The following is a 57,671-nucleotide window of genomic DNA, read 5'->3' on the forward strand; positions in this document are numbered from 1 at the left end:
CCGTTCGTTTACCTATCCGAACCGGTCGTTGCCCCTGCCTGCCGCAAGCAGGTCTGGAGGGGTGCCCCCAGAAATCCCAATTCCCGAAATCTGCTGAAGTTGAACATTACATCTTGTGCGTATCTTATCCAATCCTGCCAATTCTATCACATATACGATCATATTGATTCTTAGTAATCTTAAGTTTTCCACCTTGTTGCATCACTTTTCCCACATTAGGTTTAATACGCGTGCTTGACACAAAAAAATCCTTATAGAATATGTGCCCTTCTCTAAGATCTCTTAAATCATCCTTTTCTAAGGTAAATAAACTGCAAGGGTCATTAGTAAGTTTTATATAGAGTTCTTTTTCCCTGTTACCTCGTGGATGCAGAATTTCATATCTGACTACAGTAAAACCACCTATTATACGCCCTTTCTCCATAAATAACACTTTCGAATCCTCTGGTATTTTAGGGAAAAGGCGTTTCTTAACCCTAAAACAATGCGATAACTCCCACGCGCTAAAATCCCTTTCCCCGGATTCTTTCTTATTATAGGCTAAAATTAAATGCTCAGGATCATCTTTCTTATCGCTTGTCACCGGCTCCTTTATTTCAATATATTTTTTTAATGGTATCACATCATATAACGTTTTGTTATATTTTTTTTGAAGTTCGTTCGCAAGTCCACAAGTATCTTCCCAGCACACAACCACATATTTTCCACCCTTTTTCATATTCTTAGGATGACCATGTATTAAAAAATTACCAGATTCATATTCGAATTCAACCGTTACTTTATGGCCGTTATATTCTATTGAATCTATATCAAATCCATGAGAAGCGGACGGAATTAACTGGGGAAATCCTAACTTGCTATGTATTTTACAAAATACCATTATTACACCTATTTCATTTTTAATTATCCCGTAGAATGGTATCTTTGCCATAATTACTCCTTCTCATTTTATCGTATTAAAAAACACTTCTGCCGGAACTCGGGTAACGCCACACTCAATTCATCCCCACACCCAGCGCACCATCTATATTTAATTATTCGGTTATCAGCTCGTGCTTGATGCGGTTCTTGCCGTTGTTCTTGACGTCATACATCAGATTATCGGCCAGACGGAGCATCACATCCACGGAGCAGGGCGGGTTCAGGCAGGTGGCCACGCCAATGCTGAAGCCGACCGGCCATTTGTTAGACCGGGCGGTATCGGTCAGGTTTTCATAGACCCGGTTCATTACAACCTGGGCCTGGTCGTAATCGGTCGCCGGCATAAGTATCACGAATTCGTCCCCGCCCATCCGGGCCACGGTATCAACCTTGCGGATGGCGCTGGCGGTGGACTGGGCGACTGTGCGCAAAAGATTATCGCCGGCACTGTGGCCTAAACGGTCGTTGACATTCTTAAAGTTGTCAATGTCGAAATATGCCACGGTCAAAGGATAGCGCGACCGGTTGGCGCGCTCTATTTCATCCAGCGCCACTTCCTGGAAGTAACGGTGGTTGGCCACGCCGGTCAAAGAATCGGTCCGGGATTGCTGTCTTTCACGGTTGAACGCGGTCCGGAGCATCGACAGGAAAAGAACGGCCATAATGAAAAATCCGAATTCAACCATCAGGTCCACAGTCGGCGCGACAAAGCGGGAATGGGCCGGCATAGACATCGTATCAGCCGTCAGCCAGGCAATAATGCTGATGCCGGATATGATGATTCCCTGCGCCCGGTTGACAAACCAGGTAACCACAAAAATGGGCACCATATAGAATATTAGGAATGAGATATCCGCCGTTGTCCAGTAATCCAGGGCCCATAACACGACCACCAGGGAGTATCCAACCAGGATTCTGAATAACCGCGATTGCTTGCGCAGATGTTCGATAATAGGTTTCATAGTTATAGTAAGCTGATTCAGCCGATATAGCGGATATTATCCAGATAAATCAAGCCCCTATGTATAACCCCCGCCTGACCAGTCGGGCAAGTGTGGCCTATTTCCGCTTACCCAGGACAAACGACGAGATAATCATCTTCTGGATGTTGGACGTCCCTTCGACTATCTGGAACGACTTGGCGTCGCGGAACATCCGCTCGACCGGATACTCTGACGAGAACCCGTATGAGCCGAATATCTTGACGGCCAACCCGGTGGCCTTGACGGCCGTTTCGGCGGCGAAATACTTGCCGGTGGAGACCTCCAGTGTATTCTTCTGCCCTTTGTCCTTGAGCCAGGCAGCTCGGTAAACCAGTAATCGGGCGGCCTGGATTTCCACGAACATCTCGGCCAGCTGGTCCTGTATCATCTCGAACTCGGAAATCTTTTGGCCGAACTGTTCTCGTTCGTTGGCGTATTTGACCGCGGCATCCAAAGCGCCTTGGGCCACTCCAACGGCCCTAACAGAACAACTCAAGCGGGTGTTATCCAACATAGACATGCATATCTTGAAACCATCGCCGGGCTTGCCCAGCAGAGCCGATTTGGGTATCTTGGCGTCTTCGAATATTATTTCGCCGGTCGGCGCTGAATGCAGGCCTAACTTGGTCTCTATCGGCTTGGTGGTAATACCCTTGATGTTCTTCAGCTCCACTACGAATGCGGACATACCCTTATGCTTGGCGACCGGGTCGGTGTAGGCGTAAACGATGCCGACATCAGCCACCTGGGCGTTTGATATCCAGGTCTTGGCGCCGTTGAGCAGATAATGGTCGCCCTTGTCCACGGCCAGGGATTTCATAGAGGCCACGTCCGAACCGGAGTTGGGTTCGGTGATGGCGAAACAGCCCATATACTCGCCGGAGACGAGTTTGGGCAGATATTTTTTCTTGTGTTCCTCGGTGCCCCAGGTAAGAATGACCTGTCCCGGCCCGATGGTCTGCATATTAAACGGCAGTCCGTAGGAGGCGCTGACCCGGGCGACTTCTTCGTTCATTATCAGAGTGGACAGAAAGCCCAATCCAGTGCCGCCGTATTGTTCGGGGATGACGCCGCCGAAAAAGCCCAGCTCCCCCATCTTGCGGACCAGTTCAGGGCGGAACTTGTGCTCTTTTTCGTCCTTTTCCATTATCGGGGCTATTTCCTTCTCGGCAAAGTCGCGGGCCATCTTCTGCATAGCCAATTGTTCTTCAGTCAGTTCAAAGTCCATACAAAACTCCTCTCCATAGCCACAGATTACACAGATTAATTAAATATATACTATTGATAACCCGGATTATTACCGCTTGTCAAGTTATTTGACAGGTGCAAAAAAGATATTGATGCCGGTCTGAAGTGTTTGCCGGGTATACCAGCGGAGTAAGGGATAATTCCTGATGACATCAGCGGCCGGGGGACTGTATTTGTAGTAGAGCCTGACCCAGTTAATGGTCTTGGGGTTGGTTAAGAGTTTAATATCCCGGAAATTCCTGAGGATATTGATATCCTTGGCCAGGGGCGAACCGTAGGCGGCCGTGGCCACGGCGCAGAACGCCCAGTCGCGGTTCATCTTAGGCCCGCTGGAGCCGGTGATTATCTGGATATCTGTCCTTTGGCCGGCAATGCCGATTACAACCGGCTGGTAGACATTACCGATAACCATATTATTGTACCGGTCTATCATCTGGTCCGCAAGCGGATACCATCTGGCTTCGGACTCGGAATAATAATACAAACGAAGCGTAAACTCAGAAACATTATCGGTGCCGTCCACGACGCCATTGCTGTCCGCATCCAGATAAGACAGTTTGACTTTTATGGGCTTGGTGAAAGCGCTCACCGAATCAATGCTCAAGCTCTTGTAAACACCGAGGAATTGCATGGCGCCATCAGGCAGAGCCACAGCCGGAGCGGCGGCCGGCGCCACCGTGGTAATAGTTATGGCCGTGTTGGCGCTAACGCCGTCGTTAGGCACAATCAGCCGCGCCTCATTCCTATAACAGATATCGGTCTTGCAGTCCTTGCTGAGGGTGACATACATCTTGGTCGAGTCTTCCTTGATTTCCGGGATGGACGGCTCGTTATAAAGAAACAGGCGCTTGTTCAGCTGGAGCGTGTTGTAATCGTCATAACCAAGCGTCGCCTGGTTAAAGTTAGCCAGCGCTATTGTTTCATAATACATACCCGACTGAAGCCGCCTGAGCCAGAGGGTGGTCATGAACTCTTCCTGGGTTATGTTTTCCTTGATAATCGAATAACTGCTGAACATATCATTCCACCATTTATCCGAGGATAGCGGTTCCGGGTCAAAATCAGGTGAAATAAGGGTCGCCGGAATATCGGTTATCTGGCGGTACCAAAGGTCTATTTTGTTGGAATTCTGGATAGGCAGTGAAATCACCCTGATGGTCACCTCGCCATAGGCATCGGACCGAAGGGCATCCTTATTAAGGCGTTTCAATCCCGGCTGAACAAAAGCCAGGCGCGGGGTGCCGGCCACGGCCGGACGGCTGACATTTACAGTCATAGTGGCATCGCCGGTAAGACCGCTGGGCGTTTCGGTGACCCGGAGGCGGACCGTAAAGCTACCGTTATGAACATAAGTAAAAGCCGTGTTGTTCATCGTGGTGCCGGCGTATTCAAACATTCCGTCACCATCCAGGTCCCATTCGTATTTGGCGATGCTCCCGCCCGCACCGGGCGTGCCCGCTCCGATAAAGGTCAGGCTGTCGCAAATAATGATACCGGCCGGGCTGGTCGGCGAGACTATCTGGGCGGTGGGCGGCGTCTGGGCCGGAGTATTGACAATGACCACCCGCTGTGATGAGGACATCAGGCCGGCCGCATCTTCAACCTTGACATTCATCAAATAGTTACCGGGACGGACGTATCGATAAACTACGGTGCTGTTGGTCAGCGAGGTGGGTGAAACCAGATCTATGATATTATCACCGTCAAAATCCCAAAGGAACGCCTGGACGCCATTATACGCCGCGGCATTAGCCGTAAAAGTAATGCTGGCCGGCGCCGTAATGACCGGCGGTGACGGCGATGTTACTACTGATGTAATAGAAGGCTGGCCGGACGGCGACAAGACAGTCAAGCTAATCATCCGGTTAATGACGAAGCCGTCGAAATAGGAAACCCTGAGCATCGGCGCATAACTGCCCGGCATATTATACGTATAGGTGACGTCACCGGCCATATAGCTTTTATAAGCCGGCCGGAAGTTGACGCCATCGTAGTTAAAATCCCATTCATACTGGAGCGCCGAGCCGACCGTGCCGAATTGGGCGTAGTATGATATGGCCAACGGCGCGGTGCCGGTAGTAGTGCTGGCCGTAACATCAGCGATGGTTTTAATGTTGCTGTCCAGAGGCAGGCCGAGCGGCGGAACGCTTACCAGCGAGTAGGTGCCGATGGCCCGCAAGGAGGTCAACTCCACCTGTAACGTCCTGCCGGGCTGGCCGTTGCTGCTTAACTGGTAAACCACCAAACAGGTTTTGGTCTGGCTGATGCTGATAACCAGCGGCACCGACAGGTTTAAGGTAATTGTCCCGTCATCAACCGTTAAAGCAACCGGCCCGGCCAGAACGGTATCGCCGCTGTCGTAGAAACCGTTGCTGTTGGCGTCGTTTATGAGCCGGATACCGGTAATGTCGTCATCATCAAGAGCCGTCCCGTTGGTGGTCAACAAGAACTGATCTATGGATACGGTTTCATTCCCGGTAGGAACGGACACATCAAACTGGAGCATTGATAACCGGTCAGTGGTAACCAGTTCGGAAGAATTACCGTGGTTACGCGCCCCGATACCCAGGTTAAGCACGGCTCCCTGAACACAGGTACTGGAAATGATCAAAGTGTCGCCGATGGAAATATCGTCCGTGGAACGAACAACCACGCTGATATTTTTAACAGCGCCGGCCACGACAGACAAGGCCGGCGTAACTTCCACAAGGATTTCGGTGACGGCCGTGGGCGACAGGCTGAGATTCCAACCGCCGGATATGACATTGGCGGTAATGTCGTTTCCGCCGTCAAGCGCGTCGTAATATGCAATATTCCAACCGCCGGATGAACTTACGCCAAGCACGTTAAAGGCGGTAGTGTTACCGTCGTTTTGTATCTTAATATGGTAAGAAAGGGTTACGGTATTATTAACATTCTGAGTCAGAGTCTGGCCCAGACCGCTCAGGTCGTAAGTATTATCTCCGATGTAATCTGTTTCATAACTACGCCGGGCATACAAGTCGGGCTTGGGATTTATGGTGCAAACAGTTATGGCCTTAACCATATCTTTACTGAAATCGGACGTAGCCGTAACAGTCATATATACTTCCTTGGTGATGCCGCCGAGGATGGCTGCATCAGGCGTGACTTCGACCCTTATTTCCCTGCTAAATCCGTTAGGCGCAAGCGAACCGGTGGTCCAGGTGCCGTCGACTATTTCCGCGGTAATATCCGAAGCACTGGAACTGGTCGCGGCGTTAAAGTATTTTATATCCCAGCCATCGCCGCTACCGCCCGTGCCGCTGACATTAAATCCGGAAGTAATATTACCATCGTTCTGAATACTTAGTATATAGATAATTTTTTGATTATTGAGGGTACCTTCGTTCATGGTCTGGCCAATAGTCGTGGTGTTATACACGTCATCGCCGGTATAAGTAGCATCCGTAGTTTTCTTAAGACGCAGGTCTGCACTCTGAGCCGCCGATGCGAAGATGACGGGAATGACGGTAAACAACGCAATTGTAACCGCTAATAAAATAGTTTTCTTCATTTATATAATGGCATAAAAAAGGGGGCATCTTACCATCAGGATAAGAACATCCCCCTCTTTTATAAATCTGTACATTACACTGACTTCTTTAAGTCCTTGCTGCACTTAAAACCTACTGTTCTGGAGGCCTTAATCTGGATTTTAGCGCCTGTCTGGGGATTCCGTCCGATACGGCCGGCCCTGGTTTTCACCTTGAATGAACCGAAGCCAACTAACTGCACCTGCTTGCTCTTTTTGAGACCGCTGGCGATACAATCGAGAGCGCAATTAAGCCATCTCTCTGACGAAGCCTTTGAATCCTTCTGGCATTTAGCCATTGATTCGATAAGTTCTTGTTTGTTCACTGTTATCACCTCCTCTCATGTGATTTAAGAGTTAATAAAACCAGTTACTTTACACAGCAGTAATATAGCGGATTTCAGGGCAGTTGTCAAGTAAAAATCCTATTTTTATGCGAATATTTTTTCATACCTTCCCGGTAATCATTTCCCTGATTGCGTTTGCCGCCCTGATTGAGGCGCCGGGCAAACCGAGCTTTCGTTTAACCTCAGCCAAACCTTGACTGATTTCCACCAGCCGGCCCGGCTTGATAAGTTCCGTCACGGTATCGAAGATGCGCCGGGGCGAAGCTTGACGCTGAATAAGCTCAGGCACAACCTCCTTGCCGGCGACAATATTAACAATGGAGTATTTTTTAATCTTAACCAATGGGGCCAGCACCAACTCGGTTATAAGAGAAACTTTATATATCACTAACATCGGCGCACCCATAATGGCCGCTTCCAGCGTTACCGTACCGGAAACAGCGATAAGCAAGTCTGCGGCGCGGATAACATCATAAGTCCTGCCGTAATATACTGAAATATCCGTTTTGTGGCCAGCCGGCATATATTCATTTATCATTTTTTGCGTAATATTTGGAGCCGCCCCCATAATGTATCTGACCGGCGAAGAACTCTTGATAAGCGGCAGCGCTTTGGCTATCACCGGGAAATGGCGGCGAAACTCGCTCAGGCGGCTGCCCGGCAGGATACCAATAACCAAGCCGTTTGGAGGAAGGCCAAGACTACGCCTTATTTCCTGTTTTGTAACTGGCGACGGTTTGATGGCATCAAGAAGCGGATGCCCGACCCACTCAACATCAATATCATAGCGTTTATAGAACTCCTTCTCAAATTCGAAAAGCACCAGCATTTTATCCACGTACTTACGGATAATGTTTATCCGGCCGGCCCGCCAGGCCCAAACTTGCGGACTGATGTAATAAGCGATTTTTATGCCGTAGGCCTTGAGTTTTTTAGCCAGACGGAGGTTAAAATCAGGAAAGTCAATGAGTATCGCCAGATCAGGCCGGTTGCTCCTTGCGGCGTGAACAAGCTGGCGGAATATATCGCTGAACCGAGCCAGGTTACGAAGCGGGTCAAGACCGGTTCCGGCATAGGCGGTTATATCGTCCAAGAGTTCTACACCGGCGGCTCGCATTTTCGGACCGCCTAACCCGAACACCTTGATATCTTCCTTGCAAACAGATTTCAGAGCAGTTATCAGGTTTGATCCGTGCAAGTCAGCCGAGGTCTCGCCCGCGACAATCATTATTTTCTTCATCCAATCAACCACCTATCATCAGGGCTTGCCTTATTTTCTCCGTAAAATCTACGCGCTCTTCTTTAGTGATATCTCCCGGAATAAATATCGGATCTCCGTAAATAACCCGAACATTGCTCAATGGCGCAGGAATTATGAAATTATCCCAAGAATTAAGCACCAGCGCCCTATCCACTTTATATGTTATAGGTATTATCGGAAATCCGGTCTTCTGAGCCAGAAAAACCAGGCCGGCTTTGACCTGGTATTTAGGCCCGCGCGGCCCGTCCGGGGTAATGACAGGCGATGACCCACCCAGTGCGGTTCGGTAAAGGGAGAGCAATCCCTGCCGGCTTTTCCTAGATGATGAGCCCCGGACGACAGTGGCCCCGAGCTTGGTTTCCATCTGAGTCATTATTTCACCGTCTTTACTATAACTGGACAATACGGCTACGTTATGACCGCGCCGGATATAGCGCGTGGTCAGATAATAAGTCATAAAAAGCAGGCGGTTGTGCCAGAAAGCAAAAATAACATTTTTATTCTGCCCGAAGATATAATCACGGGCCGGCTGGCTATGCTCTTCTTTAATGCTGATGGTGCGGCCTAAGGCAAGAACGAAAATGCGGGCGAATGAAGAACTAAGCCAGATGCTATCGGACAACCATGATAACATAATTTTTATTACCTTTATTGATTATAGAAATTTTAAGCTAATTATTATTGATGTCAAGAATAATAGATGGTAAGATATCCTGCATGAAAGCCCTCGGAATTGAAACCTCAGGCAACCGCGGCGGTATCGCCTTATTGGACGGCGGTAAAGTTCTCAAAGAAATATTATTAAAAAAAGGGATGGTCCACGGGAAACTCCTGATTGCGGCAATTGATAAAGCTTTAAAAACCTGCCGTTGGAAAAAGACGGATATTGATTTAATTGCGGTCGATATCGGACCCGGCTCCTATACCGGATTACGCGTCGGCTTAGCGGCAGCTAAGATGATGTCTTATCTGCTGAATATACCAATGGTCGGCGTATCATCCCTGGATGCCTTGATGCAAGAGATTAATACAAAACACCTTATAGCCTGCCCGGTAATTGACGCCAGATGGAATCAAGTCTATACCGCAATATATAGAAAAAACGCGGCCGGATGGAAGAAAGTTACTGATTTCATGGCAATCACACCAAGTGAATTAGCTAAACTGCTAAAAGAGTATAGCCTGAAGTATGGAAAAACTGATAAATCGCCGAATATAATATTATTCGGTGATGGCTTGCTGTCTTATAATAATATTCTCAATGGTCTGCCCGGCATAGAATCCGGCAGTGAAAAATATTGGTATCCAAAACCGGCTAATATTGTAAGGTTAGGTTATAAACGCTGGCATAACAAACAAAAAGATACTTACTGGGAAATTAATCCTTTATATCTGAGAAAAACAGAAGCGGAAATAACTTTAAAAAAGGTCAAGAAATAACAGGAAGGTGACTGATGAAAAAATACCGGGTATGGGCCGAGATTAATCTAAAAAGACTGGCCGGTAATGTTAAGGAATTACGCTCAAAGCTGGGAAACGGCAGCAGCAAAAAAGGCCCTCAAATACTGGTGGTCGTGAAAGCCGATGCCTACGGTCATGGAGCGGTCCCGATAGGTAAAACAGTCCTGGAAAACGGGGCATTAATGCTGGGGGTCGGCGATTCAACTGAAGCAATTGAGCTCAGACAGGCCGGAATACTTGAGCCAATACTTGTTTTGGGTGCTATTATAGAAGAAGAAATCGGATGGCTTATCAGCTATGATATCACCCCAACAATTCACTCAATGGATTTAGTGTCTTTATTAAACGAAGAAGGCAAGCGACAGAATAAAAAAGTTAAGGTCCATCTAAAAATAGATACAGGCATGAGCCGGCTGGGTGCTACACCAAAACACGCGCTAGAAATAAGTAAACGCATTATCAGCCTGCCTTACGTAGAACTCGAAGGTATTTCTTCACATTTTTCTTCAACCGCGCATTCTGATAATAAGGAGTTCAGCATCCAGCAAATAAAGCTCTTTAACCAAACAGTTCAGGAGTTGGAGAAAATCATCAATAAAACAGTCCCATTTAAGCATATGGCTAATACCGGCGCAATATTTAGCCATCCGGATTCATATAATAACCTGGTTAGGATAGGCGGAATGATTTATGGAGTCGACCCGGGAACCGTCGCCAAAGCGGGCGGCGTGTTCCATCCTATTATGTCATTAAAATCACAGATTACTTTCATTAAAATAGTACCCCCAGGAACGCCGGTTGGTTACAACAGAACTTACGTAACCAACAAGCGCACGAAAATAGCAACGATACCGGTCGGTTATAACGACGGTTATCCCTACCAACTTTCAAATAAAGGATACGTGCTGGTAAAAGGCCAGAAAGCCAATATTATCGGGACAGTAACAATGGACTATATCATGATTGATGTTACCAATATCGCCGATGTCAAAGCCGGCGATGAGGTCGTATTAATCGGTAAACAAGGCGACGGACAAATATCTACCGAAGAATTAGCCCGCCTGGTAAGCATATCCCCTTACGTAATAACCTGCGGCCTGGGAAAAAGGGTCAGAAGAGTTTACCTCACACAATGAAAAAGCTGCCATATAAAAAACTAGGGTTCGCTACAATTGATACCGAGCGAGAGCACCGCTGCGGTTTTCCTGAGGTAATATTTTGCGCCAGTAAAACCCCGCAGGAAACTGCACAAATAGCCCGTGAGATTTTACGACACAGCAAATGTTTGCTGGCCACCAGAGCCGATGCCAAAACATTCAAAACGGTTAAAATAGCCTGCAAGGATGCTGTTTACTATGCTAAAGCAAAGATAATAACTGTCGATCGGCGGCATAATAAACCTTCCCTCAAGCCGGGCATTCTTATAATAACCGCCGGCACATCGGATATACCCGTAGCCGAGGAAGCCAGAATTACAGCTGAGATGTTGGGACATAAAGCAGAAGTACTTTACGACGTCGGAGTCGCCGGAATACACCGGGTATTAGCACATAATAATCTACTGAAACAAGCTCGAGTTCTTATAGTCGTGGCCGGAATGGAAGGAGCTTTGGCCAGCGTAGTAGGCGGATTGGTTAAAAGACCGGTTATAGCCGTACCGACAAGCATAGGCTATGGCGCTCATTTCGGAGGAATAACCCCCTTGCTAGGCATGCTTAACTCATGTGCGGCCGGGGTTTCAGTCGTTAATATAGATAATGGCTTCGGCGCAGGTTATATTGCATCTCTGATAAATTCTTTATCCTAATAGAATTCAAGCCAATAAAAAAGGGGGATATAATATCCCCCCTTAACATTACTCTGGCAGTTGTGCGTTGTGTTCGCGGAGCGGCATCCCGCCGCAGCGGGAGAGCAAAGCGGCTTATCTGCCAAGTATAGTCGGTTGCAACTTCACAGGCAACCGAACTTATTAATACCTGTTTACCAGCCTAAATCGTCTTCTTCCTCCTCGCCCGTCATGATTTTTATTCTTCTATCAATTATTTTATCCTTGTTAGCCTTTCGTTTCTTCATCTTTTCTTTAAGTTTATTAACCTCTTCTTCAAGCTTCTTAATCTCCGTTTCTCTCTGTGATTCTTTCAGCTCGAATATCTTATCAAGCGCCTGCTTCATTTCGCTTTTTATCGTTTCCTTCTCCTGTGGAGTCTGGCTTTCCCGGTATTTTTTGGACAGCTCACGGACAGACCGCTCCATGGTCTGTTCATTTATTACCTGCTGATAACGAGCCGGGTCACGTTCTTTTAGTTCTTTCAGCTTAATAAGCCTCTGGCTCGCCTCGTGAAGAACACGCATGAACAATTCAGGATTTTCCCGTTCCAAACGCTGGAGTTTCTCTAATCTCTCAGGGTCAAATTCCCTCAAGAATGCATATATTTCTTCCCTATTAATCTCAGGTTCCTCAACAGGTTTCCGTTCACGCTGCATTGGACGCTGTCTCATACCACCCTCCGGGTTACCCGGACCCATTTTATTACCGGCATTATTCATCGGTCTAGGCGGCTTGTCCTCTGCCATACTGCTAATAACAGTAGAAACTGCCAAGGTTATTAAAGCCGCAACAGATATAATTCCTATAAACCACCTTTTGTTCATCTTAACCTCCCTGCATAATAACATGGCAAGCAGCGAGAGATAAAACCCCTCGCTGCTCACCGATTTATATATTATTTATTCTTTTCCTTATCTTTGTTTTCTTCACCCTGGCCTTTACCCTGTCCGGCATCGTCACGGCCTTCACCCTGACCATAATCACGAACGCCTTCATTAGAACGGTCTTTTTCTACATTCTCTTTGCTAGGCTTTTCGATGACGGGTTTATCGGTCTTGTTACCCTCAGAACCTTTACCCTGACCCACGCCATCACGCCCTTCGCCTTTTCCTTGATCACGAACACCCTGATTACCCTTTTCACCCTTCTTAACCGGTGTTACAGTCTGACGTTTGTCACCACCTCTAGGCCTTCTGATGGCACCACACCGGCATGTCGGACAATGCTTCACAAAAGAACCATCTGTCTTATTTGTAGAACTAATGGGTGAAACATCTGTTCCATCGCCAGATCCAGTATCATTCCTTCTATCACGAATGTCTTCACGCCTATCTTTTCTATCTTCGCGCCTATCGCGAATATTCTCACGGCGGTCTTTCTTCTCTTCACGTTTGTCGCGAATATCTTCTCTGCTATCTTTCCGATCTTCTTTCCTATCACGAATATCCTCTTTTTTATCTTTTCTATCCTGTATTTTATCCGTGGTTTTCTTGTCATTCCCCTGACCGGAATTACCATCACCAATCTGGTCTACTTTACCGCTGTTGCTATCATCTTTGTTATCGCCTTTCCCTGAGCCCCACCACTGGGTATCGTTCTGCTGTTTCTTTTCCCCGCTGGACGGCCTTTCTGTCTTAGCCTTCATCTTCTCCTGAACTTTATTGCCCTCGGCATATGACTTATCAACCCCCATCATTACCAGTAACCCTATCATAACTAAAACCACTATCCATCTTGTCCTCATACCTTTTTCCTCCTTTACCAGATTCAGCATTCTGTAATCAGATTCCTGACCATCGGCTTCATACTGGCTTTATAATAACTGTTATTTGTTGTATTTAATATTATATCACTCTTGGAAATAATTAGCGGCCCCTCCCTTCCTTATGTTAAAAACCAACCAAGTCTGCTTCTATTTCTTTATCTAATTCTTTAATCTTATTATTTATCTCATCAACGGAATTATCCATACTCTGAGCCGGCGAAGACGATAGATTCCATAAAAAAACCTCGGTCCTATCGTTGATTTCGGCTATTTCCGCCTCAATATTATTCAATTCCTCCAACTTAACAGAATCCATCACTGTTAACTTAGGATTGGATATGTATAAATGCATAATTAGCGCCAAGCATACAAAACCGGCAGCCACGGCGCCCCACCGGAATATTATCTGGCCATAACTACGACGTGTAATTATTAGCTTAGGCGGTTCATATGAAGGTAAATTGTTCAGTCTGCCTACTACTTTCTTACAATCGGCTAATTCGGACCGGCATTCACCGCATATTTCCAGATGAGATTCAAATGCGGCTTTCTCGCCCATTGAAAGCTCATTATACAGATACTGAACTATTTTCTCACATCCACTCATTAGCGCCTCCATTCATTATCCGATATATATAACGTATTACTCTTTATAATTATTGTATGGATTAAATATTTTTAAGATTCTTTCTTAAAGTCTTTAAGGCGTAGTGCATCCTGCTTATAACAGTATTAAGAGGGCATTTTACGATTTCGGATATCTCTTGAAATGTCAGCCCGGAATATATCTTAAGCAACACCACCTCTTTTTGCTCTTCAGGCAGTCGCGCCAGTAACTCTTCCGTTTCCAGGTTAACTTCAAAGTTAACTTCTTTATCATAACCTGTTAACCGTGTTTTTATTTCAGCCTCAAAAGATCGGGCTCTTTGCCTATGCCTAAAATAGTCATTGCAAAGGTTTGTGGCTATCTGATATAGCCACTGCCTAAAACTACCGGCTCGTTCCGGCTTAAATTTATCAATATTCTCTACGACCTTAAGAGACAACTCCTGAATTAATTCATTAGCAATACTGAAGTCATTAGTCCGGCGACAAATGAAATTATAGATGCTTTTCTTATGTCTAACCAATAACTCCTCAAGCGCGCTACCGCGTCCTTTGCGGTACTTGAGCAGTAATTCTATATCGTCATCTTGTCTGGCTAAAAATGCATTATGGTTTTCCGGATCAGGCATAAATTATAGAGATTGTTTCAAGGAAATTGTTATATGCCTTTTAAACACCTGTTTTGTAGAAGGAAAATCACTGCGGTAATGAGCTCCACGTGATTCGGTGCGTTTCAAAGCCGATAAGACAATAAGCCGCGCCAAGGTAAGCATATTCTGCAACTCCCACCCATCCATCGCTATAAATTCGTTCTCCATAACATAACCAGCCCAATATTCTATTCTTTTGAGGGACTGTTCCAAATCCTGAGCATTACGTTCAAGACCAACATTATGCCACATCAAGCTCTTGAGAGCATTGCGCACATCCGCCAAGTTGATGCGATTCCGCTTAAAGCGGTGTTCCACTAACGCTTCGTTAAACACTTGATTACTATGCTGTTGATATTTTATTGAGGATAAATTAAGTTTCTGATGAACAGATTCCATACCCGCGTTTCTACCTACCGTATAGCCCATCACTAACCCTTCCAGAAGTGAATTACTGCCCAAACGATTTGCACCGTGAAATCCGCAACAAGCACACTCTCCAGCTGCAAACAAATTTTTTACATTAGTCTTTCCGTTGATATCGGTTACAATGCCCCCTATCATATAATGAGCACTGGGCCTAACCGGTATCATATCTTTGCTTATATCTATATCAAACCTGCGGCAAAGCTCAGTTAAGCCAGGGAAACGGGCCTTGATTTTCTTATTCGGAGAATGCGTTAAATCTAAGTATATATTAGTGTCCTTAGTTAATTTCATCTGGTTAATTATGCTTCTGGCCACCACATCACGCGGAGCCAGTTCGGCTTTAGGGTGATAGTCAGGCATAAATCGATACCCGTATTTATCCCGTAACAAAGCCCCTTCTCCCCGAACAGCCTCAGATATAAGCACACGCGATGCGCCGGCCACGTAAAACGCGGTCGGATGGAACTGGACAAACTCCATATCCTGTAAAATACACCCGGCCCGGTATGCCATAGCCATCCCATCACCGGTAGCAATATCAGGGTTGGTAGTCTCTCGGTAGAGCTGGCCTGCTCCGCCCGTTGCCAGAATTACTTGTTTGGCTCGTATGGTCAGAAGCTCGCAAGACTTGGCAAGTACTACAGCCCCGAAGCAAATATCTCGATTATTTTCCGTTAACAGATCTATAGAAAAGCAATGTTCCATTATTTTGATACGCTTATTATTTATAGATTTATTAATAAGTGCCTGAAGTAAATTTTTACCAGTCGCGTCACCACCGGAATGAATGATTCGAGGATAAGAATGTCCACCTTCCTGAGCCCAATCCAGCTTATCGCCCTTTTTATCAAAATGCATACCCCAATCTGACAGTTCTCTTACTAGGTTGACGCCCTTATTGATTATGTATTTAACTATACGAGCATCGGACAAATTATGTCCTGAAACTAATGTATCATTTATGTGCGACTTGATTAAATCCGGCCTGTCAATATGCGAAGCAACCCCACCCTGGGCATAGTACGTATTGGTTTCCTGTAACTTATCCTTAGTTAATACTGTCACACTTCCGTAATGAGAAGCTTCAATAGCCGCCCGTAAACCGGCCACACCGCTTCCGATAACCAGAACATCAGTTGTTATGGAAGGCTCTTTAGCCGTGTCAAAGGTAATAAGATAGTTTCTTTTAAATACCATACTCATAAGTCAATTTGTATTGAGAATAAGTCATTAATACTGTAAACTGTTATTGTCAATAAAAAGGAATACAACTGAGTGCAGTATTATTTGGATTGTTTGAATTTTATATCGTTTCGCTGATAGCTTCCTCAACCGAAACAATTCCTTGAGCAACCTTTTCAAAAGCGTTTTCCCGAAGTGTCTTAACACCTGAATCCCTAACATTCTGTTTTATTTCATTAAAAGGAGCCGCCGTAGATATGAGCGTCCTGATTGTATCGGTTATGGGCATAAGCTGAACCGCCCCGATACGACCTTTCATCCCGGTATTATGGCATTTATTACAACCGACCGCCTTAAAAAGCTGAGTAGGTTTTGTTTCCAGTCCGCGGAAATAAGGCATTATTTCATCGGGTACCGGCGTCGGCTCTTTGCAAGATTCGCACAGCTTTCTCATCAGCCGTTGAGCCAGAATCATCTGCAATGCCGATGCGACCATGTAAGGCTCTCCACCCATATCCGAAAGTCTGACCAGTGTGCTCGGTGCGTCGTTAGTATGTAAAGTGCTCAAAACCAAATGTCCCGTTAAAGCTGATTTGATAGCAATATCCAGCGTTTCCTTATCCCTTATTTCGCCGACCATAATTATATCCGGATCCTGACGCAGTATTGACCTTAACGCATTGGCAAATGTAAGACCAATATCTGAATTAACCGGCACCTGATTTATCCGGTTCAACTCATATTCAACCGGCTCTTCAACAGTGACAATGTTCATAGTCGGATCGTTAAGGAAGTTTAATGCCGCGTAAAGAGTGCTGGTCTTGCCGCTGCCCGTAGGACCGGTAACCAAGTTCAATCCATAAGGCAATTTAATGCACTCCGCGAATTTATTGAGAGTAAACTCATCAAATCCTAAACTCTCCAGCTTCATCTTAAGCATACCTCGATCAAGTATCCTCATAACTATTTTTTCCCCGTGACTTAACGGCAGAGTAGAAACCCTGAGATCAATAGCCCTGTTCTCAAATACTATTTTAATACGACCGTCCTGTGGTAGCCGGTGCTCGGAGATATCCATTTTAGACATTATCTTAATCCTTGAGATTAACGATGCCTGAATAGATTTAGGTAAACTCTCTTCCTCAATCAACGAGCCGTCTATTCGGTATCTCACACCGATAAGTTTCTCGCGCGGTTCGATATGAATATCGCTCGCTCCCTGCCGAACAGCCGTAGCAATGATGTGGTTAGCCAGTCTGATAATCGGTGTTTCATCAATGGTTACTTTTCCACTCCCCTTGCTTACATCTATTTGATCCTCGTGTTTTTTAATATCGACTTCTTTATTCCCGTCTTTAACAATCGTTTCCAATGATATCTGCTTGCCGTAATACTGGTTAATGGCATCATCTATTTCCTTTTCCTTGGCCATCACCGGCAGAACTTCAGTATTAGTTCTCAGGGCAATATCATCTATGGCTACAATATTCAACGGGTCAGCCATAGCCACCGTCAGTAATTTCCCGACCAACGATATTGGTATCAGCTTGTACTGGCGGCATTTTTCCTCCGGAATAACATCAACAATCTCCTTATCAATATTGTAATCCTGAAGTAAAAGATATGTAAATCCGTAGTGTTTGACAATAGCGTCGACAATCTGGTTTTCGGTCAGGTACCCTAAATCAATAATGGCTTCCTGTAAAGATGACTTTTTAACTATCTGCCGGTCATTAGCCGCAACCAACTGCTCCTTTATCAGCAATCCTTCTTCAATCAATGCCTGTCCTAGCTTTTTATCTGAAAATGCCATATTCTCTGATTCTTCTATAAAAGCCGGTAGAAATTAAACTCTTCCTCAGGCATAACCTCCGCTTTGACAATCTTATCGCGTTGGAACTGCTGCTCCAAATCACCCGAATCATCGCCTAACATCAACCTAACCGCTTCGGCAAATTGCTCATCACTCATGACAATTAATTCCGATCCTGGAAATATTTCACCCATGGCAGTTACCGGTTCTTCTTCTAAAACTTCGGTAATCCCTGATTCCCCGTTAGCGTTAACGGGGCTTTCAACTACCTGTAACTGTTCTTCTTCCTGAGGAATATCCGGTAATCCCGGCTCAACTGCGTTGGGCGGCTCTGATGCTTCAACGGATTCAACAACAACCTCCTCTGATTCCGGCTCAGTAACATGCTCAGGAGCTGCCTCTGCAACAACCTCTTCCACTGAAGTAGAGACTTCAGATTCTATTACCGAGACTTCTTCCTGAATTACCTGAGCTTCCGCACTCGACTCGGGAACAATTTCCTGTTCAGGATTAACCGTTTCCGGCGCTGCTTCAGATACAGCTTCAACATTATCCGGAACAACATCCTCAATTATCTGCTCCGATTCAACTATTGCCGGTGCGTCTTCGCTTATCAATTCTGGTTCCAGTTGCTGAACTACTTCCGACACCACTTCTGTTTCCTCAGGTACAACTTCCGGCTCAACTGCGGCGACCTCAGGTATTAATTCAGCAGTAGGCTCTTCAACCGGTGTGGATACTTCTGCTACCGCCGGCTCTTCGGGTTTAGGTAACTGAACCTCTTTAATAGGAGCATCAACTTTAACCGGCTGTTTTGATAATTTTGGAGATTTCTGCCCCTTTATCTCAGGCGGCTTCGGAAACGCTAATTCCTCAATCGTTATGCCTGCGACCTTAACTTGTTCAGTAATCTTTTTATCAGCTTCATTAGGCTTATTAACCGGAGGCTTAGGAAATGACAATTCAGATACAGATATCCCCGTGCTGCCCGGCTGAGACAGGGACTCAGCTTTCACTGGAGCCGGTTTCGATTCTGGAGCTTCAGTCAACTCCAAAACATTTATTTCCTTGGCGACTACCGGAATCGGCGTCTCTATTTTTTCACCAGGGTCAAGCACAATCTTGGTAGTAATAGCCACTTCACCATAAAGCGTTTTTATCGCATCCTTGATTTCAGTCAGCTTACAAATAATCGCCTTTATCTCGCACCCGGTCAATAGTTTAAGTTCATCTATAGCTTTAGTATTCTGAGGATTAACCATTCCAACTGTCAATACCTTACCCATTTTATTGATAGGCAATAACAGGTTACGCCTAACCATATCCTCGGGCACTAGCCTTAACACTTCTCTGGGAATACTGTATTTGCTAATCTTTATGTAAGGTATACGGAACTGGCGTGAAAGCACGGACACCAGGTCATCCTCGGTTATCATTTTCTCGTCAATCATTATCTCGCCGAGAAACTTGCCTGTTTTAGAATTAGCCTGTATTTCCAGCGCCTTCTGAAGATTTTCCTGTGTTGTTATATTATATCTAAGAAGTAACGAGCCTAACTTATCCTGTTTCCTATCCGAAGCAATGGAATAGGACGTTGGCTTGGATTTGGTATCAGGCGTCTTGTCTGGGGTAGGTGATAAATTAGCCGTCTTATCCGGCGCTTTCTGCTCAGAGCCATTCTTGTCTTTCTTACCCGATATCCAATCGAATAGCGCAAATATCATAGTTTATTAATTGTAACTATGACCTTAATTAAAGCAAGAAATATTATTATTCTAATGCGGCAATCAAGCAGTAAAATCGAACTATTCCTGGACTTTTAATAACTTGACTATATACCCGTTCGGGGTTAAAGGTATGAATTCAAGGGTATCGACCAGCTTTTGTATGTCTTTCCATTCCTTACTGTCTTCCAGTCCGTTCTTCTCAAAAGGCGAACGCTTTAAATCTACCAGCGCTACTGACAAATCATCCTTACCAGGCACCACCACCACGCGGTAATTCCGCTCCTTGGAGGTGTTCAGCTTGCTGGTAACCAATTTATAGGTTTTATCAATAGCCATTTCCATTCGGTCCCGCCCCTCTTTAGTAAAGTTCAACCACTGGGTCTGAGACCGGACCAGGCCTTTTATCCACTCCAGGCCATCCTCATCGCCCATAATCTTGGCTTCAATCATCTTCGGCCGGCGCGGGATGAAAGACTTAATCGCGCCGGTATCCTCGGCCGCGAAATAAGTGTGGCAATGCGGGCACCCGTACTTGCCCGGCTTGGCTATTTCAATCTGAGCCTGACATCCCGGGCACTTAAATTTAGCCGGAAAATTCCGCTGGTCCACCGGCCGGTAGCTGGCCTGCTGCTGGAAACGGTTGATGGCCTGCTGGTCCGAATTTATCACCTCAAAGATAGCATTGAGCCCAACCGTCCTAAAAATCGCCCAGATGTTGGGCGGTATATGGGTAATCTTGATGTCACCGCCCTTTTCCCGGCATTTCTGGACATAACGCATCAACGACCCCAGTCCGGAAGAACTTATATATGAAAGACCCGAAAGGTTAAACACCATCTGGTAGTAATTATTCTGAATGAATTTTCCCAGAGCCCCGTCAAATTCCGACATCGAGGAAGAATCAATCGAGCCGGAAATCTTGACCACCAGGCACTCGGAACCGTCGCCCAACTTAACGACTTGCTTACTAAATATTAATTGCGGCATAAAACTAGATTATATTATTATATCAGAGTGGTAAATTTGTCAAGTTAATTTTCTAAAATATAGTTAATTATTTCACTTGACTGATAACATAGTTTATCCTATGATACACTTATGAAAATCAGGGCTTTTGGTATTCTAATATTCTATTTCGTCATTACCATATCGTCCTCGTTTCATTATTGGGAAGTTACCAATCAAACGGATGGTTGCCCGGTCTGTAGAGACCAAACAACCAGCCCGGTACTTATTCAGACATGTTCACCTGATGCCCCTTGCAATAGTCAATCACACCACCATCATAATCACCCGGTTCATCAACATAATTGTTCATTGTGCAACCATATCGGTAAAATTACCGTCTTTGCGCCGGCGCAATACTGCTTGTACACGGCAGATCTGGCGTTAAGTGTAAACCTGCCTTCAACTGTTGCAATCACCTCTCCAATCTTCCAGGACTCCACCACACGCGCACCTCCGATATCCATTGCCTGATTCGAATTAGCCGCATTAACTATTAAAATCGGAGGTTTCATGAAGTACGTATTTATAAATGTTATTTATTTAATACTATTATCCAGACTGGCGTATGGGCAGGAAAATACATCGCAGTTTCTGCCGCGCCAGAGTATTAACCCGGATATTTCGGTGATAATGGACGGAGTTTATCAGTCATCCAATCCGAGGCATAACATTGGCAGTATCTTGCAGGACATACAAGGATTTCCAGTCCCGGTTGATTCTGAGGCAAAACCAATAGAGGGTTTTAACCCGCGGGAATCGGAATTGGTGTTTTCATCCAACATCGACCCCTACTTTTCAGGCTACCTGATTGCGTCTATGCAGAATGAAGGCGCCGGCATTGAGGAAGCGGTTATCCAGACCACCGCCTTGCCTTACGGACTAGAGGTCAAAGCCGGCAAACTCTTGAGTAATTTCGGGCGAATAAATTCCCAGCATGGCCATGCGTGGGATTTCATAGACCGGCCGCTTATTTATCAACTGGCGCTGGGCGAAGAAGGCCTTAATGACACCGGCATTCAGATATCGTATCTGGCGCCGACCTCGTTTTATCTGCTGGGCGGCATAGAGGCCTTCCAGGGAAATAACCCGCAGATGTTCGGTTATTACGGCGAAGCGCCCTTGCCGGACCGAACCGGGCCGCGGGTGCTGGTCGGCTGGCTGAAAACCGCGCCGGAATTGTCGCCCCAAAGCGCTATGCAACTCGGCGCATCTTTCGGACAAGGCGCCCATCAGGGAATACTGGATACCAATAACGACGGCACAACAGACAACTGGCTCAGCGGGAACAGCCGGTTCTGGGGTATGGACTGCGTCTATAAATACGACGCCCTCAAAGCATACGGCGAAGGCAAGTGGACAATCCAGGCAGAGTATTTCAGCCGTAAGCAAGATTTGGTCGTCAAAGAAGACGATATCACCAGTCTAACCAGCCAGCATAAGGTGAATTATCAGGACGGTTATTACCTGCAGGCAACCTATGGGTTTTTGCCCAGATGGCAGGCCGGATTAAGATGGGAACAAGCCGGCCTGATAAACAAGGTCAAAGAACCTGACGGCAGCGCGCTCTCGTTCGACCCGTCCCAGCGCACGGCTCTGGCAATGACCTATCGCCTGAGCGAGTTTTCTTATCTGCGACTCCAATTTGACAACGGCAAATACGAAACATCCGCGGGCAGTGAGAACGTCTCCCAGGTATTCCTGCAGATACAGGTATCGCTGGGCAAACACGGAGCGCATAAGTTCTGAACCACGGATGGACACAGATAAACACGGATAACACAGATTAAGGAGAAAATATGAAAAGATTAATTATTGCTTTGATGTTAATACTGGTACCAATGTTCGGTTGGGCTGAGGAAAAGAAACTCAATGTCCTGACCACCACCGCCGACTTAAAATCCATTACCCAGGGAATAGGCCGGGAATACCTTAACGTTACCAGCATCTGCGAAGGCTACCAGGACCCGCACTTTGCCGAGGCCAAGCCCAGTTTCATAGTTAACGCCCGCAAGGCCGACTTGTTCATTAAGATCGGACTGGAACTGGAAGTCGGTTACGAACCGCTGATAATCGAAGGCTCCCGTAACCCCAAAATCCGCCCGGGCAATGACGGCCACCTGGACGCGTCCGAAGGACTGCTTCTTATCGAGGTGCCGACCCAGAAAGTCGACCGCTCGATGGGTGATGTCCACCCATTCGGGAATCCCCATTACTGGCTTGACCCTTATAACGTCCGGCTGGTCGCCCGTAATATCAATAACCGCCTCCAAAAGCTTGACCCGGTTCATTCCGAAGCATATCAGAATAACTACCAAGCGTTCATCCGGCGGATTGACGAGACCATGTTCGGCCCGGACGCAGTCAAAGCCATAGCCGTTGATAAACTCTGGGAATCGGAACTATCCGGCAAGCTCGATGAACTCATAACCCAGACTAATACGTCAAGAACCGCTGACTCCCAATTAAAACTATCCGGCTGGGTTGCCAGGATGAGCCCGTTAAAAGGTTCTAAGATAATCGCCTTTCACCGCTCCTGGGGCTATTTCACCAATCGCTTTGGCCTGATAGTCGCCGGCGAGGTCGAACCCAAGCCCGGCATCCCGCCCGGACCCGGACATCTTAAAGACCTTATCCAGAAAACAAAAGCAGAAGATATAAAAGCTATCCTGATGGAATCGTTCTATGACCGCAAATCAGCCGACTTTGTCGCCGGCCAAACCGGAGCAAAGGTTCTTGTCGCCGCGCTCTCCGTCGGCGGCGATGAATCAGCCAAGGATTATATCTCGCTTATAGACAACCTAATTACCAAATTAACCGATGCGTTAAAATAATACGAACAGGAGTTACTGCTATGTTAGAAATGATACCGATTCTCCAGTGGGCGTTCTTGGCCTGTTTGGTCCTGGCCGGGATACATTGTTACCTAGGCATGCACGTGGTCAGCCGCGGGGTGATATTCGTAGACCTGGCCCTGGCCCAGGTGGCCGCCCTGGGCAGCGCCTTTGCCGTTTTGCTCGGCTATGAATTATGCGACCCGATGACCTTCGCGGTCTCGCTGGGCTTTACCTTTATCGGCGCGGCGGTCTTTGCCCTTATCCGAATGCGGGATGAAAAGGTTCCTCAGGAAGCCATTATCGGCATCGTCTTCGCCGTAACCTCGGCCATGACCATATTAATACTGGACCGCTCTCCGCACGGCGGCGAGGCCATTAAATCCATGCTGGTGGGCGGACTGCTCTACGTCACGCCGGAATCGGTGCTTAAAATATTCCTGATATATCTCGGCATCGGCATATTCCATTACATATTCCGCAAAAAATTCCTGCTGATTTCAACCAATGTAAAAGAAGCGTACGCCCAGGGCTTATCCGTGCGCTGGTGGGACTTCCTGTTTTATTTGACTTTCGGCATCGTCGTCACCATTTCGGTCCAGGTGGCCGGGGTCCTGCTGGTCTTCAGCTACTTTATCATCCCGGCCGTCTGCGCCATGTTCTTCACCGACAGCATTATCAAGCGCCTGGTCATCGGCTGGGTTATCGGGCTGGTGGTAAGCATTATCGGACTCTACTTTTCCGGCATCTGGGACCTGCCTTCCGGCGCCAGTATCGTCACGGTCTTTGGCATCGCCCTGATAATCTCGGCCCTGGTTCACCGGCTGATAATAACCACCCGGAATACTTGACAATAGCGCGCTATAAAGGACGATATAAGAAATATATGAGTTGGTAAAAGGAAGTATATGAAAATATGTATTCCGACAGAAACACAAGACGGCAAGTCAGCGCAAGTTTATGCGCACTTCGGTAGCGCGCCCTTTTTCACTATTTACGACACCGAGAAAGACGCTATTGAGGTCATCAAGAATGCTAATGAGCATCATTCGCATGGCATGTGCCAGCCTATAAGTGCATTAGCCGGCAAAAGCATCGATGTGGTGGTTTGCGGAGGAATGGGCGCCAGAGCTGTCCAGAAACTGAACGAAGGCGGAGTTAAAGCGTATAGATCCGTGCCGGGCACGGTTGCCGATATTGCTGGTCAATTCTCCAAGGGCAGTCTTGAGGAAATTACTATCGAGAACTCCTGTTCCCAGCATAATTGTCATTAGTTCATGGCAAGGCCTCAGCCAGACCTGCACTCATAGTGCACCGGCTGGATAATAACCACCCAAAATACTTGACAGATATCATAATAGTGCTACGATATTAGCAATCGTAATACTACGGAGCGTAAGCGGAGTCCCGATAATTTCGGGAAAGAGTTATGACAGAACTGGTTCGTTTCGGGGTATCGCTGGAAAAGGAACTGCTGGATGAGCTCGACCGCTTCGTCCGGGCCGGCGGTTTCGCCAACCGCTCCCAAGGACTGCGCAGTTTAATCCGGGAAAAGCTGGTTAAACAAGAATGGCTTAAGGGCAAAGAAGTGGCCGGCACCATCACTCTGGTCTATGACCACCACCGGCGCGAGCTGGTCAAAAAGCTTATCTCCGTCCAGCACGACTTCCACGACGCCATAGTCTCCACCCAGCACATTCACCTGGACCATAGCAACTGCCTGGAAATCGTGGTGGTCAAGGGCAAGCCCAGCCAGGCGCAGGAATTATTGCAGGCGTTAAAGGCCACCAAAGGAGTCAAGCACTGCGCCATATCCATGGCCACCACCGGGCACAAGATACCGTAATATTTTGTAATATGCAATTTGCAATATGGAATTTATCATTGAGTAACACGATTCTAAAATGGGTGCCATCGAGGCGCGAAGATAATAAACTTAAAGAAGGATAGTATGATAAACCAAGCACTCATAACTTTATGCGGTACGGCTGCGGTTATCGGGTTCACCCATACCCTGATAGGCCCGGACCACTATCTTCCTTTCATCATGCTCGGCAAGGCCAATAAGTGGACCCTGTCAAAAACCGTCGTTATAACCATATTATGCGGCATCGGACACGTGCTGTCATCCATCGTTTTAGGCGCCATCGGCGTCGGCTTCGGCATCGCCGTCAATAAACTGGTAAATATCGAATCGGTCAGGGGTGAAATAGCGTTTTACCTGCTGACCGGATTCGGACTGGCCTATAGTATCTGGGGCATACGCTATGCCCTGCGACACAGGCAACACGAACATAGGCACGCCCATGACCAGGAACATCAACCCCATGACCACAGCCATTCTCATCTCAGCGGCCATTCACATCTGCACCAGGGCAACCCCACCACCATCTGGACGCTTTTCATCATCTTTGTCCTGGGGCCTTGCGAACCACTGATTCCTTTAGTCATGTACCCGGCCATTATGCATAACTGGTACGGCGTAACAGCCGTGGCCATCGTATTCGGGATAATAACCATAACCACCATGACCTCCATAGTCTGGCTGGCTTATCGCGGAATAGAAAAAGTATCCCCGGCCAGGACAAACTGGCTGGAAAAATGGTCTCACGCGTTAGCCGGCATTGCTATTGCCTCATCCGGACTGGTCATAAAATTATTCGGGCTATAAAAATCCGTATACTGTGAGGTATAGTTAGGTAGGGTTGGAGGTATAGATAAGTAGGGTTGGGGGTATAGATAGGTAGGGTTGGAGGTATAGGTGGGTACGGTGTGTGGTTGGGGGGATGCCACCCCTTTACCCCGTTAGAGATTATATCCCTAAAATAGCATATTGTCATAACTTGTTATTATTTAGATAGATAGACAAAATCTCTAACGGGGCGAGGGCCAGATTTGAGCACGATTCCAGTCGGGAAGTGGTAAAAAACACTACTTTTACTGGTTATTTTTTACCCCTTTTAACCCCATTTTTTACCCGTTCAGCGACTGAGTTACTTTTTCATCCGGACCAGATATTCATCCAATCCCACCTTCCGATAAAGAGATATCCACATCTTTACGGACTGATAAGTAACATTTAACATTGTACTGATTTGCTTAAATGTATAACCTTCATTAGATAACCAAATAGACTGAAGTCGTTTGCGTTTCCGGCCCTGCCCTTTCAGCGCCATCGCCTGCAGCTTCCAACTGATTCTCTTGCGCTCATCATCGGTCAGCGTGATAAATGTATGAGGAAAAGGCATAAAAGTAAATCCAAATTTCTAAATAACAAATTACAAGGTTTAATTAACCACTCATTCGCTATGCTCAGTGTAAACAAAAATATAAAGAACTCAAAAGAAAGAAGTAAATTTTACTTTGTGTCTTTGTGGCGATAAACCAAAGAATTCTTGACAAGGACTTTACCAAGTATATAGTTCGGGCTGTTATTTTATGGCAAAAGATAAAAAAAAACCTAAGGCAAAGTCCAAGGTCAAAGCGGCTAAAAAAAAGAAGCCGGTAAAACTCCTTGAGCCGGTTATTGCCGCCGAACAGCCGATGGACGAGCCGGTAAAGAAGAAGTCCGGCTTCAAGGCGCGCGAGCAAAAGCCATTTGTGCCGGACAAGGCGCCCGATGATATCGCCGAGCGGTCGCTGGTCATCGTCGAGTCCCCTGCCAAGTCCAAAACTATCGGCAAGATTCTGGGTAACAAGTTCTTCGTCTCCTCCTGTTACGGCCATATCCGCGACCTGCCGTCCAATAAATTAGGGCTGGATATCGAAAACGACTTCGCGGCTAAATACGAAATTATCCCCAAGCAGGTCCGCAACGTCAGCGCCCTGAAAAAGATGGCCAAAAAGGCCCGGGCCGTTTATATCGCCTCCGATCCGGACCGCGAGGGAGAGGCCATCGCCTGGCACCTGACCCAGGCGCTGGAACTGCCCGATGCTAAGACCTGGCGGGTCAGCTTTGACGAAATAACGGCTGACGCCATTAACCGCGCATTCGAACACCCGACCAAACTGGCTATGGACAAGGTTAACGCCCAGCAGGCGCGCCGGTTCCTGGACCGGGTGGTCGGCTATAAGCTTTCACCGCTCCTCTGGAAAAAGATAGCCCGGGGCCTGAGCGCCGGCCGGGTCCAGTCCGTAGCGGTCAAGCTTATCGTGGCGCGAGAAAAGGAAATCAAGGGTTTCATCCCTCAGGAATACTGGAAGTTCCTGGGCGCTTTTACGCCACCCTTAAAGCCAGCCGATGTCTTCGAGGCATCGCTGGTCAAGCTGGAGAACGAGCGGCTGGTCAGCCCGGCCGAGGACAATAACGGCATCTGGCTGGGCAATGAAACAGAATCAACCAAACTAATCGATGCGCTTAAAACTGCTAAATTCACCGTGGTTGCCGTCACCGAAAAGGAAACGACCCAGTCGCCACCCCCGCCGTTCATCACCAGCACCCTGCAACAGCAGGCCTTTAACCAGCTGGGATTCACCACCAAGAAAACCATGTTCGTGGCCCAGCAATTATACGAAGGCGTGGACCTGCCCGAAGGCCCAACCGGCTTGATTACATATATGAGGACCGATTCGGTCCGGATAAACGAGAACTCCATCCAGCAATGCCGTAATTATATCACCACCAAATACGGCGCGGACTACCTCAATCCCGAGGTGCGCCGTTATAAATCCGGCAAGTCGGCCCAGGAGGCGCACGAAGCCATCCGCCCGGCATATCCGGAAAAATCGCCGGACGACCTCAGTCAATACCTGACCCCGGACCAGTTCAAGCTTTATAACCTTATCTGGAAACGCTGCATCGCCACCCAGATGGCCGCGCCCCAATGGAAATCCACTTCTGTCGAGATTAACAGCGCTATCGTCTCCGGCCTGGAACTGGAACTATTGCGCCGAGATAAGGAAGTCATCACCAAAGTTAAATCAAACATCAGTAAGGCGATATTCACGGCCAGCGCCCGGAAGCTGCTATTCAAGGGATATCTGACGCTCTATTCGCCCGAGGAACAGGTCCTGCTGGCCCTCAAGGAGAATGACCAGTTGAATCTGGCCGGCGTTACTCCGACCAGGGTGTTCACCCTGCCACCGCCGCGCTACACCGAAGCATCGCTGGTCAAGGCGCTGGAAAAATACGGCATCGGCCGGCCATCCACCTACTCACCGATTATCTCCACCATCCAGGCCCGCGGCTACGTCTACCGCCCGCGCCGGAGCCGGCAGATGTACGCCACCGAACTGGGCATACTGGTCACGGACAAGCTCCAGAAATACTTCGACGACGTAATGAACACCGGATTCACGGCCGGGATGGAAGAGGACCTGGACAAGATAGAAGAAGCCAAGGCGGAATGGCTCAAGGTGCTCAAGGACTTTTACGGGCTATTCAGCAAAGACCTGGCGCACGCCGAGCAGTTGATGGAAAAGGAAAAAGGCGGCCCGGCCCCGGACGGTTCCAATTGCGAAAAGTGCGGCAACCCTATGATTATCCGCTGGAGCCGGCACGGACGGTTCATCGCCTGCTCCGGATTCCCCAAATGCCGCAACGTCAAACCCATCCAGACCGCTCCCCCGCCCGAACCGGTCCAGCCAGCCGAACCCGAAAAGGAAGAACTGGCCAAGGATACCGGAGAGGCAGAGGAATAAATTTCAGATTCCAAATTACGGATTGCAAATTCCGGATTCCCAGGATTCCATCCAATATCACCAAAAACTTCGCGCCATTTGCGGTGAATAATTACATTATAATGTTATTCTCCGCGCCGCAGGTTGAGCACTTACCTTCAGGCGTTAGCGCCAATATCTTGGTCAGGTAACCACGGCGGTTTATCAGACGGGCCTGGCAGTTATGGCAAATCGTATCGTTGCCGTGTTCCAGCACCACGTTGCCCATATAAACAAACCAAAGATGCTTGCGGGCTATCTCGTATGCCTTAATAAGGGTTGCCGCCGGTGTGGGCGGGTTATTCAGATGATAGGCCGGATAATAAGCCGAGAAATGGAGCGGCGTATCCTGCCCCAGGTTTTCGGCTATCCAACGGCTGAGTTCTTCAAACTGGTCCAAAGCGTCATTTTCCCCCGGAATAACCAGGTTGGTGATTTCCAAGTGCACGCTTTTATTAGCGGTCTTCAATGTGGCCAGAACCGGCTCCAACTTTGCCTGGCAGAGCTTGCGGTAGAAATCAGGCCGGATGCTCTTGAGGTCTATGTTCATAGCATCAATATAAGGCAGTATTTCAGCCAGCGGTTCGGGGTTGACATACCCGTTGGTTACCAGCACGTTCTTGATGCCTTTGGTATGCGCCAACATTGCCGTTTCCAGGACAAACTCATACCAGATAAAAGGCTCATTATATGTATAGGCAATGGCCGGGGATTTGTATTTCTGGGTGGTATCCACGGCTTCTTCGGATTTAAGCTCCTCGGTCTCGGCATCCTCGTGGGAAATAGACCAGTTCTGGCAGAACTGGCAGCCCAGGTTACAACCAACAGTTCCGAATGACATTATCTGGGTCGCCGGGTAGAAATGATAGAGCGGTTTTTTCTCTATCGGGTCGAGGTTGGTGGAAGCAACCCGCTCATAATTAACCGAATACAAAATACCGTTTATGTTGCGCCGCTGGCGACAGATACCGGCCCGCTCCGGTCCGATAACACAGTTGTGCGGGCAGAGCCGGCATTGGATTTTATCGCCCTGAACAGTGTAATATAACGCTTCTTTCATTTAGCTTCCTTTCCCGCTACGGCGGGAAACACAACGCAATGCGGCATTATACCATTAGGTATATTATACTTTAAGGTTTTATCTGCTCAGAAAGATACATCAAAGCTTCTTTATAGACGGATTTCCTGAACGGTTTTAAGGCCAGCTGTGCGTGCCTGATGAAATACTTGATGTAGTTCCGGGTATAATCCAGCGCCCGGCTGTTTTCCAATAGCTTGTGCAGTTGCTTGCGGTTCTGAGGAAGGTGGCAACTATCCTGTGAGATAAGCGACATCAGCCGTTTCCTTTTATCATCGGACGCGGTTTCAAGCATCCGGATGACGGGCAAGGTAATCTTGCCTTTGGACAGATCGGTTCCGGCTGATTTATCGGGCTGGTGGTCAATATTAACTATATCCAGATAATCATCCATAATCTGGTAAGCAATGCCGAAGTTCTCGCCATAGTTGCGGGCGGCTATAAGGTAATCCTTATTCCCGGTATATAAAGATGCCCCCAGATAACTGGCCGCGGAAAACAGGGAAGCCGTCTTCTGGCGGATAATCTGGAAGTAATCGGTCTCAGCCAGGTCGAAGTGGAATCTTTTATGCATATGGCGCAATTCGCCCAGACACATCTGGGACGAAACGGATGAAAGCAGTTTCAGAACACCCTGGGCGTCAATATCACTGCAACCGACAAACGCCTGCGAGAATAGGTAATCGCCGAACAACACGGCCATCTCATTGCCGTATCCGGCATTGAAGGTCGGCACATTGCGCCTGAGCCGAGCGTCATCCAGGACATCATCGTGAATCAGCGTAGCATTGTGGATTAATTCTATGACCACCGCCACGTTCAGCTGGCTGTCTTTAAGAGCACGGTTAGGAGCGATGGCCTTGGCAATAAGCATTAACAGAAGCGGCCTGAGACGTTTGCCTTTCAGCGCTTCCAGGTGCGAGGATAACCCGGTGGGCGACCAGTTAAGCATCCGGTAAAATTGCTCCTCAAACCGAATCAGCTCCGGCTTGAGCAAGCGATTAATCCTGTTGATTTCCATAGCCCACACCTTATTTAGTTAATCCGCTAACGTCAAGATTTTTATTGACATCTATTGCCGAACCAATAATATGCCTGAATGGAATTGATTTACCAGGGCATTAAAGAAGCGTTCCTGCTGATACTCAAAGGCGATTCGGAAATAATCGGCATAACCATCCTGTCTATTATTGTCTCCGGCTCGGCCACTTTGATATCCATGTTCATCGGTGTGCCGCTCGGCGCCGTAATCGGCCTGAGCCGCTTCCGCCTAAAGAAGTTCATATTCAGCCTTATCAATACCGGAATGGGCCTGCCGCCGGTGGTGGTCGGACTGTTCGTGGTGCTGTTCCTGTGGCGGTCCGGCCCGCTCGGATTCATCAACCTGCTCTATACGCCCTACGCTATGGTCATCGCCCAGGTGATTATCGCCACCCCTATCGTCATGGGGCTATCAGCCGCGGCCATACAGCAACTGCCGGAAAAGCTCAAGCTCCAGACGCTGACCTTGGGCGCCAATTATTGCCAGATGCTCTGGATAATGATAAAAGAGGCGCGCCTGCCGATACTGGCCGCGATTATGGCCGGGTTCGGCGGTGTCATCTCCGAGGTCGGCGCGGTGATGATGGTCGGCGGAAATATCAAAGGCCAAACACGCGTCCTGACCACAGCCACGGTTATGGAAACCCGGATGGGCCACCTCGAAATAGCCATCGCGTTAGGAATTATCTTATTGGTTATTGCTTTTGTGATAAATTATATATTAACCCGCATACAACAAAGCTCTAAATCCTAATATCTAAATATGAAACAAATTACAAATACCAAATGCAGCAAACTTCAGTTTAGAAAATTAGAAATTAGGATTTGTTTAGTATTTCGGATTTAGAATTTCGGATTTTAGCGATTATGGATTCGTTAATGACATTAAAGGATATCAGGCTGGATTACGGCCGGTTCCGGCTTGATGTTCCGGAACTGGAAATAATAAAGGGCCAGCGGCTCTGCCTTATCGGCGCCAACGGCGCCGGCAAAAGCACCCTACTCAAGATAATCGGACTGCTGGAAAGTCCGGGCCAGGGCCGGATATACTTAAACGGCAATGAATTATCCTCCGGCGAAATGCCTAAACTGCGCGGCCGGATAACGCTGGTCTTCAACGAACCGGTGCTCTACCGCGGCACGGCTAAGGATAACCTGATGGTCGGGCTAAACCTGCGCCGGGTATCCGGCAAGGAATCCGCCGAACGTATCGATGAGGCGCTGGCTATGTTCGGCATCAGCCATCTCAAAGAACAGCCGGCTAAGACCCTTTCCAGCGGCGAGAAACAACGGCTCAACCTGGCCCGGGCACTAGTCATAAAACCGGAATTACTATTGCTTGACGAGCCCAGCCTGTCGCTTGACGCACCAACCCGGGAAAAGCTGTTTTACGACCTGCAGCAGGTTTTGGATAACCTCAAGATAACCACAGTCCTGGTTACCCAGCTCCGAGATGAGGCGCTGGGATTTGCCCAGCGGTTGGGGGTGATATTGGACGGTAAAATCATCCAGACCGGACTGCCCCAGGAAATATTCAACTCCCCTGTCAACCAGCAGGTGGCTGAGTTTGTCGGGATGAACACAGTAATCGACGGCAAAATCGAGTCTACCTCAGATGGGGTTTCTCTTGTCAAAGTAAAAGGTAATAATATCATACGCGTTCAGTGCGCTCAACCCATAAAGCAAAGCGAAGATGTCATCCTGGGCATCCGGCCCGAAGAGGTCCTGTTGATGGCGCAGGATATGGACAGCCATCAGCTCAGCGCGCGGAATAAATTCCGGGCTAAGGTTATTCAGGTGACACCCAAAGAAGGACAATATAAAGTATCCATCGAGTGTTCAGATAGTAGTAATCAAGAAGGATTTATGCTCAACAGCCTGGTAACCTCGTCCGCCCTGAAAGATTTAGGCATAGAATCGGGCAAAATAGTAATAGCCGTGTTTAAGGCAAACGCGGTGCATATAATTAGGAGATGAAAGAAGAGTAAGTACGAAATTCTAATCCCGAAATCCTAAACAAATTCCAATCATCAAAATTATAAACTATTTGTTTAGAATATTAAATTTTGGGAATTGTAATTTGTTTGGTATTTAGATAGGAGAATATTATGGCAGAAGAGAAGAAACAAGGGCCAAAACCGTTAGCCGCAACCAACCAGATGAAGAAAATTATGGCCGACCATTTCTACGAACTGGATAAGGCGGTCAAGGATAAATCGCGTAAGGTTGCCTGGTGCACCAGCGTCGGGCCGGCCGAAATACTCCGGGCCATGGGGTTCCTGGTCTATTTCCCTGAGAACCACGGCGCCATGCTCGGCGCCACACGGATGTCTACTGATTTTATCCCTTTTGCCAACGCCATCGGATATTCGCCGGAGATTTGCTCCTATCTGACCAGCGACGTCGGCGCCTACCTCAAGAAGCAGACACCGCTGTCCAAAGCCTACCCGGGCATAGAATCAATACCTAAGCCGGATGTGCTGGTTTATAACACCAACCAATGCCGTGATGTCTATGACTGGTTTGCCTTTTATGGCCGCGAGTTCAATGTGCCGGTCATCGGCATAAATACGCACCGCAATGTCGGCATTGTCACCGACGCCCATATCAAGAGCGTAGCCGAACAGATGAAAGCAATGCTGCCCACACTGGAAAAGATTATCGGCCATAAGCTGGACGAAAAGGAACTCAAACGCGTCGTAGCGCTCTCACTGGAATGCAGCGTGCTCTGGCGCAAGGTGCTGGAAACCGCATCCAACGTGCCCTCACCATTGAACTTCTTTGACGGCACCATCCAGATGGGCCCGGCCGTGGTCATGCGCGGCACCCAACAGGCAGTGGATTACTATAAACTCCTGCTGCCGGAACTGGAAGAACGCGCCCGGAACAAGGAAGCCGCTGTCGCGGGCGAAAAGTACCGTTTCTATTGGGATGGTATGCCGGTCTGGGGCAAATTAAGACCACTGTCCGAACTGTTTGCCAAGCTCCAGACCTGCGTAGTGGCTTCGACCTACTGCAACTCCTGGGTATTCGAGGCATTCAACCCCGACGACCCGTTCAACAGCATGGCCAAAGCTTACCTGGAGCTCTTCATCGTCCGTACGGACGAGGTCAAGGAGCAGTATATTGAACGGATGATTAACAAGTTCAAGGTCAACGGCATAATATTCCACGACTCCAAGTCCTGCCCCAACAATACCAACAGTCGCTATGGAATGCCGCAACGCCTGCAGGCGCGGTTGAAAATACCAACCGTGACCATCAGCGGCGACCTGAACGATTTAAGGTGCTATTCCGAGGAACAGACCAAGACGGCCATAGAAGCGTTCGTCGAACAAATGGGAAAATAATTGACTATGAGTTATTTCGCAGGCATAGACATAGGTTCATCAGCCATTAAGGTGGTCATCTTAGATCAGGACTCTAAAATCATCAGCAAGGGACTGCACAAATCCGGCTCAGACCTTAAAGAAGCATCCGCCAAAGCGCTTAACCAAGCGCTGGATGGAGCTAAGCTCAAGGAAGCGGATATTACCAGGTTTGCAGCCACCGGTTTCGGCCGGAGCAACTGCCCTTTCCCGAATAAAACCATCACCGAAATTTCGGCCCATGCCCGCGGGGTTTACTATTACCTCAAGAATAATGCCACGATGGTTGGCGGGTTAAAGAATAAATCACAGCCAACCATAGTCGGCTGTAACTCGTCCGCCGATTTTATATCTGCGGACTCTAACAGCCGAACTATCATAGATATCGGCGGACAGGATAACAAGATGATTCGTATAGACGCATCCGGCCGTATCCTAAACTTCCGGATGAACCGCAAATGCGCGGCCGGCACCGGCGCCTTCCTGGAAGAAATCGCCTATAAGATGGACATTCCCCTGCCAGAGCTTAACAGGCTGGCCAAACTTTCCACCAAGCCCATCGAACTGGGCAGTTACTGCACGGTATTTACGGCCACGGAGATCCTCAGCAAAATCCGCGAAGGCATCAAGAAGGAAGATATCGTCTGCGGCGTGTTCAGGTCCATCATAAAACGCATCATAGAGATGGATCCGTTGACCGATGACGTGATTCTGACCGGCGGCGTGATTGCCCATAATGATATCATCAAAGAGCTATTGTCCAAGACTCTGAACAAGGATATCCTAGTGCCGGCTGACCCGCAATTCACCGGAGCGCTTGGCGCGGCTTTATTTGGAACCACGGATAAACACTGAAAATACCTCTAAAATAAGACAAATCATGTTTACTAAACAAGTATTTTTCTTGACCTATGCCTAATTTTTCCATAATATAACCGGTCTATTATTAGGAGATATAGCTTAATGGATAAGCAAAAAGAACAACTTACTATTGACCTGGCTACCCTGCGCCATAGTACCTCGCATATTATGGCCGATGCGGTCAGGAAACTATTCCCGGCGGCCAAGCTGGCCATCGGCCCGTCCATAGAAGAAGGTTTCTACTACGATTTTGAGGTGCCGACTCCCTTCTCACCAGATGACTTGGCTAAAATAGCAAAGGAAATGTCCAGAATCATCAAGTCAAACGTCAAATTCGAGCGCATCGATGTATCGCGGGAAGAAGCCTTGAAGATGATGAAGGACGAACCCTATAAGATAGAATTAATAAACGAACTCCCGGCCGGCGAGCAGATATCGCTCTATAAACACGGCAATTTCATCGACCTGTGCCGCGGGCCGCATATCGCCTCAACCATCCAGGTCAAAGCCTACAAACTGATTTCGGCCACCGGCGCCTACTGGCGCGGTGATGAACATAACAAGATGCTCCAGCGCATCTACGGCACGGCTTTTCCGAATGAAGAAGACCTTAAGAAATACCTGGACCACCTGGAAGAAATAAAGAAACGCGACCATCGTAAGCTGGGTAAAGAACTTGACCTGTACAGTATCCAGCACGAAGACGCCGGTCCGGGGCTGGTCTACTGGCATCCTAAAGGCGCAACTATCCGTAATATCATCGAAGCCTACTGGAAAGAACAACACCGCCGGCACGGCTATGAGTTTATCTATTCACCCCACATCGCCCGGGTCGGGCTGTGGAAAACATCCGGTCACTGGAATTTCTACCGGGAAAATATGTATTCCCCTATTGATATTGAAGGCCAGGAATATATCCTAAAACCCATGAACTGTCCCGGCCACATCCTGGTTTATAAGAGTAAAGGGCGGAGCTACCGTGATCTGCCCCTGCGCTGGGCCGAACTGGGCACGGTCTACCGTTACGAACGCTCCGGCGTGATTCAGGGACTGCTCCGGGTCAGAGGATTCACTCAAGACGATGCCCATATTTTCTGCCGGCCGGAACAGATTGAGGATGAAATCCTGGGTTGCCTTGACTTCACCATTGCACTGTTAAAGGCCTTCGGCTTTACCGAATACGAGATCGAGTTGTCGGTACCCGACCCAAAACATCCGGAAAAATACGCCGGTTCGGCCGAATCATGGGCCAAGGCCGAAAGTTCTCTGGTCAAAGCGCTGGAGGCGCGCAAATTGGCATATCGCCGGATGGAAGGCGAAGCCGTATTTTACGGGCCCAAGATTGACCTCAAGATCAAAGATGCTCTGGGCCGGTCCTGGCAATGCACCACCATACAATTTGATTTCAACCTGCCCGAGCGCTTTGACATAAACTACACGGCCGACGACGGGTCCAAGCAACGGCCTTATATGGTGCATCGGGCATTGCTCGGCTCGCTGGAACGATTCTTCGGCGTCCTGATTGAACACTACGGCGGCGATTTCCCGCTCTGGCTGGCGCCGATACAGGCAATAGTCCTGCCGGTCCTACCGCCCCAGCAAAACTACGCGGCCGAAGTAGTGAAAAAGATGCTCAAGGCCGGCATCCGGGTTGAGTCGGACATGAGCAATGAACGACTTTCCCAAAAGATTCGCAATGCCACAAACCAAAAAATACCGTATATGATTATCGTCGGCGATAAGGAGGAAAAGGAAAACCTTGTCGCGGTACGCGAACGCATTAAGGGCGACCAAGGCGCCCTTAATATTGATGCTTTTATTGACAAGATTACAAAAGAAGCTGTAATACCGGACTAATTAAAAGCCACAGATTACACGGATAGTCCTGTGATTGATATTAAACAATTATAAACAGGAGGTAGAAGTATTCAGAACTTAAGAATTAACGAGCGGATCAGGATAAAAAGCATTCGTCTGATAGACGAAAACGGTGGACAGGTCGGACTGATAGCAACCGAGGAAGCTATCAAAATGGCGCATGACCGGGGGCTGGACCTGGTCGAAATCGCGCCTAATGCCGCCCCGCCGGTATGTAAGATAATGGATTACAGCAAATTCAAATACAGCCAGCATAAGAAGGAGCAAAAGGACAAGAAAAAACGCCATGAAACCAGGATAAAAGAAGTGCGCCTCAGGCCGATTACCGAGGAACACGATATCCAGGTAAAGCTTAAGCACAGCCGCGAATGGCTGACCAAGGGCGATAAGGTTCTGGCAGTGGTGGTTTTTAAGGGACGAGAAATGACCCACAGGGAGATAGGCTATAAATTACTTGAACGATTTACCACCGAACTTAAAGACATCGCCAAAGTGGAAAAAGCAGCCACTAAGGAAGGATATAAAATAACGCTGACCCTAACGCCGATTAAATAGTAATCTAACACCCATAAGGAGTATTTATGCCAAAAATGAAAACCAACAAAGCCGTTGCCAAACGTATCAAAGTTACCGGAACTGGCAAGCTCATGCGTCACCGACAGGGCAAGAGCCACCTGCTTTCATCCAAAACAGCCAAGCGCCGGCGCCATCTCAGGCAAGCAACCCTGATTACCGGCACAATGGCAAAAGGTATCAAAAGAGCCCTGCAGGGTTAAGATACAGTTAACTATTTTCAAAGGAGATAATTATGAGAGTCAAAACAGGAGTCGCCAGACATCACAGAACCAAAAGAATAATGAAACAGGCCAGCGGTTTCGACCAGGGCCGGCACCGTTTATTCCGCACCGCCAAGGAAACCCTTATCCAGGCCGGACGCGATGCTTTCTTCGGCCGGAAATTAAAGAAACGCGACTTCCGCGGCCTCTGGATAACCCGCCTTACTGCGGCATTACGCGCGGCCGGTTTCACTTACAGCAAATTCATCAATGATCTTAAAAAGTCCAAGATAGAGCTTAATCGCAAGATGCTTTCTGAGCTCGCCATCAGCGACCAGAACGCCTTTAATAAGATATTGGAGTCTGTAAAGTCATAAAGCAGGGCTGCCAGTCTGTCTTACGGCCACCCAGATAACCAACCGACTGGTGTAAGACTGACCACTATGCCAAATATAATCGAAACAGAACTTGAATCCATAAAAAACTCGGCTCTGGGCGAACTGGAGAAGCTGGCTTCCCCTGCCGAGCTGGACCAATTCGAGCATAAGTATCTCGGACGCAGCGGTTTGCTAAGAAATCTCACCCAAAAACTGGGCGAGCTGTCCAAAGACGAACGCGCCCAGGCCGGAAAAACCATCAACGAATTCCGCAACGCATTAACCATATCACTGGGAGTCAAAAAGAATACAATCCAGACCACGGGAACAAAAACCGGGCCATTGATTGATTTCAGCCTGCCCGGAGACAAAAAACCTATCGGCCACCTGCACCCCGTTTACCAAACAATGGCAGAAGTGAACAATGTATTTATCCGGCTGGGTTTTGAATCCGTTTACGGGCCGGAAATCGAAACGCCCTATTATAACTTCGACGCCCTGAATATCCCGTCAAACCATCCTTCCCGTGATTCGTTCGACACGTTCTACCTGGCTGACACTGATTATCAGTATCTCTTAAGAAGCCATACTTCGCCGGTCCAGATTCGGACTATGAAACAGCGCCAGCCGCCTTTAGCGGTAATAGCTCCGGGCAAGGTCTTCCGGCCTGATACCCCTGCCCCAAGCCGTTACCCGATGTTTCACCAAATAGAAGGACTGATGGTTGATACCGATATCAGCTTCGCGCACCTTAAAGGAGTGCTCAACTTGTTTACCAGTGAATTCTTCGGACCGGATACTAAAACCAGATTCAGGCCGTCATTTTTCCCGTTCACTGAACCCAGCGCCGAAATGGATATCTCCTGTGTCATCTGCGGCGGCAAGGGCACCGGCTGCGGGTTGTGCCGGGGTGAAGGCTGGCTGGAAATCCTCGGCTGCGGTATGGTCCATCCTAAAGTCTTTGAATATGTCGGATATGACCCGGAAAAATATACCGGATTCGCTTTCGGCATAGGTATTGACCGTCTCACGCTATTGAAATACGGCATTAACGATATCAGGTTATTTACCGAGAACCACTTAAGATTCTTAAACCAATGGTAGCCGCATATAATCTTTGTGGTAAATGACATATGAAGTTCACATACAGCTGGCTTAAAGAATACTGTCCCTGCGACCTGCCGGTTGCGGAGCTGGCCGAGCTCTTGACCAAGCACGGCGTCAAGGTGGAAAGCCTCGATCCCACTAAAGACGGCAAGGATACGCTGATAACCCTGGAAATCACCGCTAATCGCCCTGATTGCCTCAGCCTGCTTGGCGTAGCCCGGGAAGCGGCCCTTATGACCGGGCAAAAATTACCGCATAAACAGGCTCCGGCACCACAATTGCCGAAAGCTTCCGGCGAAAAGTTCATCAAGATAAATAATCCCGACCTGTGCCCGGTTTATGTCGGTCGGATAATAAAGAACGTCAAGGTCGGCCCGTCGCCGGCCTGGCTCAGGGACCGGGTCGAATCCATCGGCCTGCGCAGCGTCAATAACATCGTGGATATCACCAATTTCGTCCTGATGGAAACCGGACAACCGCTCCACGCATTTGATTATAATGCCCTTGAAGGCAAGCAGATTATCGTCCGGCTGGCCCAAGCCGGAGAAAAAATACAAGCCATAGACGGCAAGGAATACCAACTGACTAAGGATACCCTGGTCATAGCCGACGAACGCAAACCCGTGGCCATCGCCGGCATAATGGGCGGAAAATACTCTGAGGTAACCGAAAGAACCACCGATATCCTGCTGGAATCGGCTTATTTCCAGCCGGGCGGCATCCGCAAATCCAGCCGCTGGCTGAAACTCACCTCCGATTCGGCGTACAGATTCGAGCGAGGCGTGATTCCCGAAGAAATAATCCCGGCATCAAACCGGGCCATAGAATTGATACTCGCCTCAGCCGGCGGTAAAATAACCGCCCATCAGGAAATAAACAACCTCACGATCAAGCCTCGCAAACTGACCCTGCGCCACGAGCGCCTGGAAAAAGTCCTCGGCGTTGGGATAGAAAAAACAGACCTGAAACACATCCTTAAAGGGCTCGGATTCATCCTTAAGAAAGAATGGAAAGGCCAGTATGAACTGGAAGCCCCCTATTTCAGGCAGGATATCAATATCGAAGCGGATATCATAGAAGAGGTCGTCCGGATTATCGGCTACGACAATATCCCGGCTGAACCGCCCACGATTCAGTTAAAAAGTACCCCCAAAAATAAGGATACCGAAGTCATCCAGGCCGCCCGCCAGACACTGTTCGGACTCGGCTATAACGAAGCGCTGACCGACAGTTTCCTGGCTACCAAGGAGGAAGCCGGCGCCAACCTTTTAAAGGGCTCCGAAGAAGCCATCGGGCTGCTGGATACCGAAAATAGCGTCCGTTACTACCTGCGTACCAGCCTGGTTAACGGTTTATATAAAGTACTGACTCTTAATGAGAACTACCAAAAAGGCAATACCCTAAAACTATTCGAGATAAGTAAGATATACTGCAGAGAAAATAACCAGCCTAAGGAACAGCTCCGCTTGGGCATTGTGGTAAATGACGGGTTTGGCTCCCTGAAAGGCACCTTGACTGTCCTTTTTGACAAGTTGGGGTTAAGCTGGAAAACTGACGCAACCAATATAATTATATCAGGAGTAATTATCGGTTCTTTCTCCCCGATTGGCCCGGAGCTAACCGGCAACACCAAGACTTACATCTGCGAAATGAACTTCGAGGAAATAATCAAACAAAGCAATCTGGTTAAGAATTACCAAGAGTTCTCCCGCATGCCGGCCATCAGCCGCGACTTAGCGGTTATCGTCGGCGAAGAAGTATTATGGGCCGGCATAGAGCAGGTCGTCCGCCAGGCCATCGCGCCGACCCAGAGCGAACTGCCCCTGGAATCGCTGGACTTCTTTGACCTCTACCGCGGCAAGCAGGTACCGGACGGCAAGAAGAGCATCGCCTTCTCTATGACCTTCCGGCACCCATCCAAAACCTTATCGGCGCAGAAGGCCGACGAGGTGATGAATAACATTGTAATAGCACTTAAACTTTGTTTAGAAGGTGCCCAAATTAGGCAAAAATAACCTGTTTGATGCGACCTTTGAGCGGAACTAAAACTCATTATTTATCCCCTATAGAATACAATATGTCGCTTAAGACAGACTTTCTCGGCCGCAAGTTAGACAATCCATTCCTACTGGCATCAGGCCCGGCCACGCGCAATGCCGAAATGATTATGCGCGGGTTCGAAGCCGGCTGGGCCGGGGCCGTCACCAAAACTATCTCCCTGGCCCCTACCAAAAATCCTTCGCCCAGACTGGTCCTTTATCCGTCTAAGAATAAATGGTCCTCCTTTAACATAGAACTTATATCCACTGACCCGCCAAATCTTTGGGTCAAATGGATAAAAGAGATAAAATCACATTACCCCGATAAGTTCCTTGTCGCCAGTATTATGGGTCCTGCCCCGTTAGAGATATCGAAGACAAACTCCGGCAAACTTACTAAAGCAAAACGGTCGCCTACTGGCGACCTATCTCTAACGGGGTCGACTAAAATCTCTGACTGGCAAAAGCTGGCCAAGCAGATGGCCGAAGCCGGAGCCGACGCGCTGGAGCTCAATATCTCCTGCCCGCACGGCATGCCTGAACGGGCCATGGGCGAATTCATCGGCCAGGACCCGAAGCTGGCCGCCCAAATCACCGCGGCTGTCAGTAAGGTCAGCCCCATCCCGGTAATGGTCAAGCTCACGCCCAACGTTACGGACATCGGACTAATCAGCCGGGCCTGCGCCAAGGCCGGAGCCGACGCGCTGTCCGGAATCAATACGGTTAAATCCATTGCCGGAGTTGACATAGAAAATCTCCGGCCCATTCCTTCTGTCAGCGGCAACTCAGCCACGGGCGGATACGGCGGCGCGGCCGTCAAGCCCATCGCCCTGCGCTGTGTACTCGACATGGTCCGGTCAGGGCGGATACCCGTTTCCGGCGGCGGCGGGATATTCACCGCCGAGGACTCAATAGAATTCCTGCTCCTGGGCGCTTCCACGGTCCAGGTCTGCTCGGCGGTTATGGCTAAAGGTTTCCATATTATATCATCGCTCAAGCACGGATTGAGCGAATACCTGAAGCGTAAAAGCTTCTCCGGCGTCCAGGAAATCATCGGCCTGGCTAACCCTTACATTATAAAACACTCCAATCTAAAATTAAGGCAGAAATCTGTGGCTATAAACCATAAAAAGTGTAACCTGCACTGCAAATACTGCCTGGTCGCCTGCCGCGATGCGGGATTCCAGGCCATTACAATCAAGAATAATAAACCGCTGATTAGTAAATCACGCTGCGATGGCTGCGGGTTATGCATCTATGTCTGCCCGCACGGCGCGATAAGGATGAACTAGTATGGCAGTTCCGCTTTAGCGGAATACTGCCAACTATAACTTGCAGTAACAGTGTAACTGTAAGTAACAAACACCGATAGGAGCTTCTATGGATATCAAAATAAAAGGCGGTACGGTTATCACTTCAGCCAAAACATTCAAAGCCGATATCGGCATCGACAAAGGCAAGGTAACCAAGATTTCGCCCCAGATAAAAGAAGAAGCTGAGCTGGAGATAGACGCATCCGGGAAATATGTCATGCCGGGCGGGGTCGACGTTCATACCCATTTTGATATGCCCTTCGGCGGAACCGTTACGGCCGACGACTTTCACACCGGCACGGTCGCGGCGGCCTGCGGCGGCACGACCACCGTCATCGATTTCGCCATCCAGCAAAAAGGCCATTCGCTCAAGGACGCGCTGGAAACCTGGCGGGACAAAGCCAAAAACAAGGCCGTCATCGATTATTCGTTCCATATCGCCATTACCGAGGTGACCAAGAAAACCGAGTCCGAACTGTCCGACCTGGCCAAGAACGGCATCACCTCGGTCAAGCTCTTTATGGCCTATAAAGACAGCCTGATGGTGGATGACGCTACTCTTCACAATGTTATGACCATGGCCAAAGATCTCGGACTCCTGACTATGCTTCACTGCGAAAACGGGATGATGATTGACTCCCTGCAAAAGAAATACCTGTCCGAAGGCAAGACCCGCCCGATTTACCACGCCCTGAGCCGTCCGCCCGAGCTGGAAGACGAAGCGGTCCACCGGGCAATTGCCCTGGCTGGTATGGCCGAAGCACCCATTTATATCGTCCACCTTTCCTCAGGCAACGCGCTGGAAGAGGTCAAGCTGGCCCGGCTTAACAAACAACCGGTCTTCGCCGAAACCTGCCCGCATTACCTGCTGCTTTCTTTAGACAAATATAAACCCAACAGCTTCGAAACGGCCAAGTTCGTGATGTCGCCGCCGCTCCGGGCCAAGAACCACATCCCGGCCCTCTGGAAAGGCATCGCCGCCGGGCATATCCAGGCCGTTTCGTCAGACCACTGCTCTTTCAACTTCGCTTACCAGAAAGAGCTGGGACGCGATGATTTCTCCAAGATACCCAACGGCGTGCCCGGAGTAGAAACGCGCCTGGCCATACTTTATAACGAAGGCGTAATGTCCAAGCGCATCGACCTGAACAAGATGGTCGACATCTTCGCCACCGCGCCGGCTAAGATTTTCGGGTTATACCCGCAAAAAGGCGACATCGCCATCAACGGCGACGCCGATATCATCATCTTCGACCCGGACCGGCGCTTCATCCGCAATGCCCATAAACTGCATCAGAACGTGGATTACACCCCGTTCGAAGGCTACCGCGGCCGGGGCGCGGTGACTAACGTAATCTCCAAAGGCAAGCTCATCGTCAAGAATAAGAGTTTCATCGGCAATAAAGGCGACGGCGCGTTCCTGCCCCGCCGGAAGTTCGACCTGTAAATATGTTTACCGGAATTATCGAATGCCTGGGTAAAATCAGCCGGTTCAAGCACACCGGCAAGATGCTCCATCTGGTCATTGACGCCGGCGCCGCCGCCAAGTCATCCAAAGAAGGCGACAGCATCGCCGTCAACGGCGTCTGCCTGACCATCACCAAAAAGGAAGGCTCCCAGCTTCATTTTGACGCCGTAGCCGAAACGCTCAAACGCTCCAGCCTGGGCGCGCTCAGAACAGGAGCTGATGTAAACCTGGAGCGGGCCATCAAGGCCGGCGAACCGTTCGGCGGGCACTTCGTCCAGGGGCACGTCGATGCCGTCGGCAAGCTCGTGGCCAAAGATAAAAAAGGCGGTTCCTGGCTGATGACATTCTCCGCGCCCCGCAACTTCGGCAGGTTCCTGCTGGAAAAAGGCTCGGTAGCCATAGACGGCATCAGCCTGACCATCACGGCCATAAGGCCAGGAAGCTTCAGCGTATCAATCATCCCCCACACGCTCAAACACACCACCCTGGGCAAAAAGACCGTCGGAGATACGGTCAACCTCGAAGGCGATATGCTCGGCAAATGGGTCACCCAGGCCGTGGACGCCCGCCGCAAAGGCTCCTATGGGGATGAGGGATTTTAGTGCCACTAGAAACGCAGTGACATAGTGGCACTTATCCCCGAAGTGAAACGGAGCGGGACTAACGAAGGAAAGTAGCCACAGATTATTTAACAGTGACTTTAAGAGACTTTATTAGACATAAATTAGTCTTTTAAAAGTCTCGTCCAGTCCCTGTTAAAATATATTGACAAACATTTCCCGCAATGTAAATATCCATTCTATGAAGCAGTTAGTAATCGCATTATTAATCGGGCTGGCCGTGTTCGGCATCATCCCGGCCTGTTCTTCAACCCCAACCCCGGAAGAAGCCAGAACCAAATACCATAAATATCTCGCTACCCAGGAACCAAAACCAAACCCCGAAGAAGCCGATGCTTATTACAATAAAGGATTAGAAAAATATAATCAAGGTGACTGGAACAGTGCTATTACTAATTATAATAAGGCGATAGAACTGAACCCCAATAACTTCCTGGCATACAACGACCGCGGCAGCGCTTATTATAAAAAAGGTGAGTTCGACCGTGCTATGGCTGATTATAATAAGGCAATAGAACTAAATCCAAATCACACTAATGCTTACAACAACCGCGGTAGTGTCTACAACAAAAAAGGCAATCTTGATCTGGCTATCGCTGATTATACTAAGGCAATAGAACTAAATCTAAATGATGCTGATGCTTACTATAATCGAGGACTTGCCTATGACAAGAAAGGCATTCTTGACAAAGCTATGATTGATTGGGCCAAGGCAATAGAGTTGGACCCAAAAAATGCTGAGGCTTACTACAATCTAGGTTCAGCACACGAAGATAAGGGCAACTTTGGCCAGGCTATGGATAATTATAATAAAGCAATAGAACTCAATCCAAACTACGCTAAGCCTTACAACAACCTTGGTAATATCTTCGACAATAACGGCGATATTGACCTAGCTATGGTTCATTGGTCGAAGGCAATAGAGTTAGACCCAAAATATGATGCGGCTTATTACAACCGCGGCATTGCCTACTATAAGAAAGGTAGTCTTGACCAAGCTATCGCTGATTGGACTAAAGCGATAGAAATAAATCCAAAACATATTATGTCTTATGCCGGTCGTACTTTTGCGTATGATGCAAAGAAGGATTATAAAGAAGCAATAGCCGATGCAGAGATGTTCATCAAACTGGCGCCTGAACATCCCAAGACTCCAACAATGCGCAGATTTATAGAGGACTGGAAAAAGATGCTGGCCGAGCAGGAAAAGAAATAAGGGCGCTGACGATTCAGCGCCCTATTCGTGTCCATTCGTGTCCATTCGTGGTTACTCGATATAGCCTCTTATCCAAATATTGATACTCGTAAACACTCCACTCTTCGTGGCTAATACCTTAATCATCCGTGTCCCATCCGTGGCTAGCGTGGCTTCTTTGTACGCATTCTGATTAAGGTTAGGCATATTCTGCCAGATGAAATGCACCGTGGATGACCCGAAATCGACCCCGGCCCTGCGACCGAGCACCGTCAGTATCTGCTCCATCCCGACCGGAACGGACATAGCGTTGAACTGGATTTCCACAATAACCGCCTGCGCCGTGGCCGGTATCACCGCCGACAGGTCTATGAGCTGGTCTATGTCCGCCATCGAGTTCTCGGAAAAGACCAGCGGCTGGGAAGACAGTAAAGTGAGCGCGCCCCCGCCCCCGCCCGGAGTGATGTACTTGAACCGGCTGGTCGCGCCTTCGTAACTCAGCACCTGCCCGTCCGCCGGGGCATTGACCGCATCCACCTTGGGCGGCGTTACGGCGTTCCCTGCTATCTTGTCAGCGGTTACTGCGTCTCCTGCAAGGCGGTCAGCCGATACTGCGCCTACTGCAATCTTCGCCTCCGTTACCGCCAGGTCCGCTATCTTCTCCGTCAGCACCTCGCCGTTAATAATTTTCTCGCGGTTGATGCTGTTGGAGGCTATCTGGGTATAGCCGATGTCATAGTCCTTTATTTTCGCGCCGGTCACGGCTTGGTTGGCGATTTCGGCGGTGGCGATGGGCGGTGTGAGCGGCCTTGACGGCACGGCAAACGACAGTTTGGCCGGGGTGACGCTCGCGTCTTTCAGCTTGGCGCCGGTCACGGCCGAATCGGCAATCTTCTGCTCCGTCACGGCGTCGCCGGCGATTTTTGACGTGGTCACACTGCCGTCCTGCAACTCGGCGCTGGCCACTCCCGGCGTAATCGGCCGGGCCACGGAGGGCGGAGTAAAAGACAGCTTGGCCGGGGTAATGGCGCCGGTAGCTATCTTGTCGCTGGTCACGGCTCCGGACTGTATCTTGGCGCTGCTGACCTGGCCGTCGGCTATTTTGGAGGCGGTTACGGCATTGGCCGCGATTTTATCGGCCGTGGCGGCACCGTTCTGCAATTTTGAAGCGGACACCTGCCCCTCGCCGATTTTTGCCGTTGTCACGGCACCGTTGGCGATTTTGTCGGTCAACACCGCGCCAGATGCAATCTTCTCGGAGGTAACCGCGCCGGATTTCAGCTTGGCATCGGTTACCGCCAACGCCCCAAGCTTGGCCGTGGTGACGGCTTCACTGGCGATTTTCTCGGCCCGCACCGCGCCGTCTTTCAGGCGGGAAGTGCTCACCTGCTGTTGGCCGATTTTGTCCTTGGTCACCGCCCCGTTGGCGATGTTCTCGGTCTTGACTTCGTTAGGTAATAGTGACATATAAATAACCCCCTTTAACACGAATGGAACGAATTATCCCGAATGCCTCGAATAATATTCGCCCCATTCGTGTCATTCGTGTTTAAAGTGCTCTCTTTCTACGGCGCGTACTTGGTAGCCGGGTCGCTGGACGGGCCCTGTCCGGCCGCGCCCACCGCGGCCACCCGGAACCAATACTTAGTCCCGCTGGTCAGCCCTTTGATGCTGGCAAAGGACTCGGTCGAATTCTTCTTAGGCACCCAGCTTTCCGGCACGTTCGGGTCGGTAGTCATCTCGATGGCGTAACTCTTGGCGCCCCGGACCGGCTCCCAGTTAAGGTCAATCCGACCGTCCTCATCGCCAGCCGTGGCGGACAAGTCCGCCGGCGCCGGCAAAGCCCCGATCGGCGCAGACGGGTCCTTGACATTCATCCCGGCCGAGATGATTTTCTGCAAATCGCCGCCGGAAGCGTTTTCCACATAAAGCGCCTCCATCGCCAAGGCGCTGTCCAGCGCCTTTTCACAGTCAGCCATCAACTCCGTCGCCGCTTTAGCCGCCTGGCGCGCGATAAGCGCCCCGTTATAAGCCGTTTCCAGGGCGGACTTTTTAGCCGTAATATCGGCCAGAGCCGGGTTCGGCGTGGTGAAATTCGGGTTGCCGGTCATCTGAGCCACCACCCGGTCCGCGAATTCAATCTTGGCCGGTATGGGCAGACGTGACAAATTCAATCTAACTTTTGACATATAGACCTCCTTTTAAACACGAATAACACGAAAATTCGTATAATAAGACCCTATTCGGTTAATTCGTGTTCTCATTTCTATTCGTTACTAAACACCATGTCAATCAACATAGCCCTTGTATCGTTAGACACAGCCCTGATGTTAATCGACACAGCCCCTATGTCAGTCGACACAGCCCTTATGTCAGTCGACACAGCCCCTATGTCAGTTGACACAGCCCCTATGTCAGTCGACACAGCCCTTATGTCAGTCGACACAGCCCCTATGTCAGTTGACACAGCCCCTATGTCAGTCGACACGGCCCCGGTGTCAATCGACACAGCCTCAATCCGACATAAAATAGGTCATAAAAACCACCTCGCTCTCATAGCGGCACTCAACCATACCGTCACCTGGTGGCGGTATGCTTATAGCGCCCCTTAACCCGACTACTCGTCGGGAAACCCGCCATTTCCCCTTGATTCCTGTCCATCGTCTGATGTCTATTGTCCATAGTCTATCACGCCCCCCTATTTATATTAAACGTAAAATCTGGGAAAAAGTTCATTTTATTTTCGGAATTATTGAAGTTTTTTTTTAAGAAGTGACGCTTGGAAGTGAAGCTGATTTAAGGAAAACTGCGCCCGGAAATGAGCCTGGTTAATGCATTACGGCGGGAGGGAAGTGTCCCCTACCCCAAAAATGGAGCACTAAAAGATAATTTAGTTCCATACATTGGAACAACTCTTATCTTCATTAGCTTTGTTCCAATAGTCTGGCCTGTTTTTCGGAATATTCTATGCCATACAATATACCATACGAACATAATCAATGTGGAAATTGCATTATATGGCTCGGGAGCTAGTTCAGAAATTAATACTAGCAATAAGAATGTACTGCAATCAATGCATAAGGAAAAAAACCTTTGCGCATAAGTTGAGTTCTCCTGAACTTCATTATCAAAAAATATCATTTAACAATCCTCCCATTATGTAATTCCGGGGACACCCCGCTAGTTCGAAAATACTCACTACAAGCAAAGGACGCCCACCTGCCATTGGCGGGCAGGCATATTTACCCGCCTCTGGAGGGCTCAATTATGAATTCGGTCCTCCAGAGGCGGATAAATAAGGTGCCCCCCGAACTCCAACTATTCATTTAATATTCCAATAATTATTGTGTTGGAGATAAGAATTGGCAGCGATTCCCATTCGTCTTTCTCATTTAACCGGTAAAGACGCAATTCCAGAGAAATCTGATACTCCCCTTTCTCTTTAAATATCTTCTTCCTATAGTGAGCAGAAAACGGTATTGAGAGGTTGGTGATAACCTCTTTGGCCTTAAACACCTCGTTAGGCATAATTGTTTGCGACTCTTCCTTGCACGGCTTTTTTACGGGAAGGTCATCAATTGTCTGGCAATCTTTCCCGTTCATTCGCCATCCTGCGGCAAACGTGCCATTCCAAACAGTCATTTTATCTTCCGTGCCATTTCTTATTTCTATTGCGACTTGGATAGGTTCGCCTTTTTTATAGGCCTTTTTATCGCTGTTAATCCGGCATTGTAGCCCGTTAACCGGCTGTCCCCAATTTACTTTTTCCGGGCGGCCGCCTTTCGGCGGGGTCGGCGTTTGTGCGCTGATTTCAATCGGAATAACCTCGTCGCACTTCCTGATAATTTTTATTACATCGAGGACTATTTGAAACGGCACATACTGGTCCGAACAGATTTTTAACGGTATTTTATCATCCTTCACAAATGGCATCATTTCTTTTAGGCTGACGTAAAGTGCCTCCTGGTCTTTTTGTTCTCTATTGCCGATTAGAATAGTGGGGATTAACGGTGATTCGAAATTATCTATCAGTGAAATCCTGACCTCATCAAGACTTTTATTTGAACCTTTCCCTTTTGGCAAATAAACCGGTATGGCCTCGGCGCCGTATTCTATTTTCCAGATAAACGCCATGGCACAGGCTTTTATTACTTCGCCGACTAAGAGCCAAGGAGCGCTGTTGTCCGGCTTGATTAGGACGGTCCGATTGGATGGCGTTTTCCGGTCCATCGGATCTTCCCCGCCAAAGGCTCTCTCGACCATAAGCGCTATTTGTAATCCCTTTGAATCCTTCTCTTTTCCCTGTATTTTTATTTTCCAGTGTTCATCAATCTGGCAGGGTTGCTGTAATATACCGTTTTTATACCTAAGCTCAGGGCAATCCTTGCCTTGCGGCACAATATGCTCAATACTGATAATTATTTTTGAAGTATCTGGTTTGGGCGACGGAGTAGATTCTGCGTTTACAGTCGTTTTGACAAATCCTATCCCAATAAATAAGAGTAAAACAATAAGTGCAGGAATAGCCGCTCTCAGTTGTGGGAAAATACCGTTCAGCTGACGATGCATCATAAATTTTTCCTCCTTTATTATTAGGTACGTGAAACAGACCAGAGTCTACTGCCTCCTGTAAAGACATTCCACACACGGGAACTCCCTATCCATCTGTTTTTGCTGATGCAATTTTCCGGAAATAAGATTTATGCTGCTACCGGGACAAGCCGACCAGCGTGATGAAATTCCGGATATCTTCGTCCAGGTACTCGAAGCACAGCCCGCCCACGAATTCGGAGTCTTTGTTGAACAGGCGGCTGGTGCCGGCAAAGGCCTTGATGTGGCGGCCGAACCCGACCGTGACATAGGCCCGGCCCATGGCCGACCTGAGGTTTTCGTCTATCCGTTCACGCTTGAGACTGCTATAGGCGTCGCGGCCTTCGGCGGTCAGGGTCACTTGCGAGATGAAACTGGTGCTGATGGGCAGTTGCCAGTCCAGCCCGCCGCCGAATTTGCCTTCGAATAACCCCAGCCGGACCGTCAGCTTGTCGTCCAAGAATTTGTAGGCGGTCAATAAATCAACCTTGACGAAGGTCTGGTTGCGGTTATCGGCCTTGTCTTTATAGTCAACAATGCCGCTCTTGTCAAATGACAGAAATGAGCCGCCTATCAGGAAATACCGGCTCGGGTGCGGCTCTATCCGGACATAAAGCTTGGATATGGTGGCTTTGGAATCGAGGAAGTATTTGCCCTCGGCGCCGGCGTAAACCTTGGTCCGGACCACCGGTGAAAGTATCTTATTAATGGAATCACCCGCTTCGGTCAGCTGGCCGGAAAGCTTCTCATCGTATATGGCCTTGCCGATGGGGCCTTTGCCTTCTTCTATGTGCTTGAGCGTCCGGTTAAGCGAGTCGGCCGAGTCCTTGAGGCTCTTGACCACTTCGTCAATATCGTTATAGAGTTTTTCTTCTTTTAAGAGCTTGCCGACCGTGCCCTTGCCTTCTTCGGCGTTCTTTAAGAGGTTCTTTATTGAATCGGTCGAGTCCTTGAGGTTATCGTATAAAGTCTCGTCTTTGATAAGTTTACCCAAAGTACCCTTACCGTTGGAAGCGTCCCGGAATATCTTTGTTGCGTTGCCCAACAACTCCTTGACCTCGTCCTTGTTGGCGGCCAGCACGTCGCCCAGCACGCCCAGGCCCGGCTTTATAACGGTGCCCTTGAGCGGCTCCCTGAGGTTAACTTCTTTCTTGCTGGGCGAGCCGGGGTTGATCGAGATAAAATAACCACCCAGCATACTCGATTCGGCTACGCCGACTTCATAATCCTCCCAGATAATAATCGGGTTGTCTAATCTGAGCACCACCCGGACCCGGGTGTCGGACAGGTATTTCATCCGGTCCACCTGGCCCATAGCCACGCCGGAAACCCGGACGCTATCACCTCTTTTCAGGCCCTGAACCTCTTCGAATATAGCCTTAATATACTGTTTTTTGGAGAATATCTCCATCTTGCTGATGGTGATAGTCACAAATGCCAGGAATATCAAGGCGACTATTAAAAGCGTGCCTAACTGGAATTCTTTTTTAATATTGCGTTGCATATAAGTTTAGATTAGCAAATCAGAGTTTAAGGTCAAGAAAGATGTGTGATAAATCAAGCCATCGGGCCGTCGGCTTCGCCTTCAACAAACTGCTTGATAAAAGGGTCTTTATAATTACGGAAATAGTCCGGCGTGCCCTCGCGGATAATCTTGCCCTGATAAAGCAAGGCGATATGGTCGGCCACCATAAAGGTGCTTTTCATATCGTGCGTCACCACAATGGAGGTAACCTTGAGCTTCTGGCGCATCTCAATAATCAATCGGTTAATCACGTTGGACATAATCGGGTCCAGCCCGGTGGTCGGCTCGTCGTAAAGGATAATCTTGGGCTTGCGCACGATGGACCGGGCCAGCGCCACGCGCTTTCTCATACCGCCGCTCAGGTCGGCCGGCATCACTTCTTCCAGTTTACTTAAACCCAGAAGTCCAAGCACCTCGGCCACGCGCTTTTTTATATCCGGCTCTGGCATTTCGTTGTGCTCGCGCAAAGGCAATCCGATATTATCGCCGACATTGAGTGAATTAAGAAGTGCCCCGCTCTGAAAAAGAAACCCGAACTTCTTCCGGACCGGGTTGAGCTGTTCTTCTGAGAAATCGGTGATGTCCTCGCCGTCCACGTCGACCCGGCCGCTGTCCGGCTTGAGCAGACCAACCATGTGCTTAAGGGTAACGCTCTTGCCGCAACCGCTCCGGCCAAGAATGACGCAAGTCTCGCCTTCTTTTATCTTGAGATTAAGCCCGGCAAGAACTTCGTTGCCGCCAAGGCTTTTATGGATATCAATAAATTCAATCATTTGTTATTCAATATACAGCATACTGATTATCCCAGTGCTATATACTGTATACTTAAGCCCTACGTCCCCTCCGACCAGCTGGATAGATACTTAACCTGTTCCGGCGTGAGTTTATCTATCTTGACGCCCAGAGTAGCCAGTTTCAGGCTGGCAATCCAGTTCTCTATGCTTTCGGGAATTTCGTAAACCTTGGGCGTAAATTCCGAAGCGTGCTTGACGACGTATTCGGACATCAATGATTGTGTGGCAAAGCTCATATCCATAACCGTGGCCGGGTGACCTTCGGCGCAGGCCAGATTGACTAACCGGCCCTGTCCGAGCACGAATATGTTCTTGCCGTTTTTGAGTATATATTGCTCCACATTAGGCCGGATGTCTTTCTTAATCTGGCGCGACATCTTGGCCAGCTCGACCAGGTTGAGCTCCACGTTGAAGTGGCCGGAATTACAGACCAACGCGCCGTCTTTCATCAGTTTGAAATGCTCGCCGCGGATAACGTTGACGTCGCCGGTCAGGGTGCAGAATATGTCGCCGATTCGGGCGGCCTGTTTCATGGGCATAACCTCGAACCCGTCCATATTGGCCTCTATCGCCCTTAAGGGGTTGACCTCGGTGATAATAACCCGGGCTCCCAGTCCACGGGCGCGCATGGCGAATCCGCGGCCGCACCAGCCGTAACCGCCGGCGACAATCACCTTGCCGGCAAACAGGATATTGGTGGCGCGGATAATGCCGTCTACGGTGGATTGGCCGGTACCGTAGCGATTATCAAACAGGTATTTGGTCTCGGCGTCGTTAACCGCGAACATGGGGTATAACAGTTTGCCTTCGCGTTCCATAGACCTTAATCTGATAACACCGGTAGTGGTCTCTTCCATACCGCCTATTAAATTATCAGCCAGGTACTGATATTGGGTCAGTACCAGCGTAACCAGGTCGGCTCCATCGTCAATGGTAATATTAGGTTCGATGTTAAGAGTAGCCTTGATATGCTTATAATACAGATCGCGCGAAGCGCCCCTGATGGCGAATACGGAAATGCCGTAATCCTTGGCAATCGATGCGGCCACATCGTCCTGGGTGGAAAGCGGGTTGGAAGCGGATAGATATACGTCGGCTCCGCCGGCTTTGAGGGTACGAACCAGGTTGGCTGTTTCCGAGGTGACATGCAAGCAAGCGGCTATCTTCTTGCCTTTGAGCGGTTGCTCCTTGGCAAAGCGCTTGCGTATCTCCCTGACCACCGGCATATGTTTTTCAGCCCATTCAATCCGGTTCTTGCCTTTCGACGCCAATTTAACATCTTTAACATCGTATTTCATCATCATCTCCGTTCTTATTTATCTGTAATTAAAGTGCTTTCTTCAGGGTTGCGACCATATCGGTCTTTTCCCAGGTATAGTCGGGCAGTTCCCTGCCGAAATGACCGTAACGGGCCGTCTGTTTGTATATCGGCCGCCTGAGGTTGAGCTTCTTGATAATCCCACCCGGGGTCAGGTCGAAGTTCTTGCGAACCAGATCTATAATCTTTGATTCTTTAATCTTGGCGGTATGGAATGTTTCCACATCAACCGTGACCGGTTCGGCCACGCCGATGGAATAAGCGAACTGGACTTCGCAGCGGTCGGCTAACCCGGAAGCCACGATGTTCTTGGCCACGTAGCGTGCCATATAAGCCGCGCTCCGGTCCACCTTGGTCGGGTCCTTGCCGGAGAACGCCCCGCCGCCGTGCGTACCCATGCTGCCGTAGGTATCGATGACTATCTTGCGTCCGGTCAGGCCGGCATCGGCATACGGACCGCCCAGGACAAAGCGCCCGGTCGGGTTGGTCAGTATCCTGGTGTCCTTGTCAAGTAAACGTTCCGGTATGACCGGCTTGATTATCTTTTCCAGGATGTCGCGCCTGATTTTGGCCTGGCTGACATCAGGGCTATGCTGTAACGAAACGATGATAGTATTAACCCGGACCGGGTATTCCTTTTCGTAGTCCAGCGTAATCTGGGCCTTGCCGTCCGGCCTGAGGTATTTCATCACGCCATTCTGCCTCAGTTCGGCCGCCTTGTTGACTATCTTGCGGGCCAGGGTAATGGGCATAGGCATCAGTTCCGGGGTCTCGCGGCAGGCGTAACCGAACATAATGCCTTGGTCGCCGGCGCCCAGCTTCTTGTGGCGCTTGTTATTCTCATCCACACCCATGGCGATATCCGGTGATTGCTTTTGGATGCAGGTCAGCACCGCGCAGGTCTCATAATCAAAACCCATCTTGGCGTCGGTATAACCTATTTCCTTGATGGTCTGGCGAACGATATCGGGAATTTCAACATAGCATTTGGTGGTAACTTCACCGGCCACGATGGTCAGGCCGGTCTTAACCAGGGTCTCGCAAGCCACCCGGCCGTACGGGTCCTTGGCCATAATCGCGTCTAAAATAGCGTCTGAAATCTGGTCGCACACCTTGTCCGGATGGCCCATGCAAACTGCTTCCGAGGTAAACTCGCGTTCATAACGCCTCATAATAACCTCCTTATTGTAAATTATACGCTGATAATTAGTTAATTAGTGTTATTTTCGGCTAAATTTATCATTATCTTAACCCAAAGTCAAGAATTACCTGCCAAGTATAGTCGGCAGTATCCTTCACAGACTGCCGCACTATAATATCTAAATAATAAACCTCAAAACCGGATGTTTAAGATTTAAGGAATTGGAATTTGTTTAGGGTTTCGGATTTAGGATTTAGTGCTTATCATAAATGCCCAGGGTATTTTTGACAATCTCAATATTCTTGTTACTAGCTCCCTGCTGGTCGGCAATGGCCTGCCTGGCATTCCGTCCCATATCAGACCTGAGCCCCGGGTCAGTTATGATATTATCCAGGGCTTTATAAAGCTCTTCAGAATTATTGACTGTCCTGAGCCCGCCCGTATCCTGCAACGCCTTAGCCGGGATACTGAAATTATACATAGACGGCCCGGCGACAATCGGCTTGCCCAGCGCGGCCGGCTCCAGGATGCTCTGTCCGCCCCGGGGCACCAGACTTCCGCCTACAAAAACCACATCCCCAGCCGCGTATACCTTGGCCAGTTCGCCCATCGTGTCAAGAAGGATAACCTCATCATTATTGCTAACTGCGGATTGTTGAGCGTGAGCGAAATCCTGCCGTATGGCGGGACGGATTTCAGATATTAATCTATTATGGCGTGCAGCAACTAACCCCTTTGATTTAACCAATGCTTCCACCTCGTCAAACCTGAACGTATGGCGCGGCGCCAGGATTAAGCGCAGGTTATCGTGGCCTTTAGTCAGTTTTATGTAAGCGTCCAGGAGCATCTCCTCTTCCGGAGAGTGAGTGCTCCCACCGATAATAACTAACTCCTCAAACTTGATATTATACAAGTTGCGGTAATGGGCCCTTGTCTCAGTCTCATCCACCAAACCCAGCGAATCGTATTTCATATTGCCGGTGACCTGGATTTTTATGGGCATCACGCCCAAGGACTCAAAACGGATGCGGTAGTCCTCGTTCTGGACGCACAGGTATTTGAGCCTGTTAAGCACCGGCTTGAAAAGCCATCTCAAAAGATTATAACGGGCCAGGGTATGCTCGGTAATCCGTCCGTTAAGAAGTATCATTGGGACATTACGCCGGCCGCAGGCCATGATGAAGTTGGGCCAAAACTCCTGCTCCATCAGGATGACCAGTTTCGGGTTGACGCGCTTGAGCACCTTGGTGCAGACGCAGGACAGGTCCAGCGGAAAGAAAAAGGAACGGATATCAGGGTATTTCTTCTTGACCAGCGCCTGGGCCGACGGCGTCAACGTAGAGATAACCAGCTGGTGATTCGGCAGCTGCGCCTGCAACAATGGTATCAACTTCTCGCAGGCATTGATCTCCCCTATCGACGCCCCGTGCAGCCAGACCGTAGCCACAGATTCCACAGATTTAATAAATCCAAATCTCTCTAAAAGACCTACTCTATAGTACGCCGAGGTGGCGAAACGGAACAGGTAATATGGCAGGGCGACTATCATCGCCAGCAGGTATATGATGTCTAATACAAAGCGCATAGATAATTAGCCACTGAGCGCACAGAGAATACAAATATTAAATCTCTTAGGTTAGGATTTGGGAACTACGCCAAATCCTCTTCCCTTGATATATTTTCCGCAGAACGGGCAATAATACATATGGCAAACCCCGGAAATAACCCATGCGGTTTCATCTATGTCTTTGCAATCCTCATAAGCATAATAAAACTCCCCTTCTTTAACAAATTCCGCAAATCTGGAACAACAGTATTTATCTTTTTTAGTAACCTTTGGTTTAGTATGCGATTTATTTGGATTATCTATTGAATCAATATGACTTGCCTTAAACTTTCCACAAAACGGGC

General features: G+C 48.7%; 52 protein-coding genes (1 of these 52 only partly in view). 24 read left to right on the forward strand and 28 right to left on the reverse strand.

The annotated features are described in order from the left end of the window. Positions 1-124 precede the first annotated feature (124 nt). From WC980_00515 to WC980_00545, 7 genes are all read right to left on the reverse strand, one after another. The gene (locus WC980_00515; GenBank protein ID MFA5793539.1) at positions 125-931 is read right to left on the reverse strand and encodes a hypothetical protein; all 807 of its coding nucleotides are present in this window, start codon (positions 929-931) and stop codon (positions 125-127) included. Between the two features lie 103 nt (positions 932-1,034). Beyond that, the gene (locus WC980_00520; GenBank protein ID MFA5793540.1) at positions 1,035-1,883 is read right to left on the reverse strand and encodes a GGDEF domain-containing protein; all 849 of its coding nucleotides are present in this window, start codon (positions 1,881-1,883) and stop codon (positions 1,035-1,037) included. Positions 1,884-1,980: 97 nt separating this feature from the next. Further along, positions 1,981-3,132, reverse strand: a complete 1,152-nt coding sequence (gene acd / locus WC980_00525; protein MFA5793541.1) for a glutaryl-CoA dehydrogenase Acd — start codon at positions 3,130-3,132, stop codon at positions 1,981-1,983. 84 nt (positions 3,133-3,216) lie between these two features. Beyond that, complete coding sequence (locus tag WC980_00530) at positions 3,217-6,687, reverse strand: CFI-box-CTERM domain-containing protein (protein ID MFA5793542.1); 3,471 nt, start codon at positions 6,685-6,687, stop codon at positions 3,217-3,219. A gap of 74 nt (positions 6,688-6,761) precedes the next feature. Next, a complete protein-coding gene (locus tag WC980_00535; GenBank protein ID MFA5793543.1) occupies positions 6,762-7,031 on the reverse strand; it encodes an HU family DNA-binding protein in 270 nt (89 codons plus the stop codon). Positions 7,032-7,152: 121 nt separating this feature from the next. Then, positions 7,153-8,292, reverse strand: a complete 1,140-nt coding sequence (gene lpxB / locus WC980_00540; GenBank protein ID MFA5793544.1) for a lipid-A-disaccharide synthase — start codon at positions 8,290-8,292, stop codon at positions 7,153-7,155. Between the two features lie 4 nt (positions 8,293-8,296). Then, a complete protein-coding gene (locus tag WC980_00545) occupies positions 8,297-8,947 on the reverse strand; it encodes a lysophospholipid acyltransferase family protein (protein ID MFA5793545.1) in 651 nt (216 codons plus the stop codon). Between the two features lie 50 nt (positions 8,948-8,997). Between WC980_00545 and tsaB the strand changes: the two genes are divergently transcribed. The 3 genes from tsaB to larB are packed head-to-tail and all read left to right on the forward strand — an operon-like array spanning position 8,998 to position 11,581. Beyond that, on the forward strand, positions 8,998-9,753 hold the full coding sequence (gene tsaB, locus WC980_00550) for a tRNA (adenosine(37)-N6)-threonylcarbamoyltransferase complex dimerization subunit type 1 TsaB (protein ID MFA5793546.1): 756 nt from the start codon (positions 8,998-9,000) through the stop codon (positions 9,751-9,753). Positions 9,754-9,767: 14 nt separating this feature from the next. Next, positions 9,768-10,910, forward strand: a complete 1,143-nt coding sequence (gene alr, locus WC980_00555; protein MFA5793547.1) for an alanine racemase — start codon at positions 9,768-9,770, stop codon at positions 10,908-10,910. Next, positions 10,907-11,581: a nickel pincer cofactor biosynthesis protein LarB gene (larB, locus tag WC980_00560; protein ID MFA5793548.1), complete on the forward strand. Its 675-nt coding sequence runs from the start codon at positions 10,907-10,909 to the stop codon at positions 11,579-11,581. Before alr ends, larB begins: the two co-directional genes overlap by 4 nt. A 173-nt stretch (positions 11,582-11,754) precedes the next feature. Here the strand turns inward: larB and WC980_00565 are convergent, their stop codons facing one another. The 9 genes from WC980_00565 to WC980_00605 form a co-directional block, all read right to left on the reverse strand. Then, a complete protein-coding gene (locus WC980_00565) occupies positions 11,755-12,426 on the reverse strand; it encodes a hypothetical protein (protein MFA5793549.1) in 672 nt (223 codons plus the stop codon). A 71-nt stretch (positions 12,427-12,497) separates the two neighbouring features. Further along, a complete protein-coding gene (locus WC980_00570; protein MFA5793550.1) occupies positions 12,498-13,346 on the reverse strand; it encodes a hypothetical protein in 849 nt (282 codons plus the stop codon). A gap of 145 nt (positions 13,347-13,491) precedes the next feature. Further along, the gene (locus WC980_00575; protein ID MFA5793551.1) at positions 13,492-13,974 is read right to left on the reverse strand and encodes a zf-HC2 domain-containing protein; all 483 of its coding nucleotides are present in this window, start codon (positions 13,972-13,974) and stop codon (positions 13,492-13,494) included. Positions 13,975-14,035: 61 nt separating this feature from the next. Further along, positions 14,036-14,602, reverse strand: coding sequence for a sigma-70 family RNA polymerase sigma factor (locus tag WC980_00580; GenBank protein MFA5793552.1), 567 nt, complete (start codon positions 14,600-14,602; stop codon positions 14,036-14,038). A gap of 3 nt (positions 14,603-14,605) precedes the next feature. Beyond that, positions 14,606-16,255 carry an L-aspartate oxidase gene (gene nadB, locus WC980_00585; protein ID MFA5793553.1) on the reverse strand — a complete coding sequence of 550 codons (1,650 nt, stop codon included), beginning with the start codon at positions 16,253-16,255 and terminating at the stop codon, positions 14,606-14,608. A 100-nt stretch (positions 16,256-16,355) separates the two neighbouring features. After that, a complete protein-coding gene (locus WC980_00590; GenBank protein MFA5793554.1) occupies positions 16,356-18,047 on the reverse strand; it encodes an ATPase, T2SS/T4P/T4SS family in 1,692 nt (563 codons plus the stop codon). A 14-nt stretch (positions 18,048-18,061) separates the two neighbouring features. Beyond that, the gene (locus WC980_00595) at positions 18,062-19,771 is read right to left on the reverse strand and encodes a hypothetical protein (GenBank protein MFA5793555.1); all 1,710 of its coding nucleotides are present in this window, start codon (positions 19,769-19,771) and stop codon (positions 18,062-18,064) included. A gap of 81 nt (positions 19,772-19,852) precedes the next feature. Next, positions 19,853-20,761 carry an STAS domain-containing protein gene (locus WC980_00600; protein ID MFA5793556.1) on the reverse strand — a complete coding sequence of 303 codons (909 nt, stop codon included), beginning with the start codon at positions 20,759-20,761 and terminating at the stop codon, positions 19,853-19,855. A gap of 314 nt (positions 20,762-21,075) precedes the next feature. Continuing rightward, the gene (locus WC980_00605) at positions 21,076-21,294 is read right to left on the reverse strand and encodes a hypothetical protein (GenBank protein MFA5793557.1); all 219 of its coding nucleotides are present in this window, start codon (positions 21,292-21,294) and stop codon (positions 21,076-21,078) included. On the opposite strand from WC980_00605, the gene WC980_00610 reads away from it, so the two are divergent. The 6 genes from WC980_00610 (at position 21,293) to WC980_00635 (ending at position 26,284) form a co-directional block, all read left to right on the forward strand. Next, on the forward strand, positions 21,293-22,528 hold the full coding sequence (locus WC980_00610) for a hypothetical protein (protein MFA5793558.1): 1,236 nt from the start codon (positions 21,293-21,295) through the stop codon (positions 22,526-22,528). The genes WC980_00605 and WC980_00610 overlap by 2 nt on opposite strands. Before the next feature lie 50 nt (positions 22,529-22,578). Then, positions 22,579-23,613: a metal ABC transporter substrate-binding protein gene (locus WC980_00615; protein ID MFA5793559.1), complete on the forward strand. Its 1,035-nt coding sequence runs from the start codon at positions 22,579-22,581 to the stop codon at positions 23,611-23,613. Between the two features lie 20 nt (positions 23,614-23,633). Then, on the forward strand, positions 23,634-24,464 hold the full coding sequence (locus WC980_00620; protein ID MFA5793560.1) for a metal ABC transporter permease: 831 nt from the start codon (positions 23,634-23,636) through the stop codon (positions 24,462-24,464). A 57-nt stretch (positions 24,465-24,521) separates the two neighbouring features. Next, positions 24,522-24,887, forward strand: a complete 366-nt coding sequence (locus WC980_00625; GenBank protein ID MFA5793561.1) for a NifB/NifX family molybdenum-iron cluster-binding protein — start codon at positions 24,522-24,524, stop codon at positions 24,885-24,887. A 155-nt stretch (positions 24,888-25,042) separates the two neighbouring features. Next, a complete protein-coding gene (gene nikR, locus WC980_00630) occupies positions 25,043-25,459 on the forward strand; it encodes a nickel-responsive transcriptional regulator NikR (protein MFA5793562.1) in 417 nt (138 codons plus the stop codon). A 105-nt stretch (positions 25,460-25,564) separates the two neighbouring features. Then, entirely contained in the window at positions 25,565-26,284 is a 720-nt protein-coding gene (locus WC980_00635) for a sulfite exporter TauE/SafE family protein (protein ID MFA5793563.1), read from the forward strand. 322 nt (positions 26,285-26,606) lie between these two features. Here WC980_00635 and WC980_00640 read toward each other — a convergent pair whose 3' ends face one another. Continuing rightward, positions 26,607-26,861: a helix-turn-helix domain-containing protein gene (locus WC980_00640; GenBank protein ID MFA5793564.1), complete on the reverse strand. Its 255-nt coding sequence runs from the start codon at positions 26,859-26,861 to the stop codon at positions 26,607-26,609. A gap of 190 nt (positions 26,862-27,051) precedes the next feature. On the opposite strand from WC980_00640, the gene topA reads away from it, so the two are divergent. After that, positions 27,052-29,253, forward strand: a complete 2,202-nt coding sequence (gene topA, locus WC980_00645; GenBank protein ID MFA5793565.1) for a type I DNA topoisomerase — start codon at positions 27,052-27,054, stop codon at positions 29,251-29,253. Positions 29,254-29,344: 91 nt separating this feature from the next. Here topA and amrS read toward each other — a convergent pair whose 3' ends face one another. Both amrS and WC980_00655 read right to left on the reverse strand, forming a co-directional pair. Beyond that, positions 29,345-30,331: an AmmeMemoRadiSam system radical SAM enzyme gene (amrS, locus tag WC980_00650; protein ID MFA5793566.1), complete on the reverse strand. Its 987-nt coding sequence runs from the start codon at positions 30,329-30,331 to the stop codon at positions 29,345-29,347. Between the two features lie 70 nt (positions 30,332-30,401). Continuing rightward, a complete protein-coding gene (locus WC980_00655; protein ID MFA5793567.1) occupies positions 30,402-31,370 on the reverse strand; it encodes a polyprenyl synthetase family protein in 969 nt (322 codons plus the stop codon). 78 nt (positions 31,371-31,448) lie between these two features. Here WC980_00655 and WC980_00660 point away from each other — a divergent pair, with 78 nt between their 5' ends. The 14 genes from WC980_00660 (at position 31,449) to WC980_00725 (ending at position 46,413) form a co-directional block, all read left to right on the forward strand. Beyond that, entirely contained in the window at positions 31,449-32,144 is a 696-nt protein-coding gene (locus WC980_00660) for an ABC transporter permease (protein MFA5793568.1), read from the forward strand. Positions 32,145-32,257: 113 nt separating this feature from the next. Next, positions 32,258-33,367: an ABC transporter ATP-binding protein gene (locus tag WC980_00665; protein MFA5793569.1), complete on the forward strand. Its 1,110-nt coding sequence runs from the start codon at positions 32,258-32,260 to the stop codon at positions 33,365-33,367. Positions 33,368-33,498: 131 nt separating this feature from the next. After that, entirely contained in the window at positions 33,499-34,740 is a 1,242-nt protein-coding gene (locus tag WC980_00670) for a 2-hydroxyacyl-CoA dehydratase family protein (protein MFA5793570.1), read from the forward strand. Positions 34,741-34,746: 6 nt separating this feature from the next. Further along, positions 34,747-35,613, forward strand: coding sequence for an acyl-CoA dehydratase activase (locus WC980_00675; GenBank protein ID MFA5793571.1), 867 nt, complete (start codon positions 34,747-34,749; stop codon positions 35,611-35,613). A 108-nt stretch (positions 35,614-35,721) separates the two neighbouring features. Next, on the forward strand, positions 35,722-37,476 hold the full coding sequence (gene thrS / locus WC980_00680; GenBank protein MFA5793572.1) for a threonine--tRNA ligase: 1,755 nt from the start codon (positions 35,722-35,724) through the stop codon (positions 37,474-37,476). A gap of 84 nt (positions 37,477-37,560) precedes the next feature. After that, entirely contained in the window at positions 37,561-38,052 is a 492-nt protein-coding gene (gene infC / locus WC980_00685; protein ID MFA5793573.1) for a translation initiation factor IF-3, read from the forward strand. Between the two features lie 26 nt (positions 38,053-38,078). After that, a complete protein-coding gene (rpmI, locus tag WC980_00690; protein MFA5793574.1) occupies positions 38,079-38,273 on the forward strand; it encodes a 50S ribosomal protein L35 in 195 nt (64 codons plus the stop codon). Positions 38,274-38,305: 32 nt separating this feature from the next. Then, positions 38,306-38,650, forward strand: a complete 345-nt coding sequence (gene rplT / locus WC980_00695) for a 50S ribosomal protein L20 (GenBank protein MFA5793575.1) — start codon at positions 38,306-38,308, stop codon at positions 38,648-38,650. Between the two features lie 66 nt (positions 38,651-38,716). After that, positions 38,717-39,754, forward strand: a complete 1,038-nt coding sequence (gene pheS, locus WC980_00700; GenBank protein ID MFA5793576.1) for a phenylalanine--tRNA ligase subunit alpha — start codon at positions 38,717-38,719, stop codon at positions 39,752-39,754. 29 nt (positions 39,755-39,783) lie between these two features. Next, positions 39,784-41,772, forward strand: coding sequence for a phenylalanine--tRNA ligase subunit beta (pheT, locus tag WC980_00705; GenBank protein MFA5793577.1), 1,989 nt, complete (start codon positions 39,784-39,786; stop codon positions 41,770-41,772). Positions 41,773-41,834: 62 nt separating this feature from the next. After that, the gene (locus tag WC980_00710) at positions 41,835-43,088 is read left to right on the forward strand and encodes a 4Fe-4S dicluster-binding protein (protein ID MFA5793578.1); all 1,254 of its coding nucleotides are present in this window, start codon (positions 41,835-41,837) and stop codon (positions 43,086-43,088) included. 88 nt (positions 43,089-43,176) lie between these two features. Next, entirely contained in the window at positions 43,177-44,556 is a 1,380-nt protein-coding gene (gene hydA, locus WC980_00715; protein MFA5793579.1) for a dihydropyrimidinase, read from the forward strand. A 2-nt stretch (positions 44,557-44,558) separates the two neighbouring features. Next, positions 44,559-45,179: a riboflavin synthase gene (locus tag WC980_00720; protein ID MFA5793580.1), complete on the forward strand. Its 621-nt coding sequence runs from the start codon at positions 44,559-44,561 to the stop codon at positions 45,177-45,179. Positions 45,180-45,378: 199 nt separating this feature from the next. Further along, positions 45,379-46,413 carry a tetratricopeptide repeat protein gene (locus WC980_00725; GenBank protein ID MFA5793581.1) on the forward strand — a complete coding sequence of 345 codons (1,035 nt, stop codon included), beginning with the start codon at positions 45,379-45,381 and terminating at the stop codon, positions 46,411-46,413. Between the two features lie 51 nt (positions 46,414-46,464). Here WC980_00725 and WC980_00730 read toward each other — a convergent pair whose 3' ends face one another. From WC980_00730 to WC980_00770, 9 genes are all read right to left on the reverse strand, one after another. After that, complete coding sequence (locus WC980_00730; GenBank protein ID MFA5793582.1) at positions 46,465-47,859, reverse strand: hypothetical protein; 1,395 nt, start codon at positions 47,857-47,859, stop codon at positions 46,465-46,467. Positions 47,860-47,957: 98 nt separating this feature from the next. Beyond that, a complete protein-coding gene (locus WC980_00735) occupies positions 47,958-48,581 on the reverse strand; it encodes a fibronectin type III domain-containing protein (GenBank protein ID MFA5793583.1) in 624 nt (207 codons plus the stop codon). Between the two features lie 1,129 nt (positions 48,582-49,710). Continuing rightward, positions 49,711-50,964, reverse strand: a complete 1,254-nt coding sequence (locus WC980_00740) for a hypothetical protein (protein MFA5793584.1) — start codon at positions 50,962-50,964, stop codon at positions 49,711-49,713. 136 nt (positions 50,965-51,100) lie between these two features. After that, complete coding sequence (locus WC980_00745; GenBank protein MFA5793585.1) at positions 51,101-52,486, reverse strand: MlaD family protein; 1,386 nt, start codon at positions 52,484-52,486, stop codon at positions 51,101-51,103. A gap of 53 nt (positions 52,487-52,539) precedes the next feature. Beyond that, the gene (locus tag WC980_00750) at positions 52,540-53,280 is read right to left on the reverse strand and encodes an ABC transporter ATP-binding protein (GenBank protein MFA5793586.1); all 741 of its coding nucleotides are present in this window, start codon (positions 53,278-53,280) and stop codon (positions 52,540-52,542) included. Positions 53,281-53,339: 59 nt separating this feature from the next. Next, positions 53,340-54,599, reverse strand: coding sequence for an adenosylhomocysteinase (gene ahcY, locus WC980_00755; protein MFA5793587.1), 1,260 nt, complete (start codon positions 54,597-54,599; stop codon positions 53,340-53,342). A gap of 28 nt (positions 54,600-54,627) precedes the next feature. Next, complete coding sequence (gene metK / locus WC980_00760) at positions 54,628-55,791, reverse strand: methionine adenosyltransferase (protein ID MFA5793588.1); 1,164 nt, start codon at positions 55,789-55,791, stop codon at positions 54,628-54,630. Positions 55,792-56,013: 222 nt separating this feature from the next. Continuing rightward, entirely contained in the window at positions 56,014-57,345 is a 1,332-nt protein-coding gene (locus tag WC980_00765) for a 3-deoxy-D-manno-octulosonic acid transferase (protein ID MFA5793589.1), read from the reverse strand. Between the two features lie 51 nt (positions 57,346-57,396). After that, positions 57,397-57,671 carry the 3' portion of a hypothetical protein gene (locus WC980_00770; GenBank protein ID MFA5793590.1) on the reverse strand. The gene runs 127 nt beyond the window's last position, so 275 of the gene's 402 nt are visible here — the last part of the coding sequence; the start codon falls outside the window, past its right edge; it ends in the stop codon at positions 57,397-57,399.

Source organism: Candidatus Brocadiia bacterium, assembly GCA_041658285.1.
Classification (GTDB): domain Bacteria; phylum Planctomycetota; class MHYJ01; order JACQXL01; family JACQXL01; genus JBBAAP01.

Bases quoted from the DNA above. Each gene is read 5' to 3' on its own strand.
- WC980_00750 (MFA5793586.1), bottom strand. From the start codon at position 53,280: ATGATTGAATTTATTGATATCCATAAAAGCCTTGGCGGCAACGAAGTT.
- WC980_00655 (MFA5793567.1), bottom strand. From the start codon at position 31,370: ATGGAAATCAACAGGATTAATCGCTTGCTCAAGCCGGAGCTGATTCGG.
- larB (MFA5793548.1), top strand. From the start codon at position 10,907: ATGAAAAAGCTGCCATATAAAAAACTAGGGTTCGCTACAATTGATACC.
- WC980_00665 (MFA5793569.1), top strand. From the start codon at position 32,258: ATGGATTCGTTAATGACATTAAAGGATATCAGGCTGGATTACGGCCGG.
- WC980_00710 (MFA5793578.1), top strand. From the start codon at position 41,835: ATGTCGCTTAAGACAGACTTTCTCGGCCGCAAGTTAGACAATCCATTC.
- metK (MFA5793588.1), bottom strand. From the start codon at position 55,791: ATGAGGCGTTATGAACGCGAGTTTACCTCGGAAGCAGTTTGCATGGGC.
- amrS (MFA5793566.1), bottom strand. From the start codon at position 30,331: ATGAAAGAAGCGTTATATTACACTGTTCAGGGCGATAAAATCCAATGC.
- WC980_00530 (MFA5793542.1), bottom strand. From the start codon at position 6,687: ATGAAGAAAACTATTTTATTAGCGGTTACAATTGCGTTGTTTACCGTC.
- WC980_00765 (MFA5793589.1), bottom strand. From the start codon at position 57,345: ATGCGCTTTGTATTAGACATCATATACCTGCTGGCGATGATAGTCGCC.
- pheS (MFA5793576.1), top strand. From the start codon at position 38,717: ATGCCAAATATAATCGAAACAGAACTTGAATCCATAAAAAACTCGGCT.
- rplT (MFA5793575.1), top strand. From the start codon at position 38,306: ATGAGAGTCAAAACAGGAGTCGCCAGACATCACAGAACCAAAAGAATA.
- WC980_00610 (MFA5793558.1), top strand. From the start codon at position 21,293: ATGAAGTACGTATTTATAAATGTTATTTATTTAATACTATTATCCAGA.
- WC980_00720 (MFA5793580.1), top strand. From the start codon at position 44,559: ATGTTTACCGGAATTATCGAATGCCTGGGTAAAATCAGCCGGTTCAAG.
- acd (MFA5793541.1), bottom strand. From the start codon at position 3,132: ATGGACTTTGAACTGACTGAAGAACAATTGGCTATGCAGAAGATGGCC.
- WC980_00620 (MFA5793560.1), top strand. From the start codon at position 23,634: ATGTTAGAAATGATACCGATTCTCCAGTGGGCGTTCTTGGCCTGTTTG.
- pheT (MFA5793577.1), top strand. From the start codon at position 39,784: ATGAAGTTCACATACAGCTGGCTTAAAGAATACTGTCCCTGCGACCTG.
- hydA (MFA5793579.1), top strand. From the start codon at position 43,177: ATGGATATCAAAATAAAAGGCGGTACGGTTATCACTTCAGCCAAAACA.
- WC980_00640 (MFA5793564.1), bottom strand. From the start codon at position 26,861: ATGCCTTTTCCTCATACATTTATCACGCTGACCGATGATGAGCGCAAG.
- WC980_00515 (MFA5793539.1), bottom strand. From the start codon at position 931: ATGGCAAAGATACCATTCTACGGGATAATTAAAAATGAAATAGGTGTA.
- lpxB (MFA5793544.1), bottom strand. From the start codon at position 8,292: ATGAAGAAAATAATGATTGTCGCGGGCGAGACCTCGGCTGACTTGCAC.
- WC980_00590 (MFA5793554.1), bottom strand. From the start codon at position 18,047: ATGGCATTTTCAGATAAAAAGCTAGGACAGGCATTGATTGAAGAAGGA.
- WC980_00615 (MFA5793559.1), top strand. From the start codon at position 22,579: ATGAAAAGATTAATTATTGCTTTGATGTTAATACTGGTACCAATGTTC.
- WC980_00735 (MFA5793583.1), bottom strand. From the start codon at position 48,581: ATGTCAAAAGTTAGATTGAATTTGTCACGTCTGCCCATACCGGCCAAG.
- WC980_00740 (MFA5793584.1), bottom strand. From the start codon at position 50,964: ATGATGCATCGTCAGCTGAACGGTATTTTCCCACAACTGAGAGCGGCT.
- tsaB (MFA5793546.1), top strand. From the start codon at position 8,998: ATGTCAAGAATAATAGATGGTAAGATATCCTGCATGAAAGCCCTCGGA.
- nadB (MFA5793553.1), bottom strand. From the start codon at position 16,255: ATGAGTATGGTATTTAAAAGAAACTATCTTATTACCTTTGACACGGCT.
- alr (MFA5793547.1), top strand. From the start codon at position 9,768: ATGAAAAAATACCGGGTATGGGCCGAGATTAATCTAAAAAGACTGGCC.
- WC980_00725 (MFA5793581.1), top strand. From the start codon at position 45,379: ATGAAGCAGTTAGTAATCGCATTATTAATCGGGCTGGCCGTGTTCGGC.
- rpmI (MFA5793574.1), top strand. From the start codon at position 38,079: ATGCCAAAAATGAAAACCAACAAAGCCGTTGCCAAACGTATCAAAGTT.
- nikR (MFA5793562.1), top strand. From the start codon at position 25,043: ATGACAGAACTGGTTCGTTTCGGGGTATCGCTGGAAAAGGAACTGCTG.
- thrS (MFA5793572.1), top strand. From the start codon at position 35,722: ATGGATAAGCAAAAAGAACAACTTACTATTGACCTGGCTACCCTGCGC.
- WC980_00660 (MFA5793568.1), top strand. From the start codon at position 31,449: ATGGAATTGATTTACCAGGGCATTAAAGAAGCGTTCCTGCTGATACTC.
- WC980_00600 (MFA5793556.1), bottom strand. From the start codon at position 20,761: ATGCCGCAATTAATATTTAGTAAGCAAGTCGTTAAGTTGGGCGACGGT.
- WC980_00520 (MFA5793540.1), bottom strand. From the start codon at position 1,883: ATGAAACCTATTATCGAACATCTGCGCAAGCAATCGCGGTTATTCAGA.
- topA (MFA5793565.1), top strand. From the start codon at position 27,052: ATGGCAAAAGATAAAAAAAAACCTAAGGCAAAGTCCAAGGTCAAAGCG.
- WC980_00575 (MFA5793551.1), bottom strand. From the start codon at position 13,974: ATGAGTGGATGTGAGAAAATAGTTCAGTATCTGTATAATGAGCTTTCA.
- WC980_00605 (MFA5793557.1), bottom strand. From the start codon at position 21,294: ATGAAACCTCCGATTTTAATAGTTAATGCGGCTAATTCGAATCAGGCA.
- WC980_00595 (MFA5793555.1), bottom strand. From the start codon at position 19,771: ATGATATTTGCGCTATTCGATTGGATATCGGGTAAGAAAGACAAGAAT.
- WC980_00565 (MFA5793549.1), bottom strand. From the start codon at position 12,426: ATGAACAAAAGGTGGTTTATAGGAATTATATCTGTTGCGGCTTTAATA.
- WC980_00570 (MFA5793550.1), bottom strand. From the start codon at position 13,346: ATGAGGACAAGATGGATAGTGGTTTTAGTTATGATAGGGTTACTGGTA.
- WC980_00730 (MFA5793582.1), bottom strand. From the start codon at position 47,859: ATGTCACTATTACCTAACGAAGTCAAGACCGAGAACATCGCCAACGGG.
- WC980_00670 (MFA5793570.1), top strand. From the start codon at position 33,499: ATGGCAGAAGAGAAGAAACAAGGGCCAAAACCGTTAGCCGCAACCAAC.
- WC980_00545 (MFA5793545.1), bottom strand. From the start codon at position 8,947: ATGTTATCATGGTTGTCCGATAGCATCTGGCTTAGTTCTTCATTCGCC.
- WC980_00635 (MFA5793563.1), top strand. From the start codon at position 25,565: ATGATAAACCAAGCACTCATAACTTTATGCGGTACGGCTGCGGTTATC.
- WC980_00675 (MFA5793571.1), top strand. From the start codon at position 34,747: ATGAGTTATTTCGCAGGCATAGACATAGGTTCATCAGCCATTAAGGTG.
- ahcY (MFA5793587.1), bottom strand. From the start codon at position 54,599: ATGAAATACGATGTTAAAGATGTTAAATTGGCGTCGAAAGGCAAGAAC.
- WC980_00625 (MFA5793561.1), top strand. From the start codon at position 24,522: ATGAAAATATGTATTCCGACAGAAACACAAGACGGCAAGTCAGCGCAA.
- WC980_00580 (MFA5793552.1), bottom strand. From the start codon at position 14,602: ATGCCTGATCCGGAAAACCATAATGCATTTTTAGCCAGACAAGATGAC.
- WC980_00745 (MFA5793585.1), bottom strand. From the start codon at position 52,486: ATGCAACGCAATATTAAAAAAGAATTCCAGTTAGGCACGCTTTTAATA.